General features: G+C 61.4%; 49 protein-coding genes and 1 pseudogene (1 of these 50 only partly in view). 24 read left to right on the top strand and 26 right to left on the bottom strand.

What is annotated here, in order from left to right; genetic code table 11:
- Nucleotides 1-194, bottom strand: the 5' portion of a protein-coding gene (locus tag ASD50_RS12220; RefSeq protein ID WP_056241230.1) for a DUF488 domain-containing protein. It extends 157 nt beyond the left edge of the window; the window shows 194 of its 351 coding nt (coding positions 1-194); it begins with the start codon at nucleotides 192-194; its stop codon lies beyond the left edge, outside the window.
- A 12-nt stretch (nucleotides 195-206) separates the two neighbouring features.
- Entirely contained in the window at nucleotides 207-1481 is a 1275-nt protein-coding gene (locus tag ASD50_RS12215) for an aminopeptidase (RefSeq protein ID WP_056241227.1), read from the bottom strand.
- A 196-nt stretch (nucleotides 1482-1677) separates the two neighbouring features.
- On the opposite strand from ASD50_RS12215, the gene ASD50_RS12210 reads away from it, so the two are divergent.
- From ASD50_RS12210 to der, 4 genes are all read left to right on the top strand, one after another.
- Nucleotides 1678-2838 carry a YbfB/YjiJ family MFS transporter gene (locus ASD50_RS12210; RefSeq protein WP_056241224.1) on the top strand — a complete coding sequence of 387 codons (1161 nt, stop codon included), beginning with the start codon at nucleotides 1678-1680 and terminating at the stop codon, nucleotides 2836-2838.
- 112 nt (nucleotides 2839-2950) lie between these two features.
- The gene (sbmA, locus tag ASD50_RS12205; RefSeq protein ID WP_056241219.1) at nucleotides 2951-4210 is read left to right on the top strand and encodes a peptide antibiotic transporter SbmA; all 1260 of its coding nucleotides are present in this window, start codon (nucleotides 2951-2953) and stop codon (nucleotides 4208-4210) included.
- A 1039-nt stretch (nucleotides 4211-5249) separates the two neighbouring features.
- Entirely contained in the window at nucleotides 5250-5918 is a 669-nt protein-coding gene (locus tag ASD50_RS12200) for a tetratricopeptide repeat protein (protein ID WP_056241215.1), read from the top strand.
- A 3-nt stretch (nucleotides 5919-5921) separates the two neighbouring features.
- On the top strand, nucleotides 5922-7355 hold the full coding sequence (gene der, locus ASD50_RS12195; RefSeq protein ID WP_056241213.1) for a ribosome biogenesis GTPase Der: 1434 nt from the start codon (nucleotides 5922-5924) through the stop codon (nucleotides 7353-7355).
- Nucleotides 7356-7447: 92 nt separating this feature from the next.
- On the opposite strand, the gene ASD50_RS12190 is transcribed toward der, so the two are convergent.
- From ASD50_RS12190 to ASD50_RS12180, 3 genes are read right to left on the bottom strand one after another with little or no spacing between them, the layout of a single operon-like run.
- On the bottom strand, nucleotides 7448-9823 hold the full coding sequence (locus ASD50_RS12190) for an aldehyde dehydrogenase family protein (protein ID WP_056241565.1): 2376 nt from the start codon (nucleotides 9821-9823) through the stop codon (nucleotides 7448-7450).
- Nucleotides 9824-9836: 13 nt separating this feature from the next.
- Nucleotides 9837-10844: a deoxyribose-phosphate aldolase gene (deoC, locus tag ASD50_RS12185; RefSeq protein WP_056241207.1), complete on the bottom strand. Its 1008-nt coding sequence runs from the start codon at nucleotides 10842-10844 to the stop codon at nucleotides 9837-9839.
- Between the two features lie 28 nt (nucleotides 10845-10872).
- Nucleotides 10873-12300, bottom strand: a complete 1428-nt coding sequence (locus ASD50_RS12180; protein WP_056241204.1) for an aldehyde dehydrogenase family protein — start codon at nucleotides 12298-12300, stop codon at nucleotides 10873-10875.
- Nucleotides 12301-12374: 74 nt separating this feature from the next.
- On the opposite strand from ASD50_RS12180, the gene ASD50_RS12175 reads away from it, so the two are divergent.
- The 4 genes from ASD50_RS12175 to ASD50_RS12160 all read left to right on the top strand — a co-directional run bounded on the left by ASD50_RS12175 (nucleotide 12375) and on the right by ASD50_RS12160 (nucleotide 17006).
- Nucleotides 12375-13127 (top strand): 2'-5' RNA ligase family protein, encoded by a 753-nt coding sequence (locus ASD50_RS12175; RefSeq protein WP_156465054.1) that lies wholly within the window; start codon nucleotides 12375-12377, stop codon nucleotides 13125-13127.
- Nucleotides 13128-13236: 109 nt separating this feature from the next.
- Entirely contained in the window at nucleotides 13237-14385 is a 1149-nt protein-coding gene (locus ASD50_RS12170; RefSeq protein WP_056241198.1) for an amidohydrolase, read from the top strand.
- A gap of 31 nt (nucleotides 14386-14416) precedes the next feature.
- Entirely contained in the window at nucleotides 14417-15262 is an 846-nt protein-coding gene (locus ASD50_RS12165; RefSeq protein WP_056241194.1) for a dienelactone hydrolase family protein, read from the top strand.
- A 385-nt stretch (nucleotides 15263-15647) separates the two neighbouring features.
- Nucleotides 15648-17006, top strand: coding sequence for a glutamine synthetase family protein (locus ASD50_RS12160; RefSeq protein ID WP_056241191.1), 1359 nt, complete (start codon nucleotides 15648-15650; stop codon nucleotides 17004-17006).
- Nucleotides 17007-17063: 57 nt separating this feature from the next.
- Here ASD50_RS12160 and ASD50_RS12155 read toward each other — a convergent pair whose 3' ends face one another.
- Complete coding sequence (locus ASD50_RS12155) at nucleotides 17064-17816, bottom strand: helix-turn-helix transcriptional regulator (protein WP_244484502.1); 753 nt, start codon at nucleotides 17814-17816, stop codon at nucleotides 17064-17066.
- A gap of 633 nt (nucleotides 17817-18449) precedes the next feature.
- Between ASD50_RS12155 and ASD50_RS12150 the strand changes: the two genes are divergently transcribed.
- Both ASD50_RS12150 and ASD50_RS12145 read left to right on the top strand, forming a co-directional pair.
- Nucleotides 18450-19754, top strand: a complete 1305-nt coding sequence (locus tag ASD50_RS12150; protein WP_056241190.1) for a polysaccharide biosynthesis/export family protein — start codon at nucleotides 18450-18452, stop codon at nucleotides 19752-19754.
- A gap of 108 nt (nucleotides 19755-19862) precedes the next feature.
- Nucleotides 19863-21356 carry an O-antigen translocase gene (locus ASD50_RS12145; RefSeq protein ID WP_056241557.1) on the top strand — a complete coding sequence of 498 codons (1494 nt, stop codon included), beginning with the start codon at nucleotides 19863-19865 and terminating at the stop codon, nucleotides 21354-21356.
- Nucleotides 21357-21370: 14 nt separating this feature from the next.
- Here the strand turns inward: ASD50_RS12145 and ASD50_RS12140 are convergent, their stop codons facing one another.
- Genes ASD50_RS12140 through ASD50_RS12115 form a run of 6 tightly spaced genes read right to left on the bottom strand, consistent with a single transcriptional unit; the run spans nucleotide 21371 to nucleotide 26900 of the window.
- Entirely contained in the window at nucleotides 21371-22555 is a 1185-nt protein-coding gene (locus ASD50_RS12140) for a DegT/DnrJ/EryC1/StrS family aminotransferase (protein ID WP_056241188.1), read from the bottom strand.
- A complete protein-coding gene (locus ASD50_RS12135) occupies nucleotides 22552-23526 on the bottom strand; it encodes an NAD-dependent epimerase/dehydratase family protein (RefSeq protein ID WP_056241186.1) in 975 nt (324 codons plus the stop codon). Before ASD50_RS12135 ends, ASD50_RS12140 begins: the two co-directional genes overlap by 4 nt.
- A 3-nt stretch (nucleotides 23527-23529) precedes the next feature.
- Complete coding sequence (locus ASD50_RS12130) at nucleotides 23530-24240, bottom strand: acyltransferase (RefSeq protein WP_056241182.1); 711 nt, start codon at nucleotides 24238-24240, stop codon at nucleotides 23530-23532.
- A complete protein-coding gene (locus tag ASD50_RS12125; RefSeq protein WP_056241177.1) occupies nucleotides 24230-25363 on the bottom strand; it encodes a DegT/DnrJ/EryC1/StrS family aminotransferase in 1134 nt (377 codons plus the stop codon). Before ASD50_RS12125 ends, ASD50_RS12130 begins: the two co-directional genes overlap by 11 nt.
- Nucleotides 25360-26397 carry a Gfo/Idh/MocA family protein gene (locus ASD50_RS12120; RefSeq protein ID WP_056241174.1) on the bottom strand — a complete coding sequence of 346 codons (1038 nt, stop codon included), beginning with the start codon at nucleotides 26395-26397 and terminating at the stop codon, nucleotides 25360-25362. The genes ASD50_RS12125 and ASD50_RS12120 overlap by 4 nt, the downstream gene beginning before the upstream one ends.
- Nucleotides 26394-26900: an acyltransferase gene (locus tag ASD50_RS12115; RefSeq protein WP_056241171.1), complete on the bottom strand. Its 507-nt coding sequence runs from the start codon at nucleotides 26898-26900 to the stop codon at nucleotides 26394-26396. The genes ASD50_RS12120 and ASD50_RS12115 overlap by 4 nt, the downstream gene beginning before the upstream one ends.
- Before the next feature lie 265 nt (nucleotides 26901-27165).
- Between ASD50_RS12115 and ASD50_RS12110 the strand changes: the two genes are divergently transcribed.
- Nucleotides 27166-28440 carry a glycosyltransferase family 4 protein gene (locus ASD50_RS12110; RefSeq protein WP_056241163.1) on the top strand — a complete coding sequence of 425 codons (1275 nt, stop codon included), beginning with the start codon at nucleotides 27166-27168 and terminating at the stop codon, nucleotides 28438-28440.
- Between the two features lie 8 nt (nucleotides 28441-28448).
- Here the strand turns inward: ASD50_RS12110 and ASD50_RS12105 are convergent, their stop codons facing one another.
- Genes ASD50_RS12105 through ASD50_RS12095 form a run of 3 tightly spaced genes read right to left on the bottom strand, consistent with a single transcriptional unit; the run spans nucleotide 28449 to nucleotide 32011 of the window.
- Nucleotides 28449-29384, bottom strand: coding sequence for a glycosyltransferase family 2 protein (locus ASD50_RS12105; RefSeq protein ID WP_056241160.1), 936 nt, complete (start codon nucleotides 29382-29384; stop codon nucleotides 28449-28451).
- A 16-nt stretch (nucleotides 29385-29400) separates the two neighbouring features.
- Nucleotides 29401-30891, bottom strand: coding sequence for a hypothetical protein (locus tag ASD50_RS12100; protein ID WP_244484501.1), 1491 nt, complete (start codon nucleotides 30889-30891; stop codon nucleotides 29401-29403).
- A gap of 10 nt (nucleotides 30892-30901) precedes the next feature.
- Complete coding sequence (locus tag ASD50_RS12095; protein ID WP_244484500.1) at nucleotides 30902-32011, bottom strand: hypothetical protein; 1110 nt, start codon at nucleotides 32009-32011, stop codon at nucleotides 30902-30904.
- Nucleotides 32012-32475: 464 nt separating this feature from the next.
- Here ASD50_RS12095 and ASD50_RS12090 point away from each other — a divergent pair, with 464 nt between their 5' ends.
- A complete protein-coding gene (locus ASD50_RS12090; protein WP_056241155.1) occupies nucleotides 32476-33765 on the top strand; it encodes an O-antigen ligase family protein in 1290 nt (429 codons plus the stop codon).
- A gap of 7 nt (nucleotides 33766-33772) precedes the next feature.
- On the top strand, nucleotides 33773-35029 hold the full coding sequence (locus ASD50_RS12085; RefSeq protein ID WP_056241152.1) for a glycosyltransferase family 4 protein: 1257 nt from the start codon (nucleotides 33773-33775) through the stop codon (nucleotides 35027-35029).
- On the opposite strand, the gene ASD50_RS12080 is transcribed toward ASD50_RS12085, so the two are convergent.
- Complete coding sequence (locus ASD50_RS12080; protein ID WP_056241150.1) at nucleotides 35019-35909, bottom strand: glycosyltransferase family 2 protein; 891 nt, start codon at nucleotides 35907-35909, stop codon at nucleotides 35019-35021. The genes ASD50_RS12085 and ASD50_RS12080 overlap by 11 nt on opposite strands.
- Before the next feature lie 389 nt (nucleotides 35910-36298).
- On the opposite strand from ASD50_RS12080, the gene ASD50_RS12075 reads away from it, so the two are divergent.
- Entirely contained in the window at nucleotides 36299-37540 is a 1242-nt protein-coding gene (locus ASD50_RS12075) for a hypothetical protein (RefSeq protein WP_200952401.1), read from the top strand.
- A gap of 1 nt (nucleotide 37541) precedes the next feature.
- Entirely contained in the window at nucleotides 37542-38345 is an 804-nt protein-coding gene (locus tag ASD50_RS12070; protein WP_056241143.1) for a WecB/TagA/CpsF family glycosyltransferase, read from the top strand.
- A 37-nt stretch (nucleotides 38346-38382) separates the two neighbouring features.
- On the opposite strand, the gene ASD50_RS12065 is transcribed toward ASD50_RS12070, so the two are convergent.
- The 4 genes from ASD50_RS12065 to ASD50_RS12050 all read right to left on the bottom strand — a co-directional run bounded on the left by ASD50_RS12065 (nucleotide 38383) and on the right by ASD50_RS12050 (nucleotide 42450).
- A complete protein-coding gene (locus tag ASD50_RS12065) occupies nucleotides 38383-39315 on the bottom strand; it encodes an ExeA family protein (protein WP_200952400.1) in 933 nt (310 codons plus the stop codon).
- A gap of 14 nt (nucleotides 39316-39329) precedes the next feature.
- Entirely contained in the window at nucleotides 39330-40334 is a 1005-nt protein-coding gene (locus ASD50_RS12060) for a CpsD/CapB family tyrosine-protein kinase (RefSeq protein WP_156465053.1), read from the bottom strand.
- A 1-nt stretch (nucleotide 40335) separates the two neighbouring features.
- Entirely contained in the window at nucleotides 40336-41883 is a 1548-nt protein-coding gene (locus ASD50_RS12055) for a GumC family protein (protein ID WP_056241136.1), read from the bottom strand.
- A 177-nt stretch (nucleotides 41884-42060) separates the two neighbouring features.
- A complete protein-coding gene (locus ASD50_RS12050) occupies nucleotides 42061-42450 on the bottom strand; it encodes a hypothetical protein (protein WP_056241133.1) in 390 nt (129 codons plus the stop codon).
- Between the two features lie 233 nt (nucleotides 42451-42683).
- Here ASD50_RS12050 and ASD50_RS12045 point away from each other — a divergent pair, with 233 nt between their 5' ends.
- Together ASD50_RS12045 and ASD50_RS12040 are read left to right on the top strand one after the other, a co-directional pair.
- The gene (locus ASD50_RS12045) at nucleotides 42684-43604 is read left to right on the top strand and encodes a glycosyltransferase (RefSeq protein WP_056241549.1); all 921 of its coding nucleotides are present in this window, start codon (nucleotides 42684-42686) and stop codon (nucleotides 43602-43604) included.
- Between the two features lie 498 nt (nucleotides 43605-44102).
- On the top strand, nucleotides 44103-44786 hold the full coding sequence (locus ASD50_RS12040; protein WP_082549609.1) for a sugar transferase: 684 nt from the start codon (nucleotides 44103-44105) through the stop codon (nucleotides 44784-44786).
- Between the two features lie 127 nt (nucleotides 44787-44913).
- On the opposite strand, the gene ASD50_RS12035 is transcribed toward ASD50_RS12040, so the two are convergent.
- On the bottom strand, nucleotides 44914-45720 hold the full coding sequence (locus ASD50_RS12035) for a response regulator transcription factor (protein WP_156465065.1): 807 nt from the start codon (nucleotides 45718-45720) through the stop codon (nucleotides 44914-44916).
- A 991-nt stretch (nucleotides 45721-46711) separates the two neighbouring features.
- Between ASD50_RS12035 and ASD50_RS12030 the strand changes: the two genes are divergently transcribed.
- Complete coding sequence (locus ASD50_RS12030) at nucleotides 46712-47365, top strand: Crp/Fnr family transcriptional regulator (protein WP_200952399.1); 654 nt, start codon at nucleotides 46712-46714, stop codon at nucleotides 47363-47365.
- Between the two features lie 26 nt (nucleotides 47366-47391).
- Here ASD50_RS12030 and ASD50_RS12025 read toward each other — a convergent pair whose 3' ends face one another.
- Nucleotides 47392-48204, bottom strand: coding sequence for an IclR family transcriptional regulator (locus ASD50_RS12025; RefSeq protein WP_056241119.1), 813 nt, complete (start codon nucleotides 48202-48204; stop codon nucleotides 47392-47394).
- Between the two features lie 460 nt (nucleotides 48205-48664).
- On the opposite strand from ASD50_RS12025, the gene ASD50_RS12020 reads away from it, so the two are divergent.
- From ASD50_RS12020 to ASD50_RS12000, 5 genes and pseudogenes are all read left to right on the top strand, one after another.
- On the top strand, nucleotides 48665-49045 hold the full coding sequence (locus ASD50_RS12020) for a Rieske (2Fe-2S) protein (RefSeq protein WP_056241118.1): 381 nt from the start codon (nucleotides 48665-48667) through the stop codon (nucleotides 49043-49045).
- A gap of 74 nt (nucleotides 49046-49119) precedes the next feature.
- Nucleotides 49120-49740 (top strand): cupin domain-containing protein, encoded by a 621-nt coding sequence (locus ASD50_RS12015; RefSeq protein WP_056241115.1) that lies wholly within the window; start codon nucleotides 49120-49122, stop codon nucleotides 49738-49740.
- 71 nt (nucleotides 49741-49811) lie between these two features.
- A pseudogene (locus ASD50_RS12010) lies at nucleotides 49812-50504 on the top strand (dienelactone hydrolase family protein).
- Between the two features lie 175 nt (nucleotides 50505-50679).
- Nucleotides 50680-51999 (top strand): MFS transporter, encoded by a 1320-nt coding sequence (locus tag ASD50_RS12005; protein WP_162252012.1) that lies wholly within the window; start codon nucleotides 50680-50682, stop codon nucleotides 51997-51999.
- 15 nt (nucleotides 52000-52014) lie between these two features.
- Complete coding sequence (locus tag ASD50_RS12000) at nucleotides 52015-52899, top strand: fumarylacetoacetate hydrolase family protein (RefSeq protein WP_056241110.1); 885 nt, start codon at nucleotides 52015-52017, stop codon at nucleotides 52897-52899.
- Nucleotides 52900-52997: 98 nt separating this feature from the next.
- Here the strand turns inward: ASD50_RS12000 and guaA are convergent, their stop codons facing one another.
- From guaA to ASD50_RS11985, 3 genes are all read right to left on the bottom strand, one after another.
- Entirely contained in the window at nucleotides 52998-54560 is a 1563-nt protein-coding gene (gene guaA, locus ASD50_RS11995; RefSeq protein WP_056241108.1) for a glutamine-hydrolyzing GMP synthase, read from the bottom strand.
- 105 nt (nucleotides 54561-54665) lie between these two features.
- Nucleotides 54666-55337, bottom strand: a complete 672-nt coding sequence (locus ASD50_RS11990) for a 5'-methylthioadenosine/S-adenosylhomocysteine nucleosidase (RefSeq protein WP_056241098.1) — start codon at nucleotides 55335-55337, stop codon at nucleotides 54666-54668.
- A 1-nt stretch (nucleotide 55338) separates the two neighbouring features.
- The gene (locus tag ASD50_RS11985; protein ID WP_056241095.1) at nucleotides 55339-55797 is read right to left on the bottom strand and encodes a PaaI family thioesterase; all 459 of its coding nucleotides are present in this window, start codon (nucleotides 55795-55797) and stop codon (nucleotides 55339-55341) included.
- Nucleotides 55798-55947: 150 nt separating this feature from the next.
- On the opposite strand from ASD50_RS11985, the gene ASD50_RS11980 reads away from it, so the two are divergent.
- Nucleotides 55948-56715 (top strand): class II aldolase and adducin N-terminal domain-containing protein, encoded by a 768-nt coding sequence (locus tag ASD50_RS11980; RefSeq protein WP_056241542.1) that lies wholly within the window; start codon nucleotides 55948-55950, stop codon nucleotides 56713-56715.
- Nucleotides 56716-56734: 19 nt separating this feature from the next.
- Here ASD50_RS11980 and ASD50_RS11975 read toward each other — a convergent pair whose 3' ends face one another.
- Nucleotides 56735-57367 carry an HAD family hydrolase gene (locus ASD50_RS11975; protein ID WP_056241093.1) on the bottom strand — a complete coding sequence of 211 codons (633 nt, stop codon included), beginning with the start codon at nucleotides 57365-57367 and terminating at the stop codon, nucleotides 56735-56737.
- Nucleotides 57368-57671: the final 304 nt, after the last annotated feature.

The raw sequence follows: 57671 nt of genomic DNA, 5'->3' as shown, positions 1-57671 counted from the left end.
GTCCATCGCTGCGGGTCGTGGCCGAACCACTTGCGCAACTCGTCGCTCGGCGCGATCTCCTTCAGCCACTCGTCAAGCCTGGCATCTTCCTTCCTGACCCCGCGCGGCCACAGCCGGTCGACCAGCACGCGCTGCCCGTCGCCGTCGGCGGCGGGCTCGTAGACACGTTTGATCGCTATCGAACTTCCTGACATGCCGGCACCCGCTCAGGCCCATTCGCCCTGGCGCATCACCGGAACGGTGCGGCCATCCGCATGCACGCCGTCAATGTCGATCCGGCCCGAGCCGATCATCCAGTCGATATGGATCAGGCTCTTGTTGCCGCCGCGCGAGGCGATCTCTTCCGGCGTCAGCCTGGCGCCGTTGACGAAGCACTTCGAATAGCACTGGCCGAGCGCGATATGGCAGGCGGCGTTTTCGTCGAACAGCGTGTTGAAGAACAACAGGCCGCTCTTCGAAATCGGCGACGAATGCGGCACCAGCGCCACCTCGCCCAACCGTCGCGATCCTTCGTCGGTGTCGAGCACCTTCTTCAGCACGTCCTCGCCCCTCGACGCCTTGGCCTCGACGATGCGGCCTTCCTCGAAGCGCACCGAAATATCGTCGATCAGCGTGCCCTGGTAGGAGAGCGGCTTGGTCGAGGAAACGTGGCCCGACACCCGCAGCGCATGCGGCGTCGTGAACACCTCCTCGGTCGGAATATTGGGGTTGCAGGTGATGCCGTTCTTGGCGGTCGAGGCGCCGCCCATCCATTCGTGCCCGTCGGCCAGCCCAACGGTAAGGTCGGTGCCGGGTCCGGTAAAATGCAGCGCATGGAAGCGGTGGCCGTTCAGCCATTCCGTGCGCGCCTTGAGCACGGCATTGTGCAGTTTCCACGCGCCGATCGGGTCGTCGCCATCGACGCGGCTTGCGGCAAAGATCGCATCGGCAAGCTTGCCGACCGCCACCTCGTCGCTGTCGCCCGGAAACACCTGCCGCGCCCAGGCCGTTTCCGGATAGGCGACGATGTTCCAGTTGATGTCGAAACCGGTGATCTTCTCCAGCGCCGGCTGGTAGGCCATCGAATTCGCCTTGTTGGCGCGCGCCACCTTGGATGCGTCCTGCCCCGACAGAAGCGACGGGTCGTCGCCGCGCACGGCAAGCCGTGCCGCATTGTTGGAAAACGCCTTGGCCATGCCCTCATAGAGCCAGCCGGCGGCGTGATCGAAACCGGCGTCGGCGCCGTGGCGGAAGCGCGCCAGGGTGATTTCGTCGTCGTTGAAGATCGGCGTCACCAGCCCGGCGCCTGCCTTGTAGGCATGTTCGACGATCCGGCGCGTCAGCGGCAGCGCCGCGATCGACGAGGTCAGAACCAGATCCTGCCCCGGTTGCAGTTGCAGCCCGACCTTGATCGCCACTTCCGCCAGCCTGTCGAGCTTCACCGGATCGATGGATGCCGAAACGTCGCGCGCCGAGGTGGTCAGGGGGACATGTGCCGTCATTTTGGGAAACGCCTGCTGATTGTGGGTGCCAAGTCTTCTACATAGACCTGCGCCGTCCCCCTTTCCACCTTTATGAGTTGGTTCAACGGCTCTCCCGGTCACGTCTGGATGAAGACCGGAAAACCGCGGACAAATCGGACCTGGACCAACTGAAGTCGGATTGTCTCAGCCGCGCACGCCAATATTGTGCGCGGCCATGGAACAGCCGACCTCGTCACCGCTTCGCTTTGCCGTCGCAGGCATGATCTCCCTTGCCGTGGCCATGGGCATCGGCCGCTTCGTCTACACGCCGATCCTTCCCGGCATGATGGAGGAACTCGGGCTTTCGGCCTCGAATGCCGGCCTCATCGCCTCGGCCAACTATCTCGGCTACCTCGTCGGCGCGCTCGTTGCGGCCGGCGGCTGGGCGCATGGCCGCGAGCGCATGGTGGTGTTCGGCTCGCTCGCAGCCAGCACCTTGCTGGTGGCGCTGATGGGGGCCGTCGAGACCATGACGCCCTTCCTTGTCATCCGCTTTCTTGCCGGCGTCGCCAGCGCCTTCGTCATGGTGTTCATGACCAGCATCGTCTTCAGCCATCTGGCCAGAAGCGGTCGCGGCGGTTTCGAGGCCGTGCATTTCGGCGGCGTCGGCCTTGGCATCGCCGGATCGTCGATCCTGATGGCGGCGATCGTCACCATCCATGCCGGCTGGACCGCCGCCTGGTTCTGGTCGGGCGCGCTGTCGCTCGCCGGTTTCGTGCTCGTCGCTTTTCTTGCAAACGAAGGCCCGGTCGGCGGGGCCAATTCAAGGCGGGAGCCGGCGCTGCCGCGCAACGCCTCTCTCGCCAAGATCATCCTGTCCTATGGCCTGTTCGGCTTCGGCTACGTGATCACCGCGACATTCATCGTGGCCATCGTGCGCCAGAGCGGCGAAAGCCGCGTGTTCGAGGCGATGGTGTGGCTGGCCACCGGTCTGACGGCGGCGCCATCGCTGTTCGTCTGGCAGCGGGTCGCGCGCCGCAGCAATGTCTATGCGGCCTATGCGATTGCCTGCCTTGTCGAAGCGGTCGGCGTCGCGGCTAGCGTCGCGGTAACGGGGCGGATCGGCCCGCTTGCCGGCGGCATCCTGCTCGGCGCAACCTTCATGGCGCCAACGGCGCTCGGCATACAGGCGGCGCGCCAGTTGGCACCGCTCTCCACGCGTCGGGTGTTCGCCATCATGACGGCGGCCTTCGGCCTCGGCCAGATCATCGGCCCAATCGTCGCCGGCATCCTTGCCGAATGGTCGGGCAGTTTCTTCGTCCCGTCCATGCTTGCCGCCGGCGTCCTTGTCCTGTCAGCCGTCGCGGCTTGGTCGGCAGCGCCAAAATCGCCATGATTTTGGTTTTGCTCACGCGCGGCGCGGGCATTTTCTTTGCAAACGAAGTGTGACCTTATGCCCGGCTAACGCCACCTGGCTGATTTGCGCGTGCAATAAGGAACCCGCCTCCGTGTTCGTATCCTTCTTTCCAAAGCCCAAACTGTTCTTTCTTAGCGCAGCGGGCTGGAGCCTGTTCCTCGTTCTGTTCTGGCTGTTCGGCGGTTCGCAGCTTGGCTCGTGGATCGGCCTGCCTGCCGCCGCCCCCGGCGCACCGCCCATCATCGGCATCAGCGTGTTCTGGTCGACGCCATTTTTGTGGTTCTACATCTACTTCGCGCTCGGCGTTGCCATCTTCTATGCCTTCTGGCGCTGGTATTCGCCGCACCCCTGGCAGAACTGGTCGATCCTCGTCACCTCGGTCGTCCTGTTCATGATCTATTTCAACGTGCAGGTCTCGGTCGCCGTCAACAACTGGTATGGGCCGTTTTTCGACTATGTGCAGGGCCTGATGTCCGGCACCGGCAAATCGACCAATGCCGAGTTCTACCAAGGCGCGGCAAGCTTCGCCTGGCTGGCGCTGATCGGCATGAACGTTTCGGTGGTGAACGCCTTCATCGTCTCCCACTGGATTTTCCGCTGGCGCACGGCGATGAACAATTACTTCGTCTCCCATTGGGGCCAGTTGCGCCACATCGAAGGCGCGTCCCAGCGTATCCAGGAAGACACGATGCGCTTTTCGCAGATCATGGAGGATCTGGGCTCAAGCTTCGTCCAGTCGATCATGACCCTGATCGCCTTCCTGCCGGTCATGATTACCTTGCAGCAGCACATCACCGAACTGCCGATCATCGGCGCGGTGCCGCAGCCGCTCGTCGTTGCGGCCATCGGCTGGTGCCTGTTCGGCACGCTTGCCGTCATGCTGGCCGGTATCAAGCTGCCGGGCCTGCAATTCCGCAACCAGCGCGTCGAAGCCGCCTACCGCAAGGAACTCGTCTATGGCGAGGACCATGCAGACCGTGCCGACCCGGCAACGACGGCGGAGCTTTTCGAGAATGTGCGGCGGAACTATTTCCGCCTCTATTTCCACTACATCTACTTCAACGTCGTCCGCTACACCTACTTGCAGGCCGACAACATCTTCTCCTTCATCATCCTTGGTCCCTCGCTGGTGGCGCACAAGATCACCTTCGGCGCACTGAACCAGATTTCGAACGCATTTGGCCGGGTCACCGGATCGCTCCAGTTCCTGCTTAATTCATGGTCGACGATCGTCGAGCTGCAATCGGTGCACAAGCGCCTACGCGCCTTCGAGGCGACGTTGTCGGGTGAGAAATTGCCCGAAATCGACCGCCACTACATGGAGACCGGAGGGGTGGAAGACCACGCATAGACGGGATGATGTGACGCCGAAGCATTGCGCCAACATTGCAGAACCGGCTGCGCTTACCCCTCATCCGTCTCGGCTGCTCCTCGACACCTTCTCCCACAAGGGGCGAAGGGGACGCTTGCGTAACCGTCTGCGCCAATCGCAAACATTGGAGATTGGCCGAGCGGGCCATGTCGGCTTACCTTCGCCCCTTGTGGGAGAAGGTGGCCGAGCGAAGCGAGGTCGGATGAGGGGTGTCTGACGCCAACGTCAACACCTCCCTCTCCCCTTCCTCAGGGGGAGAGGGTAAGGGTGAGGGGCAGCGCCGAGTTGGCCAAGCGTGGATCAGATACAAGCTGGCCTCCGTCTAACCCCTTGACCCCATTCACTTCCCGTAGAAACTTCACCCCTCCCTTATCCACGCCCTCTCACCTTTCCCGCATAATCCTCCCATCGCCTTTGCGGGAGACCTGGTGCGCACCGGGTATCAGGGAAGGGCGTCGGTGCCGGGCTGGTCGCATAACGGTGTGCGGCTGGGTGATGAACCCCTAAGTTCGGCCCTCGAACCGGGCGCAGTGTTGCCCGCAGTTGTCGGCCATTGAGGCTGGAGCTGCGGCATGGCCGGTGAACGGCCGCCCGTCCTCCCGACCTCTCAGATGAGGTCAGTTCTTTGACAATGGCCAGACGGCTTTAGCCGGGCGTGGCAACCATAAAGCACGAACTCCGGTAGCCGTCCGGCCATTCCTCGGGGTCCCCGCCAGCGACGAGCGAAGCAAGGAGCTTAAGGGTGGGGCAAGGAAGCGTCCTCGCCAGCGACGAGCGAAGCGAAGGCGATACTGTCCGGGATCCATTCCATGACGGTCAGGCATACGCTGGTGCGACAGAAAATCTCGAACGCGAAAGAAACGCATTGCGATCAATAAAATATCCCCGAATGCCGAGGCTCCGCCCTATTCCGGCCCTTCGGCGGGGCGAATTTAGGGGATCGCCCCTTCCATGCTGGCGAATTTCCGCTAAAACGCGGGCTCACAAGCCGCCCAGCGGCACAGAAACGGTTTAAGTGATGGCCGACGACGATACCTTTATCCGCGAAGTCAACGAAGAGATCCGCAAGGAACAGGCCAAGGCCATTTGGGACCGCTACGGCCCCATCCTGATCGGCCTGGCGCTGTTTGTGGTGCTCGCGACCTCAGCCTATGTCGGCTACCGCTATTGGGACGAAAGCCGCGCCAACACCTCGGGCGATGCCTATTCGCAAGCGCTGCGCCTTGCCAATGAAGGCAAGGAGGACGATGCGCTGGCGGCGCTCGCCGAGATCGAAAAGAGTGGCTACGGCGCTTATCCCGTGCTGGCGCGCATGCGCTCCGCCACCGTCAAGGCCGACAAGGGCGACGTCGCCACTGCGGTTTCCGAACTCGATGCGGTTGCAGCCGACGGCTCGATCCCGCAAAGCCTGCGCGACATGGCGCGGTTGCGGGCGGCACTTCTGCTGGTCGATACCGGCTCCTATGCCGATGTATCGAGCCGCGTCGAGGCGCTGGCCGTTGACGGCAATGCGCTGCGCCATTCGGCGCGCGAGGCGCTCGGCCTTTCCGCGTGGAAGGAAGGCAAGGCTGCCGATGCGCTCAAGCTGTTCGAACAGATCGTAGCGGACCAGGCCGCACCGCAAAACGTGCGCCAGCGCGCCACCTTGATGTCCGAACTGATCCGCGGTTCGGGCGGCGCGTCGTGACGCATGACGTTCAAAGTCGCCATAATCGGTCGGCCTAACGTCGGCAAGTCGACGCTTTTCAACCGTCTTGCCGGCCGCAAGCTGGCGCTTGTGGACGACACGCCGGGCGTAACCCGCGACCGCCGCGTTCACCCCGCCAAGCTTTACGATCTCACCTTCGACGTGATCGACACCGCCGGTTTCGAGGACGCGCCGGCAAGCACCTTGCCCGGGCGCATGCGCGCCCAGACCGAGATCGCCATCACCGAGGCCGATCTGATCTTCTTCCTGATCGACGCCAAGGCCGGCCTGATGCCGGACGACCGCACCTTTGCCGAAGTGGTACGCAAATCCGGCAAGCCGGTGGTGCTGGTCGCCAACAAGGCCGAGGCACGCGGCGCGCAGGGCGGCATGCTGGAAGGCTGGGAACTGGGGCTCGGCGAGCCTATTCCCGTCTCGGCCGAGCACGGCCAGGGCCTGCCCGACCTGCGCGACGCCGTCATCGAGGCGCTCGGCGAGGAACGCGCATTCGGCGAAGACGAGGAAGAAGACGACGAGATCGCCGCCAGCGAAGTGCTGATCGGCGAGGACATCGCCGACCCGGACGCCGAAGACGTGCCGGCCTATGACGAGACCAAGCCGCTGCGCATCGCCGTGGTGGGACGCCCCAACGCCGGCAAGTCGACGCTCATCAACGCGCTGATCGGCGAAGAGCGGCTTTTGACCGGGCCGGAAGCCGGCATCACCCGCGACTCAATCTCGGTAGACTGGGACTGGCGCGGACGCCGGATGAAACTGTTCGACACCGCCGGCATGCGGCGCAAGGCCAAGGTGCAGGAAAAGCTGGAAAAGCTTTCCGTCGCCGACGGGCTGCGCGCCATCCGCTTCGCGGAAGTCGTCGTCATCGTCTTTGACGCGACGATCCCGTTCGAGAAGCAGGACTTGCAGATCGCCGATCTCATCATCCGCGAGGGCCGCGCGCCGGTTATCGCCTTCAACAAATGGGACCTGATCGACCAACCACAGCAGGTGCTGGCCGAACTGCGCGAGAAGACCGAACGGCTGTTGCCGCAGGCGCGCGGCATCCAGGCGGTGACGGTTTCGGCCGAGACCGGGCGCGGGCTCGACAAGCTGATGGACGCGGTCATCAAGACGCACAAGGTGTGGAACAGCCGCATCTCCACCGGCAAGCTCAACCGCTGGCTGGAAGGCATCCTCGCCCACCATCCACCGCCCGCCGTCGCCGGACGCCGCCTCAAGGTCAAGTACGTGACGCAGGCCAAGACCCGTCCGCCGGGCTTCGTGGTGTCGTGCTCACGACCGGACGCGATGCCGCAATCTTATGTGCGCTATCTGGTCAACAATCTGCGCGAAGCCTTCGACATTCCGGGCGTGCCGATCCGCATGGCGCTGCGCACCTCCGACAATCCGTTCGCAGGTCGCGCGAAGAAGCGCTGAGCGGTTGAACGGATCATGGCGCGCGATCCGCTCAAGCATTTTTTCGCGCAATTCCGGACGGAAAACCGGTTCCCACTTTTCCTGGAATTGCTTTACTCGCCGTAAGGAACCCAGATGTTCTTGACCTGGACGGCGCGCGACAGGAACTCCCTGCCCTCGCCCAAGCGCGGGTCGAGCCAGTCGCGCTGGACGGTTTCGGCCCACACTTGCTTCAGATTGCCGGCGGAGGCTTTTTCAATGCGCGCGGCGGCTTCTTTGGGGCCGAAGTACCAGACGCCGTCAACCTCCTCGTGCTTGGCCAACTCAAGCGCGAGTGCATCCCGGTCGCCGGTGACGATGTTGACGACGCCGTCCGGCACGTCGGAGGTTTCCAGCACCTGATAGAAATCGGTCGCCGCCAGCGCCAGCCGCGACGATGGCACCACCACTGCGCGGTTGCCTGTGGCAATCGCCGGCGCGAAGGTGGAGACGAAGCCCAGCAGGCCAAACTCCTCCGGACAAGCGATGCCGACAATGCCAAGCGGCTCGTTCATGGCCAGCGCCACGCCACGCAGCGGCGGCTTGTGCACCGTGCCTTCGAACTTGTCGGCCCAGGCGCCATAGGAAAACAGCCGCGAGACGGAAGCCGCGACTTCCTTCGCCGCCTCCGGTTTGCGCTTGCCGGTCATGGCTGCGAGGCGGTCGGTGAACTCGCTAGCGCGGGCTTCAAGGTTCTCGGCGATGTAATACAAAATCTGCGCGCGGTTGTGCTCGCTGGCAGTGCCCCATCCGGTCGCCTTGCGGGCCGCCTCGACAGCGTTGCGGATGTCCTTGCGGTTGCCTTCGCCGACCTCACCGACCAGCGCACCGGAAGGCGACAGGATGGGCCGCGAATAGCCTCCATCCGGGCGAGCCTGCTTGCCGCCGACATAAAGTTTTGCCGTGCGGTCGATGAAGGAGGTGGAGATCGCCTCGTCGGCCAACTGAGGTGCCGGTTGCGCAACGATTACCTTGGCCTTGGCGAGCCATTTCGGCTTGCAGTAGGCGGCAAGTCCCTCGCGGCCACCTTCACGGCCGAAGCCGGATTCCTTGTAGCCGCCAAAGCCGACCCCGGCATCGAACATGTTGGTGCCGTTGACCCAGACAACGCCGCATTTCAGCTTTGGCGCGATGTCCAGCGCCAGCGACAACGTCTCGCTCCAGATGGTGGCGGCAAGGCCATATTCGGTATTGTTGGCAAGTTCCACCGCTTCGGCCGGTGTGCGGAACGTGCTGGCGACCATGACGGGGCCGAAAATCTCGACGCGCGAAACGGTCGATGCGGGATGGACACCAGTGAGCAGCGTTGGCGGATAGAAACAGCCGGCGACAGGAACCGCGGCCTTGGGTTGGTGCAATTCAGCGCCTTCCTTCACACCCGTTTCGACCAACGCCTTGATGCGCTGCAACTGCACCGGATGGACGATCGCGCCGATGTCGATCGCCTTGTCCAGCGGATCGCCGACGCGCAAGCTTTCCATGCGGGCGGTGAGTTTCGAAACGAAGCGGTTGTGGATGCTTTCCTGCAGCAGCAACCGCGAACCGGCACAGCAGACCTGGCCCTGGTTGAACCAGATGGCGTCAACGACTCCCTCGACCGCCGCGTCGAGATCGGCGTCGTCGAAGACGACGAAGGGCGACTTCCCGCCAAGCTCCAGCGTCAGGCCTTTGCCCGAACCGGCCGTCGCCTCGCGGATAATGCGGCCGACCTCAGTCGAGCCGGTGAAAGCGATCTTGGAAATGCCGGGATGATTGACGATGGCCGCGCCAGTGTCGCCCGCGCCGGTGACAATGTTGACGACGCCATCCGGCAGACCGGCCTTCTGGCACATCTCGGCAAACAGGAGCGCTGTCAGCGATGTGTACTCGGCCGGCTTCAGCACCACCGTGTTTCCAAGCGCGATGGCGGGCGCAATCTTCCAGGCCAGCATCAAAAGCGGGAAGTTCCACGGAATGATCTGGCCGCAGACGCCGAGCGGCTCCTTGTCGGCAAGCTCGCTGTCCATCAACTGCGCCCAGCCGGCGTGATGGTAGAAATGGCGGGCAACGAGCGGGATATCGATGTCGCGCGTTTCGCGGATCGGCTTGCCGTTGTCGAGCGATTCGACCACGGCAAAAAGGCGGCTGTGGCGCTGGATCAGGCGGGCGAGCGCATAGAGGTAGCGGGCGCGCTGGTGGCCGGACAGGGCCGCCCACGCCGGTTGCGCCTTGGCGGCTGCCTTGACCGCGGCATCCACGTCGGCGGCGTTGGCATCGGCAATGCGGGTCAGCACCTCGCCACTGGCAGGCGCGGAAGTCTCGAAGCTTTGGCCGGACTTCGCCTTCTTCCACTGGCCGCCGATGAACATCTTCGTTTCACCGCCCAGTCTCTTGATCCAGGCGCGTGCTTCCTTGTCGCTCTCTGGCGCCGGGCCGTATTCCATGGTGTCGAGAATTTCTGCAATCGACATTTTTTCTTCCATCTCAAGCCATGGCATGATGGCTGAAGGCCGCATAGCGGCCGGTCACATGATGTTCGAGCTGGCGCTCGATGTCGGCCAGCAGCGAGGAGGCGCCGAAGCGGAACAGGTTCGGTTGCAGCCAGTCGTTGCCGAGTTCTTCCTTGACCAGCGCCAGATAGGCCAGCGCATCCTTGGCGGTGGAGATACCACCGGCGGGCTTGTAGCCGACGACGTGGCCGGTTATCTCGCGATACTCGCGGATGGCGCGCAGCATGGTGAGTGTCACCGGCAGCGTGGCGTTGGTTGCCTCCTTGCCGGTCGAAGTCTTGATGAAGTCGGAGCCGGCCATCATCGCCACCCACGAGGCGCGGGCGACGTTGCGCAGCGTCTGCAAATCACCGGTGGCGAGGATGGTCTTCATATGAGCTTTGCCGCAAGCTTCCTTGCAAGCCTTCACCTCATCGTACAGCGCCTGCCAATTGGCAGTCAGCACATGCTCGCGGGTGATGACGATATCGATTTCCGAAGCGCCGTCGGCAACCGAAGCCTCGATCTCCTTCAGCCGCGTGGGCAGCGGCGACAGGCCGGCGGGAAAGCCGGTGGAAACGGCAGCAACCGGAATACCCGAACCTTCCAGCGCCTCCACTGCGGTGGCAACGAAACGATGGTAGACGCACACTGCACCGGTGGTGATGTTGCGCTCACCAAGGCCCAGCGCCTGCTTGAGGTCTTCGCGCAACGGCTGGCGCGCCTTGGCGCACAGCCGCTGGACACGGCCAGCGGTGTCATCCCCATTCAGCGTGGTGAGGTCGATGCATTGCAGCGCGCGCACCAGCCACGCCGCCTGCCACTCCTTCTTGACCGTGCGGCGGCCGGCCAAAGACGCGGTGCGGCGTTCGGCAGCGGACAGATTGACGCGCACGCTGTCAACCGGGTCAAGCGAAAGCGGCACCGCCGGATTGTACGGATGCGGCTGGTTGGCGAAGGCCGACGGCACCACGCCCGCATCCCCCCGCTTTTCGATATTCATTTTCAACTCCACTGCATGTCCGGCGAGATTATTCGCCGTAACCGATGATGCCCTTGACCTCCAGGAAGTCATGGATCGCCCAGTCGGCATATTCGCGCCCGTTGCCCGACTGCTTGTAGCCGCCGAACGGCGCGAAGGTGTCCCAGTCGGGGTAGTTCAGGTTGACCTGACCAGCACGAAGGCGCGAGGCCACGGCGCGGGCATGCTTGATGTCCTTCGACTGGACATAGGCGGCAAGGCCATAGACGGTATCGTTGGCGATTTTCACTGCGTCGTCGTCGTCGTCATAGGAAATGACCGACAGCACCGGGCCGAAGATTTCCTCCTTCTCGATGGTCATGCCAGGCTTCACATGACCAAAGACGGTCGGGCGGACATAGTAGCCGCGGTTCAAATGTTCGGGCCGACCTGGACCACCCGTCACCAGCGTCGCGCCGTCCTTGATGCCGGCTTCGATCAGCCTCTGGATTTTGTCGTACTGCAACTGGCTGACGACGGGACCAAGCTGGCTGTCCTCGGCGCGCGGATCGCCAACCTTGTGAGCTTCCGCCGCATCCTTTGCAATCGCAAGCGCCTCGTCGTGACGGGCAGCCGGAACCAGCATGCGGGTCGGTGCATCGCAGGACTGGCCGCTGTTGCCGAAGCAGCCCTCAACGCCCTTCTTCACAGCAAGCGCGAAATCGGCGTCGGGCAAGATAATGTTGGCCGACTTGCCACCCAGCTCCTGGGCCACACGCTTGACAGTATCGGCGGCGGTCTTGGCTACGATGATGCCGGCGCGGGTGGAGCCGGTGAAAGAAACCATGTCGACATCGGGATGGCCGGCCATGACCTGGCCGACGTCGGGACCGGTGCCATTGACCATATTGTAGACGCCCTTCGGGGTTCCGGCGGCCTCCATGATTTCGGAAAAGACAATGCCGCTGATCGGCGCGATCTCGGAAGGCTTCAACACCACCGTGCAGCCTGCGGCGATGGCGGGCGCAACCTTGCAGACGATCTGGTTCAGCGGCCAGTTCCACGGCGTAATCAGCGCGCAGACGCCGATCGGCTCCTTGACCACCATCGTGGCACCGCGCTTTTCGGAAAACTCGTAGCCTTCCAGCGCCTTGATGGTCGCTTCCATATGGGCGCGGCCGGCCCATGCCTGCGCCTCGCGTGCCCAGGTTATGGGCGCACCCATTTCGTAGCTGACGGCCTGGGCGATGTCCTCGTAGCGTTCGTTGTAGATTTCGAGGATGCGGTTCAGGAGCTTCAGGCGATCAGCCTTGCTGGTCTGCGAAAAAGCCGGGAACGCCGCCTTCGCCGCCGCAACGGCCTTGTCCACATCAGCCTTCGAGCCAACTGAAATCTTCGTATAGGCTTCCTCGGTGGAAGGGTCGATTACGTCCAGCGTTGCCGAAACAACCGGCGCGACCCATTTGCCATCGATGAAGAAATTCAAGTGGTTGTTCATCTGACCGCCTTGCCCTAGTTCGGAAACCGTCCGGCGCACGATATCGGCAGAACCAGCGATATGCCACCGCGAACTTGCGCCCCACCGGAACACGATCACGCGACCGGGACTGCTTCCCACATTTACAATGTTCTCTATTTGTTCTAAATTGCTGCATGCAATACGATCTTGGTTTCACTCTGTCGCAGAGGAGCGATGCGCCTCTGCGCAAAGTCGCCTTGCCGGCCGGTAAACTGGGCCAAGCAGATGGGCAACTGATCCTGCCCGGTCTTGGCGCAAAGCGTGCAGACAATCTCTTTTTCGCACTTCGCCCTACAGAAGCCACGGCTCTACTGGCCGATCGGATCGCGGACAGCGTCATCGAAAGACATGGCCTGCGGGGCAAGCCACTTGGCCCCCGCCGCTACCACGTCAGCGTGCACGGGTTGGGCACTTTCGACGGACGCAACCCCGGCATCGAACTGAAGGCCGAAGATGCAGCCAGCCGGATCGAGTTTGTTGAATTTTCCGTCTGCTTCGACCGGGTCGTGAGCTTCGCCGGCAACAGCAACCACCTGCCAGTGGTGCTGATCTCGAAAGGCGGCAATGAAGAATTGTTCGACTTCCATCGCCGTCTGGGCGACGCCATGCGGTGGAGCGGACTTGCCCGGAAGGTTCGAAAGGCGTTTACGCCGCACATGACGCTGCTCTACGATTCCCGCATGGTGCCCGAACAGGAAATCGAACTGCTGGAATGGAGAGTGCAGGCATTCTGCCTGATCCACAGCGAGCAAGGCTTCTCGCGGCATGCAGAATTGCGGAGCTGGCCAACGCGTTCAAGAAAGTAGAATGCAGGTTTGAAGCCGGGCTACAGGTCGCCGTTGCAGTTCCACCGGGTTCTTACGCGCCAACACTGCGCATGTTACCAAGGACGTCGCTACGGGCGGAGTTTGAAACGTGACACTTACCAATCGAGATATCGTCGAACTCACGGCGTGGCGACGGAAGCTGCATCAGCATCCGGAAATCTCGAATGAAGAACAAAAGACCGCAAGCGAGGTGGTCGAATTCATAGGCGAGACGAAGCCGGACAGAATCCTGACGAAACTGGGCGGGTACGGCGTGGCGGCCGTCTATGAAAGCGGCAGGCCCGGACCGACAGTGATGTTCCGTTCGGAACTGGATGCCCTGCCAATCCATGAAATTTCAGGGGTGCTGCATGCCTCGTTGGCGCCAGGCAAATCGCATATGTGCGGACATGACGGACATACGGCAATGCTGGGCGCGCTTGGGCGTCAGTTTGGACGCCAGAGGCCAGCCCGGGGTCGCGTCGTCCTGATGTTCCAGCCGGCGGAAGAAACCGGCAACGGTGCGGCCGACGTCGTCGCGGACCCACGCTTTGGCGAGATTGCGCCGGACTTCGCTTTCTCATTGCACAATCTGCCCGGCGTGCCGTTCGGCGAAGTGCGGATCAGAACCGGCGTGGTCAATTGTGCTTCCCGCGGCATGCGGATCGTGTTGGAGGGCAAGACCGCTCATTCGTCGATGCCGGAAACCGGCGTGTCGCCCATGCTGGCAATCAGCGAACTGATGCCTTCACTTCCGAAGCTTGGCAGTGGAACTTTCGCGGACGATGAATTCGGCATGGTAACGATAACCCATGCTGCGATGGGGGAGGCCGTATTCGGCATTGCCCCCGGGTACGGTGAGGTCTGGGCAACGCTTAGGACCCGGCGCGACGAGCGCATGGCAAATCTGTGTGCTGCTGCCGAATCGCTGGTCATGAAGATCGCGAGCCGCAACCGGCTGTCCGCCCGCTTTGATTATCATGAGATTTTTGTCGCCAGCGTCAACGCTTCGGACGCCGTAGAACATTTGCAGCGCGCGCTCGATGAAGAAGGCATCTTGCACGCGGAAGATGGCCTGCCGATGCGCGCTTCGGAGGACTTCGGCGTGTTCGGCCACAATGCCTCGTCGGCGATGTTTTTCCTGGGGGCCGGCGAACAGCACCCCGCCCTGCACAATCCGGATTATGACTTTCCGGACGATCTTATTCCGATCGGATCAAAGGTATTCATGCGCACGGCGCGAAACATCCTGGGATAATTTCACCAAATGACGTGATGGGTGCTCGATCATGACAGCCCACATCAAAACATGGCTTATGCTGCTGGCAGCTTGGCTTTGTGCTGGCATGGTGGACATCGGAACCGCGAAAGCAGACGAAATCGTTCACTTCGAAAGTGCCACCTATTCGCCCACGCCATATCAAACCAAGCAAGCTCTCCAACAGGGCAGGAACCCAAAGCCTTTCCCCGGCCTGCTCCTCAATGGCCGCTTGAAGAAGCCCAATGGCCAAGGGCCGTTTCCCGCAGTCGTTCTGATGCATGGGTGCGGAGGTATCTGGCGCTGGAACGATGTCTGGTTGGGCAGGCTGGCCGGTTGGGGATATGTCGTGCTGGACGTCGACAGTTTCGGGCCTCGTGGAAAGGCTTCAATCTGCGAAAACGGCGGATCGATCACCGGCGAGACGAGGGCGCTCGACGCCTACGGCGCGAAGGCATTTCTGGCGGCCATGCCATTTGTAGACCCCGCGCGGATCGCCGTGTTCGGCATGTCCCACGGCGGTTGGGCGGTGCTGAACGCAGCAAGCCGGGCGACCATTTCGGATTTGGAGCTGAAATCTTTCCAGGCGGCAATTGCCCTTTACCCATGGTGCGATGAGCCGATGGAGATTGCCGTGCCGCTGCTCATCCTGACCGGCGCATCGGACGATTGGTCACCGGCGGAACGCTGCAGAACATTTGCCGCCGTCACAGGCCCGTCCAGCGAAGTCGTTTTGAAAGTCTATCCCGGCGCTCATCATCTGTTCGACCTCGAAGGTGTAGATGAGCGACAGGACGGTCACATCCTGCGCTATGATCCTGAGGCGGCGGATGATGCGGTCGAGCAAATCAAGACGTTCCTGTCCAAGTACCTTTGATGGGCATCGGACCTGCCATTGGCGGGCAACAAAGCGGGCCAAGGCACCTGAGCTTGGCTTTTCGCCAACTCCTCGGTAAGGTGCGATCAAGACGACGGCCCGCTCCATACGGGCCGCATGAAAGGCTGTTCAAGCAAAGCCAAGCCGCGTTTGGCGTCCGCTTTTGCCTTTCAACCGGGTGAACGGGGTAGAAGAAACAAAATTCCGGGATCGAGACAAACCGATCGATCGAACCCGCAGCGCGGCGCGCTGCACGGGCAGGCATTGCCTTGGCCTCAATGCGCCGCAAGCGACAGAACACGCCGGCCGCAAAGCTATGACCAGCTCATCGTCTGCGAACGGGCTACGATTTCGCACATATGTTCAACCAGACCGGAGGTAGCAATTGAGTGATACGATAGATGGCGTTTTGGACTGGCTTTCAAGCAGACCCGATATCCAGAGCCTGAGGGCTGCGGTCTGCGATCTCAACGGCATCATGCGCGGCAAGCGCATTCCCGTCGAACAGGCACGGAAGGCTCTCGAGGGCAAGTTGCGCATGCCCTATTCGATCAGCGGCGTCGATGTTTGGGGCGAAGACATCGAAGGCAACAAGCAGGTTTTCTCTACCGGCGACGCCGACGGCATCTGCCACTGGACGGGGCGCGGCATCTTGCCGATGGACTGGACCGCCTACCCCACCGCGCTCATTCCACTTTGGCTCAGCGATGAAACCGGCGCACCCTTTCTCGGCGACCCGCGACGCGCGCTGGCCCGCATTCTCGACCGATACAAGACGCTTGGCCTGACGCCTGTGGCCGCGACGGAACTCGAGTTCTATCTGGTCGATCCAAAATCGGCGCGTCCGCGCGGCCCGGTATCGCCGGTCACAGGGCGGCGGCTTGATTCCGACGCGGCGCTTTCCATCGACGAGATCGACGATTTCGAAGCGTTCATGCACGACGTCTATGAAGCCTGCCGCTTGCAGGACATTCCGGTCGATACGGCCATTGCGGAAAACGGCGTCGGCCAGTTCGAGATCAATCTCAACCACGTCGCCGACGCCCTGCGGGCCGCCGACGATGCGGTGCTGTTCAAGCGCACCGTGAAAGGCATCGCGCGCAAGCACGGCTTCATCGCCTCGTTCATGGCCAAGCCCTACGGCAAACGCGCCGGCAACGGGTTCCATGTCCATTTCAGCCTCATCGACGGCGAAGGGCGCAATGTGTTCGACGACGGCACCGAACAAGGTTCGGAGCTGATGCGCCATGCGGTCGCCGGGCTGCTCGCGGCAATGGCCGAAAGCACGCTGGTGTTTGCGCCGCATTTCAACTCCTATCGCCGGCTACGGCCGAAGTCCTACGCGCCAACCGCGGTCGCATGGGGTTACGAAAACCGCATGGTGGCAATCCGCATTCCTGGCGGACCGGCAAGCGCGCGCCGCATCGAGCACCGCGTTTCAGGAGCGGACGCCAATCCATATCTGGTGCTTGCCGCTATTCTCGGCGCGGCGCTGGTAGGCATAGAGCGGCAGATGTCGCCCGGAGAGCCGATCGCTACCGATGCCTATGACCGCAGCGACCTTGCGAAGCTGCCCCCCGACTGGGCGTCCGCTATCGCCAGCTTCGAGCACGGCAAGCTTGTCGCGGAAATTTTTCCCGATGCGCTGCGCGGCTCGCTCGTTGCCTGCAAGAAGCAGGAGCTGGAGACATTCGCGCTCAGGGTGAACAATTTCGAGTTCGAAACCTATCTGGAAGCCGTTTGACGGCATGAAAAAGCCCCGGCGCGAATGCCGGGGCTCATGTCCGTATCATTGCTGCCGTCAGCCTTCGCCTGCGCCGTTGCCGGTGATGCGGATGCGCCCTGCCTGATGGTCGCGGTAGCGCGCCGCTGCCTCGGTGCGGTTGTGGATGCCGAGCTTGCTGATGATGTTGTGCAGATGGATCTTCACAGTGTGCTCGGACAGATTGAACTCTGCGGCAATCGCCTTGTTCTGAAGCCCACGCGAGACCATTTCCAATATCTGCATTTCGCGCGGGGTCAGGTCGGCGACGCGATCCGCCCGCGCCGATCTCTGAACGGGAAGTTCGACGAAGGCCGAAGACGGCTGAGGCGCGGAGGCGATCTTCTGCGCGTAGGAATGCAGCATGCCGACGGGGAAGTACTCGCCGCCGCGAAGCATCAGCCGCACGACCGACAGCCACACGTCGAGCCGAAGGTTCATCGGCAATACCCCGCGAACCAACTGTGATTCACAAATGTCGGGGAATATCAGCGGCGAATTCTGGCTGTCGGAATCGATCAGCGCGATCATCGCATGCGGATGCCGCCGCGTCAGTTCCTCGGACAAGCGCTGCGCCGCCGGCAAAAGCATAGGATCGATCAGGATCAGTGCCACCGGGAAGGCAAAGGCCGCACATGCCGCTTCCACCCTATCCATCTGCTTGATGTCGAGCCACGGGAACTCGTGGTCGAGCGCGTAGACCAAGCTGCCCGATATCGCACCAGGTGCCGTCACGAAAAGAACGGTCTTTCGCGATTCGAACGCCCCAACCGCGGCTCGCTTTCCATTCATGGCCGCTTCGCTTGTTGCTTCCATTGGCTCCGACTTCTTCCTGGATTGCCCAATCCGACCCACCCCTGCCAACTGCCCCACGCAGGCGCAACTGAGGCGCCAGGCGAGTTCGGCCGATAACGACGATATTGCAGGAACTTAAACGCCGCGATGGGGCAATAGGGTTGAGGCTCAACCCAAACGTGGGATGCCCGGAGGGTCGGCAGGATCATCGGCCTCCTCCAAATGGACTAGCCGGCTCAATCGGGCGTTCTCAATCGTTTGGACAGCCTGCTCCCACGGGAGTGGCCAAATGTGAGGCCAGAAGCCATGACGCTACGTAATGACTGCCCTCTCCGGCCCGTGCGCCCGCACCGCCGGCCATCAACGTAAAGCATTGTTGCCAGTAGCGCCGAAAATAAGGCTGGGTTGCCACAGAAGACCGAAAATATCCTGTTTGGCGGAGCCTTCGATACGCCTCACACCAGAATGGATGAGGCTTTCTCCCCGATCTAAACCTTAGCAAGAGGCAGATAAGTTGGCACATTGCCAAGGCCCGGAAACGGTTCGGGCGATGCGGAATTCCGTCGCAACGTGCCTGAGCAGCGATGGCACCCGGAACGGGGTTACCGCTTTCGAACAAGCGAGCCTGCAATGACTATCTTTCGCAGAACTCTGACCGGCCGGGCATTTGGCGCCATGTTCGCCTATGCGGTGGCGCTGGCAAGCGGCGTCCTCCCAACTCAGGCCAATGCCGGCGAACTGGTCGCACAGACCAAGGTGCGCGTCACCGTGTTGCAATGGATGCCGATAAAGGGCGCTTATGAACAGTGGGCTGCACTCGGCGGCGACTATGTCGTAACCGAGGAAGGCACGCTGGAGCTTCCGGTGATCGGGTCCGTGAAGATCGGCGACATGGACTCTACCAAGCTGGCTGCGGAGATAGCCAAGCGCATCCAGGCCAAGACCGGGCTTGTCGACAAGCCGGATACGACGGTCTCTGTGGTGGAGTATCCGCCGGTCTATGTGGTGGGCGATGTTGCCAAGCCAGGCGAGTACAAATTCCGTGAAGGCATGACGATCCTGCAGGCGCTGGCGCTGGGCGGCGGCGAGCGGCGCGGCACCCTCGGCGCAGGCAAGAGCGAGGTAGGACTGGTCGGCGAATTGCGCGGGCTGGACGCCCAGATCTTGCGCAGCATGGCCAAGATCGCGCGGTTGCGCGCCGAGGCCGCTGGTGCCGAAACGATTGATTTTCCTGCCATAGCCCCGGGAACGGAAAGCAACCTCGCACAGGACATATTCAATCAGGAACAAACGATTTTCGGCACGCGCGCCAAGGAACTGGCGCGGCAGACGAAATCGCTGTCGGAGTTGCAGGACCTTTTCACGGCAGAGATAGGCGCGCTTGAACAGAAGACCGCAACGGCGGATGAAGGCATTGCCGCGGCGGAGCGGGATCTCAATGCAGTCAAGGGCCTGGTCAGCAAGGGCTTTGCCGTGATGTCGCGGCAATCGGAACTGGAACGCGTCGTGGCGAGCTACAGGGGCGAGCGCCTCGACCAGGTTACTGCGATCATGCGCGCAAGGCAGAACCTCGCCGAAGCCAAACGCAACATGGAAGGCATCGAAGACAGGCGCCAGACCGAAGTCGCCGGCGAGATACAGGCCGAACAGGCCAATCTCGAACAGCTCAGGCTGAAGCGGGACGTGTCACAGAAAATGCTGTTGGACGCACTGTCCTCGTCCAGCGTTTCGTCAAGCGGCGAGCAAGCAACCATCAGCTACTCCATCACCCGCACGCATGACGGTCAGGAGGTCGCAGTTCCAGCAAGCGAATCCACCGCATTGCTGCCGGGCGACGTGGTGAAGGTCAGTTCGTCGCTGGCGTTGGTGCAAGGCGGCGAGACTTCGCCCGATGCTGCTTCAACAACGACGGCGCAACCGGAAGCCAGCCAGTGAAACAAGGTTTCCTCGGCAGATCGGACGCGGAACCGCGGATCGCATGCGCCATGACGCGGCCATCACCGCCCGACTGGAACAACGTGTGACCTCATGACCGAGACGGCGATGAGCGAACCGGTTCCGCCGAAATCGAACAGCTATACGCAGATCCTGAAGTCGACCGCGATGATCGGCGGTTCGTCCATCGTCAATATCGGCTTCTCCATCATCCGCAACAAGGCAATGGCCCTGCTGCTCGGACCATCCGGCGTCGGCCTGATGGGCCTCTACGGCTCGATCATCGACCTGACCCAGACCCTGGCGGGGCTCGGCATTCCTGCAAGCGGCGTGCGCCAGATCGCGGAGGCAACCGCGACGCAAGATGAAGACAGGATTGCGCGAACGACGTTGATGCTGCGGCGGGTTTCCATCCTGCTTGGCCTGTTCGGCGCCGTCCTGCTAGGCCTGCTGGCATTTCCGGTTGCGCGTTTCACTTTCGGCGACGACACGCATGTGGTCGCGGTCGCCCTGCTTGGCGTTGCCGTTTGCCTGCAAGTGATGTCGGCCGGCCTGATGGCCCTGGTGCAAGGCATGCGGCGCATTTCGCATCTGGCCCAGATCACCATGCTCGGCGCCTTCTTCAGCACGACTATCGCCATACCGATGATCTATTTCTTCGGAGAAGCCGGGATCGTGCCGGCGTTCATCGCCATGGCGCTTGCCTCGGTGCTGACATCATGGTGGTACGCGAGACAGATCAAGATAAAGCCGATAAAGCTCTCGACGCGAGAGGTGGGCGAGGAAGCCGCGGCGCTGCTCAAGCTGGGCGTGGTCTTCATGGCAAGCGCCTTCCTGACCACGGGGGCCGCCTACGCAATCCGCCTGATCGTGCTCAAGCACTCGGGTTTCGAGGCCGCCGGACTCTATCAGGCTGCATGGGCGCTGGGCGGGCTTTATGCAGGCTTCATCCTGCAAGCCATGGGCACGGATTTTTTCCCACGTCTGACGGCAGTTGCGAACGACAACCAGGAATGCAACCGCCTCGTCAACGAGCAGGCGCAGATCAGCATCCTTCTGGCAGGACCGGGGCTGCTGGCGACGCTGACGGTGGCTCCGCTGGTAATGACCATATTCTATTCACATGAATTCATACCCGCCGTGGACCTGTTGCGTTGGATCTGCCTTGGCATGATGCTGCGCATCGTCGCCTGGCCAATGGGTTTCATCGTCCTTGCCAAGGGCGATCGAAAGGTGTTCTTCTGGACGGAAGTGGCAGCGACCACGGTGCATGTCGGGTTGGCATGGCTGCTGGTACCGCTCATAGGCCTGACGGGTGCCGGTGTTGCCTTCTTCAGCCTTTATGTCTGGCACGGCAGCCTGATCTACATGATCGTGCGCCGCATGAGCGGGTTTAGATGGTCAGCCGAAAATCTCAGGCTCGGTGCGATCTTCCTGCCCGCAGCGGCCGTTGCATTCGCAGCCCTGATGCTGTTGCCGTTCTGGCCGGCGACCGTGATCGGCATCGCCTTGACGACCGTCACGGGGCTTTATTCGCTGCGCTTGTTGCTGAAGCTGTTCCCGGCAGAAAAGCTGCCGGGATTTGTCAGGCGTTGGGCATAAGACTTTTGGAAAACCTACGCAGCGGCTGAATTTGCCGCGCCGAGAACCTGTTCGAGGCCATCCGCAACGCGCGCGATTTCAAGCTCAGTCATCTGGGTGAACAGCGGCAGGACGATCGAGCCGCTTTGCGCCATCGCGCTGTGCTGCAGGCTCGAGCCCTGACGATAGGCGCCCGGATGCTGATAGGCAGGCTCCAGATGGCTGTTCATGATGCCACGCCGGGTGGAGATGCCAAGGTCAAGCAGCGCCTGCATGACGGCGCGCTGGTCTGCCCCGCGCGGCAGCGCCACGCAATAGCTTTGCCAGTTGGTGCGGCCCCATTCAGGTTCCATAGGCACGCCAAGTCCGCGGATATGGCCAAGACGTTCGGCATAGTCCGCCGCGATCTCACGCCGGCGCTCGACGATCCCCGGCAGCTTGCGCAACTGCTCGCGGCCGATGGCGGCCTGCACATCGGTCATGCGGTAGTTGTAGCCGACTTCCGGATAGGTCTCGTAGATGACCGAATTCGAAGAATGGCGCACGGTGTCCGCCACGCTCATCGAGTGCTGGCGCCAGAGCCGGAACTTGTGGTCATAGTCAGGATTGGCAGTCGTCAGCATGCCGCCGTCGCCGGTGGTGACGACCTTGCGCGGGTGAAAGGAAAAGCAGGCGATATCGCCATGCGGCTTGCCGATCTTCTCCCACTCGCCGTCCCACAGGATTTCCGAACCGATGGCGCAGGCGGCGTCCTCAATCACGGGAATGCCGTGTGCCTTGCCGACCTTGACGATGGTGGCGAGATCGCAGGGCATGCCAAGCTGATGCACGCACAGGATAGCCTTGGTGCGCGGCGTGATTGCAGGCTCGATCAGGCCGGCATCGATGTTGTAGCCGGAAGCCGAAATATCGACGAACACCGGCACGGCGCCGCAATAGACAATGGCATTCGCCGTCGCGATGAAGGAATGGCTGACGGTGATGACCTCATCACCCGGACCGACGCCGGCAGCCTTCAATGCCAGATGCAGCGCCGTGGTGCAGTTCGATACCGCAACGGCATGAGGCGCACCGACCGTTTCGGCGAACTCGCGCTCGAAAGCTGCAACTTCCGGTCCTTGCGTGACCCAGCCGGACAGGATGACGCGGCGGGCAGCCTCGGCCTCTTCTTCGCCGAGAACCGGCTTGGCGACAGCGATCTGGGCGAGCGGCTTGTTCATTCGGCAGCGACCTGTGTTGCCTCGCGCTCCTGTCGCCACCAGGCGACGAGATCGCGCAATCCGTCATCGATCCTCGTCGTAGCCTCGAAGCCGAGCATCGACTTGGCCTTGCTGGTATCGGCCAGACGCCGGGTGACACCATTGACGGTGCGAGCCGGCATATGAACCGGGGCTGCGGTAGAGCCCATGACTGCGCTCAAGCGCTGCGCCAACTCGAGCAGGCTGATTTCAATGCCGCTGGCGACATTGAAAACTTCATCCGTGACATCGGACTTGGCGGCAAGGACGTTGACGCGGGCGATGTCGTGGACATGGACGAAATCCATGGTCTGCGAGCCGTCGCCATAGATGAGCGGCGCTTCGCCGGCGGCGATGCGCTCCATCCAGCGGATCAGCACTTCGGTATAAGCGCCGTAGACATCCATGCGCGGGCCGTAGACGTTGAAATAGCGCAACGCGACGTAGCGCAAGCCGTACATCTCGGCGAAAGACCGCAGCAGGCCTTCATTGAAGGTCTTGGCGGCACCGTAGATGGTGCGGTTGTTGTAAGGGTGATGCGCTTCCGTGGTCGGGAAGCTTTCGGCCAAGCCAAGGACCGAGGCCGACGAAGCGGCGACCACCTTCGATACCTTGGCGGCCACGGCTGCCTCGAGCACGTTGAAGGTGCCTCCGGCCAGCACGTCGAAGGCAAGCCGGGGTTCCTCGGCGCATTGGGTGATACGGATTGCCGCCTGATGGAAAACGACATCGACGCCCTGGAACAGGCGGGCCAGAAGATCGCGGTCCTGGATGTCGCCTTCGACGATGGTCAGCGGAAAATCCGACATCGCCTGGCGCAGGTTCTCACGCCGGCCGCGCACGAAATTGTCGAGGATGATGATTTCGCGCGGACGCTCCCGCGCCACGATATCGGCGATGTGGGAGCCGATCAGACCGGCTCCGCCCGTTATCAATACACGTTTGTTTTTCATCGCCTATTTCCCCTCTGCACTGCGCGCGGCTTCCGATTCCGGACGCCAGCGCAGGAATTTCGCAGGCACGCCCGCCACGATGGCGAAGGGCGGCACATCTTCGGTCACCACCGCGCCGGCGCCGATGATCGCGCCCTTGCCGATGGTGACGCCTGGAAGAATGGTGGCATTGGTGCCGATATCGACCCAATCGCCAATGCGCACCGGCCTGATTTCCAGATCGGTGCGGATGATCGGCACGTCTGCCGGAATGCCATTGTGCTCGGAGCCCAGAACCTTCGATCCGGGGCCGAAGCCGACGCATTCGCCGATGACCAGATCGCGTGCATCGAGGAACACCTGCGGCCCGATCCAGGTGTTGTCGCCGATGATGCAGGTGCCGTCGAAACGGCCCTGCACGATGGCTTGGGAACCGATAAACACGCCAGCGCCGATGTCGAAGGTCTCGATATGCTTGAAGCCGGCGTTGACGCCGACCTGCAAGCCGGGTCCACAGCGCAGAGCCAGCGCCCGCCAGATGGTGCGGCGCATGGTGGCGTCGATGAAGCCGTCGCCGGCGGAAAAGCGCTGGTAGAGCTCTACGAGACCCTTGACGTCATAAGCCTCGCGCAGCGCATCGGCGAGGCCGGGCACGAATTCGAGTTCGGGCGCCAGGGTCTTGCGACCGTGAACCGCCGCCACGACGCGGCTTGCCTGTTTCGCTTTAGCCGACACGGAGGGCAGCCCTCGCCGGCTTGGCAGTGGTCGCCTCGGCGATCGCATCGACCACTGTCGCGATCTGCTCGGACGTCAATTCCGGATAGAGCGGAACCGACAGAACTTCCGATGCCACCTGTTCCGAAACCGGGAAATCGCCCTTGCGGTGACCGAGATCGGCATGGGCTTTCTGCAGATGCACAGGGATCGGGTAGTGCAGGCCGGTGGCGATGCCGGCGGCGTCGAGGCTTTGGCGCAGGGCCTCGCGGTCGTCGGAGCGAACGGCATAGATATGATAGACGTGACGCCGGTCGGCCGCCTCGGTCGGGGCAGCTACCGCTTCGACGTTCTTCAGCAAGGTTGTGTAAAGCCGCGCATTGGTGCGGCGGGCTTCGGTCCATTTTTCCAAATGGCGCAGCTTGACGCGCAGGATGGCGCCCTGGATGCCGTCCATGCGGTAATTGAAGCCTTTCAGCGTGTGATGGTAGCGCTGTTCCTGGCCCCAGTCGCGCAACATGCGGATTTTCGCGGCGGTCGCATCGTCATTGGTAACGGCCAGCCCGCCCTCGCCGCAAGCGCCGAGGTTCTTGCCGGGATAGAAGCTGAAGCAGCCGGAGACACCGATACTGCCGGCGCGCTTGCCGTGATATTCAGCGCCGTGGGCCTGGCAGGCATCCTCGATGACTGGAATGCCGTGACGGGCGGCGATTTCCATGATCGGGGTCATGTCCGCCATCTGGCCGTAGAGATGGACCGGCATGATCGCCTTGGTGCGGCTCGTGATCGCGGCTTCGAGCTTGGCCGGGTCCATCGTGAAGGTGGTCGGCTCGATGTCGACGAACACCGGCCTGGCGCCCGTATAGCAAATGGCCGACACGCTGGCGACGAAGGTGAAAGGCACGGTGATGACCTCATCGCCGGGACCGATATCGGCGGCGAGCAAAGCCAGGTGCAAGGCGCTGGTGCCGGTATTCACGGCAATGGCGTGGCGGGCTTGGCAATAGGTGGCGAATTCCTTTTCAAACGCCGCCACTTCCTCGCCGAGCACATATTGGGTCGAGGCGAGAACGCGCAACGCAGCGGCATCGACCTCTTCCTTGATGCTCGCATACTGCGCCTTGAGATCGAGAAAAGGGATCATGCCACCCGCCTAATCTTTTCCAGTTCGATGACCCGGCCACGCTGCGCGAGCGACTGGGTTGCGGCTTCGAGGATACGCACCACGCGCAGGCCCGCCTTGCCGTCGGCAATCGGCGTGCTGCCCTGCTCAATGCACTGCGCGAACTCGCGCAATTCCGTACTCAAGGCTTCCTTGACGTCGAGGTGCGGAGCCCACATGTCGCCGCTGCGGTAACCGACAAGCGCCTGGTAGACCTTTTCGCCATTGGCCTTCTGGTCGCCGTTAAGCGTGATGCCCTTGTCATAGACCTTGATCTTTTCGCTGGGCTCGAGATCGTCATAGACGATCATCTTGTTGCTACCGCCGACCAGCGTGCGGCGTACCTTGACCGGCGCCAGCCAGTTGACGTGGATGTGGGCGATCAGGTTGGTTTCGAAGAACAGGGTGAGATAGGCGATGTTCTCCGGCTCGCCGGGCACGTGGCTGATGCCTGTCGCCGAAACCGCAACCGGCTTGTGCTGGATTACGTAGTCCATGATCGACAGGTCATGGACGGCGAGGTCCCAGATGACGCTGACATCGTGCTGGAACAGCCCGAGGTTCACGCGCACCGAGTCGTAGTAGTACATCTCGCCGAGGCCGTTATCGACCAGTTCGCGCATCTTGCGCACCGCACCGGTGTGGACGAAGGTGTGATCGACCGCGAGCACAAGGCCACGGCGTGCGGCCTCCTCGACCAGGCGTTCGGCCTCTTCGGCCGACGAGGCGATGGGCTTTTCGACAAAGACATGCTTGCCGGCCATCAATGCGGCCATGGCCAGCTTGAAATGGCTCGACACCGGCGTAGCGATGGCGACGGCGGAAATGCTCGGATCGCTCAGGATTTCATCATAGTTGTCGGTAATGGCAACCGACGGATACCGCGCTTTCACGGGCGCAAGGCGTTCCTTGTTGAGGTCGCAGACGGCGACGAGTTGGACGCCCGGCACCTCGGCGAAATTGCGGACGAGGTTCGGCCCCCAATAGCCGTAACCGATGACAGCGACGCCGATCATCGTGCACCTCCTGCAACGCGCGCAACAGGCGGCGCATCCTTGACCCGTCCGGTCACGACCGCCGGCACGCCGGCGACGATGGCGTAGTCGGGGACATCGCGGGTGACGACCGCGCCTGCTCCGACAAGCGCGCCCATTCCGATGGTGATGCCGGCAAGGATGGTGGCGTTCGAACCGATGGACGCGCCAGCCCTGACCAGTGTCGGAACGACCGTCCAATCCGCCTCGGTCTGCAGAGCGCCATCGGCCGCGACTGCGCGCGGATGGATGTCATTGGTGAACATGACGCCATGGCCGACGAAGACGCCGTCTTCGATGGTGACGCCTTCGCAGACGAAACTGTGACTGGAGATCTTGCAGTTGCGGCCGATCGCGGCGTTTTTCTGGATTTCGACAAAGGTGCCGACACGCGAGCCGTCGCCGATGGTGCAGCCATAGAGATTGACGAGGTCGGGATGATGGATGACCACTCCCTCGCCAAGAACGACACTCGCTACGATCATGCTATCGACTCCATTGCTGTCGCGGATCGATATTCCGTCGTTCCCGACAGGCTACCGCCCGAACAATGGAGTTTCGGCGCCAATGGAGTAAATTCGGCCAATCGCCGAACGGTCATATCCGAAAGAGGTAGCGCCACGATGCGCCGAATTAAGCTTTGTGCTGGACGGCGATCGCTATGTATTAATTGATTAAATTACCAAACAAATATATACATAATTTCAGCTATCTTTCAGATATGTATTATCCGAACCTGGAAAGATAATATTGCGTATTCTTGTTTGTCCGCATGATCTTTCGATCGGCGGAAGCCAAATCAATGCTATAGATCTGGCGGCTGCGGCAAGATCCGCCGGCCATGAGGCCATCATCTACGGCGTTCCGGGGCCTCTCGTCGAATATATCGGAATGCGCGAGCTTCAATTTCTGCCGGCGCACCCCTTGCAATACCGCCCTGCCCCGACGCGAATGGCGCAAATCGCGTCCATCGTCCGAAGGGAGCGGATCGACATCATCCATACCTACGAATGGTCGACATGCCTCGACGCCTACTATGGCGCCGTCTGCTTTCTCGGGACACCGATGGTTTGCACGGTGCTCAGCATGGGCGTGCCACCCTATGTGCCGGCGTCGGTGCCGCTGATCATGGGGACCGAGGAACTCGGCTCCGATGCGCGCAAGGTCCAGCGCGGAAAAGTATGGGTCATCGAACCGCCCATCGATACCGAACGCGATACGCCTGAAGTGGACGGCTCCGCTTTCCGGCAGCTGCACAAGGTAAAGGACACCGACCTTCTTGCGGTTACCGTGTCGCGGCTGGCGCTTGATCTCAAGCTCGACGCTCTGGTGCGCGCCATCGATGCCATCGGTGTCCTTGCCAGCCGTTATCCGGTGCGGCTGGTCCTGGTCGGAGACGGCCCAGCCAGGCAAGCGCTGGAAGTTCGCGCGAGGGCGGTGAACGCGGCGAACGGGCGCGAGGTCGTAACCCTGCACGGCTCCGAAATGGACCCGCGCGCGGCCTATGCGGCGGCGGACGTGGTTCTTGGCATGGGCAGCTCGGCGCTGAGGGCCATGGCTATCGGCCGCCCATTGATCGTGCAGGGCGAGCAAGCCTTCTGCGATATCTTCGAACCGGCCACGCTGGAGCAATTCCTGTGGCAAGGCTTCTATGGGCTTGGCGACCCGCAGGGAGGCACGAACCGGCTCGCCGCCATGATCGAGCGGCTTTTGCAAGACAAGGATCTTCGCAGCACGCTCGGCCAATATGGCCGGCAAGTGGCGTGCGAACGCTTCAGCCTGAAGCGCGCGGTCGGGCTGCAACTGGACATCTACCAGGGCGTCCTGGCCAACAGGGCCAAAGGCAGGATCGGCGAGGCCGTCAACTCGGCGTGGCTCGCCTTGCAGCTCGAAATACACAACCACGACCCACGGCGAAAACGCGCCAGCAAGGCCCTGCAACAGACGATCCTCGAAGCCGCGAATTCGGGTTCATGGCCGCCGCCCAACCTGCCCCTGTCGGTGCAGCGGCACGGGCGAGGCTGACGCCTATCTCAAGCCGGCTTACCGACTTTCGACCCGTGCAGCAATCTGGCCAGCCGGCGCTTGATTTCGCGGCCGAAAGCCCATGGGACGACGCCGACATTGAGCGGATAGTCCTTCAGGCCCGCCATTAGAAAATTGAACGAACTCTTGTATTTGTTGGCGCGGCACAGAGCTGCGGCGACGTCGATCATCATGATCGAGCGTTGCTTCCTGTGCCTCTCCAGAATTGCACGGTTCTTCTTCAGTATGCGCAAGATGCCGATCGTTTGCCCCTTGTAGTTGGATGAGATGCTGTCCGGCGATAGAAAGCCCACCACGACCGGTTCGCGATCCTCATAGACGCGCGTTCTCTGGACAAGACGAATGGCAAAATCCCAGTCTTCATTGGCCTTGGCGCTGGAATCGAACCAGACGGTTTCCGGAACGTGCGCCTTCTTGAAAAGGGTGTTCTGCAGGCTGATGCGGTTCTCGGTCAGCAAGTGCGCGACCTGGTCTTCATCGAGGCGCAGAACGCTTTCCGGAGGCGGCGCATAGGCGACCTTGCCATGCCCGAAATTGAAGCGGGCATCGCGGCCATAGAGAAGCTTGCCGCCGGTCACAACTCCGACATCGTCAGGCAATTTGGCAAAGAACGCCATCTGGCGTTCCAGCTTGCGCGGCAGCCAGAGGTCGTCGCTGTCCTGGAACGCTATATAGGTTCCCTTGGCCTCGGCGACGCCGGTATTTCGCGCAGCGGCAGCACCGCCGTTCTTCGGTCGCCTGACATAGCGGATGCGCGGATCGGGAATGGAGCGGACCAGTCCCTCGATGTCTTCCGACGACGCGTCGTCGACGACGATGAGTTCGATATCCCGGTAGGATTGCGTCAAAACGCTCGAAATGGCGGCAGGCAAGCTGCCGCTGCGGTTGTAGGTCGGAAGGATGACCGAAACAGTCGCTGCCATGAATACCGCCTAGCAGTTATGACGCACGGCGGGCAAGCATGCGGCCGAGCTTGACCGTACCCAACTGCCTGATCTTGCGGATGGCGCGGCGCGGATCGCCCATCGCATCGCGCGCCATTCTCATCTTGTCGCGCCAATCGCCGTAGCGGTTGATCGGCAGCGACAACAGCTCCGGCCAGCTCTGGCGAATGCAGCGCAAGATGACGCCGTTGTTGCGCCTGACCGAAGGAGGAAGCGACAGCATGGCCGCATAGTTCTTCCTCGATACGAGCGGGTTGACCTCAAGCTGCAACGGAGCGGCATAGGACTGGGCGAACGCCCAACAGCTCATGCGCAGTTCCATATAGGCAATATCGAGCAGAAGCAGGCTGTTGTAGTGCTTGAGCGGCTGAAGCCATTCCTCCACTTCCCTAAGCAGGGTCGGATGCTGGGGCAGCTTCAGCCTCGTCACGATGCCCGATGCATCGATTTCCGTTCCCTCCTCGGAGTTCAGCCACAGGAACCCCCGCCCGATCTCGCCGCCAAGACCGCCGATGAATATCCTGCCGTTCAGCGGCTCGACACTTGGATGCATCGTCATGTTCGAGCCGGTGATGCAGTGCCCGACGCGCATCTGCCAGGCTTCCATTCCGGCAGCGTCAGCCTCCAGATAGGCGAGCAAGCGGCGCTTCAGCCCGAACTTCCGGGCGAGTTCGCCGGCGCGCGTAACGTCCAGTTCCGCACCGGGAGCGTTGACGGTCATGAAATCGACTTCGCCGGCGAAATCCCTGCAGCATCCAAGCAAAAGCCGTGTCTCGTTGCCTGCGGTCAGCGCCATCGTGGAAATACCGGTCCGGTGAATTGCACGGATGGTGCGTCGGGTTTCATCGACGATCGAGGTCACGGCCTGATCGAAATCCTTGGCTTCCGCGATCGGACCGACAGGCCAGTGCCGCACCGTCTGCATGGTGTCCAGATCGAGATAGTGGTTGCACATCAGGCGACGGATGCCGGTATGAGCCGTCAATCCTGCCGGAAACCATCCGTCCTGCTCGACGGTCAGTCCGCGATAAAGCTCGGCATCGAAGCGCCTGGCGTAGTCCGATGCTTCGAGGAGCAGCGGCGTCGTAGCGGCGGCTGCTCCGGCAGCGGGATCGTACACGAGGGATTTGCTGCCGTTCGCATCGAGATAGATGCGGCGCGCATTGCCTGTTTCCAGCACGAAAATGAAGCTGCCGGTGTAGCGATAGATGTGTTCCTCGATCAACTCGTCCAAGTTGGTTGCTTCATCCACGCCAACGCCCAACCGAACGCTCGCCGTCACGATCTCCTCGGCGTCGGGATCAATCACCGTGCCAAGGAACAACCCCACCACGCGACCGGTGGCATCCAGCACGGCCACTGTATCCAGACGGTCGAAGACATCGACGCAAAGCGTTTCGAGAGAATGGCGCCGCGTGCCCTCGCGGCTCGGTTCGTCGCCTCGCGAAACGATGAACTGACCCTTGAAATCCGGATAAGGAAACATGTTATCAGCCCTAGTTCCCGTCGCTCGGCAAGGAGGTGCCCTGCGTGCTGTGGACCCTGAACTTCTCGGGTCCCATCGGCCGCAGATCCTCGTCCCACACGTTACCTGACCAATCGTCCCGGCTGGAGGGCGCGAAAGCTGCGATCTGCCCGTAGATACCGCAATTGCCCTTTTGCCCATGCATTGTGGAAAGGCGGTTGCTCAATATGCGTATCGATCCTGCCGCCGGAGCAAACCCTCCGGATTCGCCGCCATAGAAGCAATAGGAGCCACCGGAGACGAGATTGCGCGAAATAGTGACATTACGCGCCGGGGCAAAATCCGAATAGACCACGATCGGGCCGGAAACCCCTTCCTGCGAAAGCAGCACGGTGTTCAGGTCGAACACGACATCGGTCGCGCCGCCGTGGTTCGAAAGCCCGGAATGATGGTCGCCGGGCTTGTGACCAAGATCGTGGACGAAATTTCCCTGCACGAGCCCTTCGCGCTCGACGGTTACTCCGTTCGAAACATTCCAGATGTTGTTCTGGCGAATGACCAAGCGCCGTGCTTCTCCATAGACATCACTGACGCCCCGATCCGCCCGCTGGTCTATCGGGCCGTCACATCCCAGCAGATTGTTTTCCACCCGCGCACCATCTGCATCGTAGCCGTCCGCCGGCCGCCCGGCCCGAACGGCGACGATCGCATCGACATTGCAGGCAAGCACCTTGCTGTTGCGCAGCGTCGCGTTGGGGGCGTCGATGACGACCTGACCACGGACCTCCACTGCTTCCAGCGTGACGCCGGGAGCGGTGATGCGCAGTCTTGCCATCTCCGGTTCCCAGGCCCAGCCCTCGCCCGAAGCAATGTCCTGCGGCACGCGCTTGAGAACGGTTCCCTTGACCGGCCCCGTATTGGTTTCGTCAGGGTAGCCGCACAATGAGGGGCGCGCGGCGCAGTTCGTCTTGTCCGGCGCCGGCAGGCATGGCGAGGCAGCATCGCAAGCCGCATCCTGCGCTCCGGCTGCAGAAATGCCGGTTGCGGCCAGCGCCATCAACGCAAGCGCAACGGAACCCCTCGCCGCCTTGCGCGGCAAGTTCGACCGGAATGTCATCCGCGAGACGGGACAACGGCTCAACTTCAGGCTCCACACTTGTCGACGACACAGTCGTCGAGGCCTCCACAGTGTCGTGGGCCTTCACGGCAAGAAGATAGCCGCGGCCACCACGTTGAAGGCAAGTATGCCAATCGGATGAAGCAGCCGCACAATCGTCGGTTCAGGCTCGTCAAAAGCCATTCCAGTTCGAAAGGTCACCGCCAAATCCGGCAAAGGCATCCTAAAGCCGTGGACCCCGTGCGCAGTTCATTCAAATGGACAAAGTGACTGCCCATGCGTTCACAACTAAAGCAGTGTTGAATGCCTGAACTACAGGCCGCAGGTGCAGTTGTCTGGAACCGGCGCCTGCTCGCAGTCCGGATTGCAGTATGAGCAGATCGTCAACCGCGCTGACCAATACAGGGAGAGCCAGCAGGCAAGTGGGGGCACAGTCCGAGCCAGGCCCGGCCTCACCGCGCGCGCGCGGCAATCGCGCCGGTCAAAGAATGCGCGCTTCATCCCAAAGGCTGGCTCTGCCAGTCTCGCTGTTTCTAGTCGCACTGTTCATCCCCTGGATTTTCAAGGTCGGGTCGCTGGCTCTTTCGCCCTATCGGCTTGTCCTGGTGGCAACCTTCGTTCCATGCCTGCTGGCCTGGTTGTCCGGAAAGGCCGGGCGCATCCGCGCCGCTGATATCCTGCTTTTCCTCTATTGCGGCTGGGCAACCGTCAGCCTGATCGCGAACCACGGCATAGGCGCCTCGTTCCAGACTGCGGGCATATTGCTGATCGAGACGGTCGGGCCGTACCTGATGGCCCGCTGCTACATCCGCAATATCGGGTCATTCCGCGAAATGATCCGGCTTCTGTTCTGGATGGTGGCATTCCTGCTTCCCTTCGCAATATTGGAAGCCATTGCCAACCGCGACGTCATCATGGACCTGTTTTCAACGGTCCTGCCAACGCATGTGATCGCAATTACGGAGCCAAGATGGGGATTGCGGCGCGTTCAAACCGTATTTGAACATCCCATCCTGCATGGGGTCGTCTGCGGCAGTATTTTGGCGCTGGTGTTCACCGTGCTCAGCGATGGCCAGTCGACATCGAAACGCTGGCTGATGACCGGCGTCGTCGCGGTTACCACATTCCTGTGTTTCTCCTCGGGACCGCTGACGGCGATTGCCGCGCAAGCGATGCTGCTTGGCTGGAACTGGGTGCTGAGAGGCAACAAGAACCGGTGGAAGCTCTTGTGGGCCATGGTGTTTGCCGCCTATGTCTTCGTCTCGATGGCGTCCAATCAAACGGTGCCGGAATTCTTCATCACCCATTTCGCGTTCGACCAGTTGTCGGCCGGTTATCGCGTCCTGATCTGGAACTTCGGTACCGAGTCGGTTCTGAACCACCCCGTATTCGGTGTCGGACTGGGAGAATGGGACCGTCCTTCGTGGATGCCGCCAAGCATCGACATGTTCTGGCTCATCCATGCTGTCTACTACGGCTTGCCGGGCGGCATCCTGATGATGGCGGCTTTCCTGTCCAGCGCTTTCAGCGTCGGATATGCGAAGGGACTGAACGAGGAAACCAGCCGCTACAAGACAGCCTATGTGATCGCGCTGACGGGATTGTTCATGGTTGGATGGACCGTCCATTTCTGGAATACGACCTATGTCCTGGTCATGTTCCTGATGGGCGCAGGGACCTTCTTGCTGGATGCCGCCACCGAACAGGATACGCCGCGCTCCCGACGTAGGGCGTCAGCTCAAACACGCGGCCTCGGTCGCGCTCGCACGCGGTCGTGAGGCCCAAATGACAAAGCTTCTGCTCGTCGCCCCGACCTGCAATGGAGAAGACGTCGGCGAAGCCTGGGTCGCGCACCAGTGGGCGCGGCGGCTGGGCGAACGCCACGACGTGACGCTTCTCACCTACCACAAGCGGGGCGCGACGCCGGCGTCGCGGCAGTTGCCGGGGATGAGGGTCGTGGAATGGATCGAGCCGCCGCTGTTTGGCCGCGCGGAGCGTTTGAACAGCATCCTGAAACCGGCCTACATCCCCTTTTATGTCCGGGCTCGCCGCTGGATCAGGACTGCGCTCGCCGCCGGTGAGACATTCGACATCACGCACCAGCCCGTGCCGGTCGCCATGCGCTATCCAACGCCCGTGGCTGGCCTTGGTATCCCCTACATCATCGGGCCGGTGGGCGGCGGGCTGGACAGTCCCGCTGGCTTTGCCGCAGACGAAGGTCGCCAGCCCTGGTTCATGGCGTTGCGTGGCCTCGATACCTATCGCCGCCGATGGGACCCTCTTCTGCGCGCAACCTATAGTGGAGCCGATTGCGTCCTTGGCATTGCCGGCTATGTGAAGGAGCAACTCCAGGACATTCCGCTTCGACGCTTCGAGGTCATGAGCGAAACCGGGCTGGACGAAGTTCCGGCTCCGATCGACCGATCCGGCCGGACAGGTCCGGTGAGATTGCTCTATGTCGGACGTCTCGTGCGAACCAAAGGCGCGCGTGACATCATCAGGGCCTTGTCGCTGATCCGCGATGTCCCGCTCACCTTCGACGTCGTCGGCGATGGTCCGGAGCGCGCCGCATGCGAGGCGCTTGTCGCGTCGTGCGGGCTGTCGGACAAGGTGACATTCCACGGCTGGCGCTCAAAAGCCGAGGTATCGGATTTCTACCGCGCCGCCGACATTTTCGTTTTCCCGAGCTATCGGGAGCCGGGCGGCAACGTGGCCCTGGAGGCGATGGGATTTTCACTACCGCTCATCGTTGTGGATCGCGGAGGCCCCGGCAGCGCCACATCGGAGGCGTGTGCGATCAAGCTTTCGGTCTCTACGCCCGAGATACTGGCTCAGGACGTCGCCCGCGCAATCCGCACGCTTGCGTCCAACAACGGGCTTCGCCTGCGCATGGGCGCCGCGGCCCACGCGCACGTCACCGACACTGCGCTCTGGTCGGCGAAGCTCGATCGCATGGACGTACTCTATACGGACATTTTGAGCCACGCCGCCAAGACAGGCGCGATGCCTGGATCTGCGCAACCGGCAAGGATTACAGCGTAAGGGCGGCGCGCAATGCGGCTCGGTGGCCCGGTCCAAGCGCCATGCGCATTGTTTCGCCAACGACGATGCTCAGCCGGAACAGCGCGGTGGAAATTGGACCGTGGTGACGGCGGAAATAGCGGATCCGGTTGGATGTCATAAGGGCCGACAAGAACGGATTTGCATGGTACTCGCCGCCGAAATGAACGGCTTTGGCTTCCGGCACATAGCAGATCGACATGCCTGAACGACGGATACGCTCGAGATAGTCCACCTCCTCGCTATAGAGGAAGAAGGACTCGTCCCAGTCACCCACCGCAAGACGCGCCCTGGCGGCAATAGCGAGGATCGCTCCCGTCGCCCAATCCGTGTCGCCGCCCTTCTCGTAAAGGGCAGGATCATCGACGATCTCGCCTGTCCCGATCCGCGCGGCGATCTTGCTGCCCAGCAGTGCATCAGACCATGCCGTCGTGATGGAAGGCTCGCGGCGTAGCGACAAGGTGAGTTCACCCTCTTCCGTCAGGATCTGCGGTACGGCGATGCCGACTGCTAGATCCGACAGTTGCTCGCACAATATGCGGGCGGAACCCGGCATAAGGCGAATGTCGGGGTTGAGTACCAGGACATCGCAATGCTTGCCAATGGTTGCGGTCGCGGCATTGATGCCGGCAGCGTAGCCGGCGTTCCTGCCGGTTTCGATGACCCGCGCGCCAACAGGATGGTTGCGCGCGATCTCGACCGACTGGTCGCGGGAATCGTTGTCCACCACAATCACGTCGAGTTCGTCGATGCCCGCGCAGCCAGCCGGAAGCGAGTCCAGCAAGCCGGGCAACACCTCGGCGCTGTTGTAGGTAACGATGACCACTGCCAGCGACAGTGGATCGCGGATGGCTTCACGCATTGCCGTTCTTCGCAATTCGCCGGTTACCTGTTCCAAGTCTCGTCCAATCTCGCGGTGTTGCGCCTCCTCGCACGGATGCGCGCCAATTTCGTGCAAGACTATCGCCGATACGAAAGGCCAGTTGCAACGCGACCCAGCGGCGTAGTGCGGCCTGCCTCTTCAGCCAGACAAAGCGTGCGCGTCGTAGAACCCCTAGTCCTATCGGCGTAACCCATCGTAAGCGCTCCGCGCCCGCGCACCGCTCAGTAAGCCTTTCAGGGCAATGGCAAAACTGGCCAGATTTTCTAGCATCAGGGCGAGTTGGAAGCCTGCGCTTCCGTCAGCAGCACATAATGCAAGCCCTTGCCCACATCGACAAGGCAGACCGACCACGGATCAGGAGCGTTCCCTTGGGCATAGTTCAGCAGCCAGTGCCGATCGCCGCCGATCGAAGCGATATTTTCCCCCTCGACCGATTGAGGGCGCTTGGCGCCGTTGCGCCGACAACCCGCGCACGGATGGACCAACTGGTCGAACTGGCCAAGAGCGGCCTGCCGCGCATGTATCGCAAAGGATTGTTCGCGCACACCGTCAGAGGCGTGAACACAGCCAAGGGCAAGGCCGTGCGGGCGGAAGGCGATAGCCTGCGCTATGCGATCGATGTCGCACTCGGCCTCTCGTTCACCAGCATCGAAGAGCAGCGCCGGATCCTGAAGGGCGTAACGGCGGCAGACCTCATCAGCACCACCGCCACACGCGCGGAATTTTCCAGCGACCCCGGCGCCGTTGCACTCGCCGCATGGACGTCGGCGGAAGCTGCCGGGATATATGCCGCGCCTCTCTTCAACCGGCTCACCGCATGGCTGGAGTCGGGCGAGCCGGTGAACACGGTCGATTGCGCCTGGGCGCTCCTTGCAGCGGTGGCAGCTCGCCATCTCGGCGACACCGCCCGGCTTACGACGATGGCCCGCAACAGGCTGATCGAGGCTCAGGGGCCGTTCGGCCTGTTTCCGCACGGCCTGCCCGCCTCATCCAACGGCCGCTGGCGCGCGCATGTCGGCTGCTTTGCCGACCAAGTCTATACGATCCAGGCGCTGGCCCGGCTTCATGTCGCCTCGCCGGACGAGGAAGCGCTTGCCGCGGCTGAAGCATGCGCGGCCCGCATCTGCGCCCTGCAAGGGCCGGCAGGCCAATGGTGGTGGCACTATGATGTCCGCGACGGCAGCGTCGTCGAAGGCTATCCGGTTTACAGCGTCCACCAGCATGCGATGGCGCCGATGGCGCTTCTCGACCTCAGGGAAGCCGGAGGCACGGACCACCTCGCTGCGGTCGTCAAGGGCGTACAGTGGCTGGACACCCATCCCGAAATCGACACGCCGCTGGTCAGCGAAGAGCATGGCGTTATCTGGCGCAAGGTGGCCCGCCGCGAGCCAAAGAAGGCGGCGCGCGCCATTTCAGCCGTGACGACCTCGATTCGACCGGGCCTGCACCTGCCCGGCCTCAATCTCTTATTTCCCACCACCTATGTCGACTACGAATGCCGGCCCTATGAATTCGGCTGGCTGCTCTATGCGTGGCTGTGCGGCGGCACGGTCGCGGGATTGAGCGGGCGTGATCCGAAACAGGCCGTTTCCAGAACCTGGGGAGCGTAGCATGCGCACGCAACGGCAGCTTTTGTTCGGCGTCTACATGGATGCGATAAGCATGGAGGACGTGATCAACCGCTGCCGGACGGCGCTGGTGACGCGCAACCGCCTGCTCCTTGGCGTTCTCAACGCGGCCAAGGTCGTCAATCTGCGCAAGGATTCCCTGTTGCGGAATTCGCTCATCGAGTGCGACATGCTGCTCGCCGACGGACAGTCGGTGGTGTGGGCGAGCAAGATGCTTCGCCGCCCGCTGCCGGAACGCATCGCCGGCATCGACATATTCGAACAGTTGCTGATGCTGGCCCATCACGACGCGCGCTCGATCTACCTTCTCGGCGCCCGCCCCGACGTTCTGGCGCGCCTCGAGGAAAACATCGCGCAACGCTTCCCCGGCCTGCGCATTGCCGGCAGCCATCACGGCTATTTCGATGTCACGAATAGCGAAGGGATTGCCGAAGACATCAGGCGGTCAGGCGCCGACATGCTGTTCCTTGGCATGACCTCCCCCAAGAAGGAAATCTTTCTCGGCACCTATGGGCGCTCGCTCGACGTGCCGATCCTGCACGGCGTCGGCGGATCGTTCGACATCATGGCCGGCATCACCAGGCGCGCGCCTCGTATCTGGCAGCGCGCGGGCATGGAGTGGGCGTACCGGGTGCTGCAGGAGCCGCGCCGGCTGTGGTGGCGCTACTTCTCGACCAACGCCACTTTCCTCGCCCTGACCGCTCGCGAACTGGTCGCTCCGGCGCGCGCCTTCAAGGCGGGCAAGGAAACGCCGCCCGACCACGTTTTCAGCAGCGTGCGGCGCTAAGCCTGGAAAATTTCTACAGGAAGCGTTTCCGCCGCCTTCAGCCGATCGGAGCGGCAGCGCCGCTCAGCGACTGGATTTTCCTGTCGGCGATGACCTGCCGGATAACGTCGGCATCGACGGTCCTCTCGTCCTCGGCGAAGGCATAGACCAGCGCGTAGTCGCAAATCTGGTTGATGACGCGTGGCAGGCCGTTGCTGGCCGCGGCGATCAACTCGCATGCCCCGCGCGTGAAGATCTTGCGCTTGGCGCCTGCCACATAGAGACGGTGTGCGATATAAGGAGCCACGGCTTCGGCCGGCATGCCCGACAAGTGAAACTGCGCCGACACGCGCTGGGCAAACTGCAGCATTCGCGGCCTGGCGATGATTTCGTTGAGCTCGGGCTGTCCAACCAGGACTATCTGCAGAATTTCGTCGTTCTCGTCATTGAGGTTGGACAGGCAGCGCAGTTCCTCCAGCATCTTGGCCGAAAGGTTCTGCGCTTCGTCGAAAATCAGCACGGTATGGCGGCCCTGGGCGCGTTCGCTTCGAAGAAACTCCTCAAGCTGGCTGAACCGCTGGACATAGGACAGGCCGCGGCCCAACGGCTGCCTCAGCGAATCCAGCACCCAGTGCAGCAATTGCCCCCTGTCGCCGTGCGCGTTGGAGACCAGCCCGATGCGCAGGTCGGGCGCTGCGGCGCTGAGCAGATGACGGATCAGCGTCGTCTTTCCTGCGCCAATCTCTCCGGTGATGACGCTGATCGGCGCAAAGGTCGCCAGCGCATATTCGAGCATCGAATAGGCCCGGCTGTGATTGGTCGACCAGAACAGGAAGCCCGGGTCGGGAACGAGACTGAAAGGCCGCCCGCTTATCCCAAAATGGTTCGAATAGATCAGGAAGCTGCTCGATCCGCCGGCAGGCCGGTCCTGAGGCACTGCCTGCCCTGACGGATCGTCGTATTTGGGCGCGAACTGCTTTCGGTTATGCAACACGGTCACTCCAGTCAGTACCCGTACTTTTCAGGCGCGTAGCGACACTTGTTGAGCACGGTGCCGAGCAGATTGGTTTTTTCCGACAATTCGCGTTCGCACAGATCGACTTCCGAGACCGTGCTTTCCTCGGCCGCGACGACGAGGATGGCGCAATCGACATTGGGCAGGAACCCCATGACATCGTCGTTGGCCAGCATCGGCGGCAGGTCGAAGATGACGATATCGGCTGCAAGCTTCTGGCGCACCGACGATACAGCATGCGCCGCCTCGGGGCTTTGCAGCAACTCCGCAGCCATGCGCACGGGGCGATTGTTGGCGGCGACGGCAAGGTTTTCGCCGTAGCGCGAAAACATGTTCTCGACCGTGATGTTGCCCTTCAGGAACTCTTCCATGGAAGGCGGCGCCTTGACGCCCAGCACCTCTGCCACCTGCGGCCGGCGCAGGTCGAGGTCCACCAGCGCCGTGCGGCAATCCTTCTGGTTGGCGAGCGAGAAGGCAAGGTTCAGCCCCACGACCGTCTTGCCGCAGCGTGCCGTTGGCGACGTGATCATCAGGGATTTCCAGTCATTCTCGCGCATCACGTGCATGACCTTGGTGCGCAGGATGTCGAACGCGACATGTGCGGGATCGGTGCGGCCAACGGTGACCAGACGGCCCTGCTCGATACGCCAAGGGTCCGGCCTTCCTATTTGCAGGCTGTCCCAAACCGATGCCGGAGATGCGGCGGGCAAAAGCGCGGGGCGCGCCAGCGCTTCAACGGGGAGAGGGGCGGACGGCATCGGCTGCGCCTTGCCGTTGGTCTTGTGTTTTTTTGCCGGCTTCTTTTGCGACGGCACGGAAATCTGCTGGGGCACGGGCGCAAACGGCACCGGCGGCCGCCTGCCTGCCCTCTTCTTCGCAGGCGCGGGTATCTGTTGCTGGGCCTTTGCCTTGACCAGCGCGGCCTGGATCAGCTCCATACCTTCAGCTTTTGTACCTTCCAGCACGGCCCTTTTACCTTCCTGCTTTCGTGTCACGTCAGAGGGTCCCGTCGGCAAAGAGGCCGAGGGCCGTATTTTGAGGACCGGGAGCGGCAATTTCAGAAGCCCCGACGCCAAGCAGGGCCGCAACGGCGATGCTGCCGGTCAAGGCCATGCCCAATCGCAGCCGCCGGAATTTCGACCGCTTCTCCTCGGGGCTGAGAATATAGGGAATGGTGGCCAGCGGCTGGGTCTCCAGCAGTTCTGCGAGTTCAGACGGGCGACGCACGGTCTTGTTGAGCAGTTCAAGCATCAATACCAGGCCAAGCCCGCCGCCTATGCCGGCCAGAATGCTTGTGGCCACTATGCGCAGCTTGTTTGGCCGGATCGGCTTTTCCGGGGCGACGGCAGGTTCCACCACCGAAAAACGGCCGCCCTTGGAGCGCGCTTCGATCTGCTCGCCCGTCGATGCCTGGGCCTGAAGGGCGGTGGCGGAATTGTATTGGGCCTGGATGTTGTTACGCGTGCGCTCGAGCGCGCTGAGCTTGGTGTCGTTGCCCGGCGTCGCGGCAATCGTTTTCGTCAGCTTGGCGAGGTTTTCGGCAATGGATGCCTTCTCCTCGGTGATATAGAGCAGCCGCTCGTCAATATCCGAAAGTTGCAGGTCGAGTTCGGTAGGACCCGCCTTCTTGTTGGCCCCGCCCGAATTGGTGATCTGCTCCTGAAGGGCCGCTATGCGCTTGCGCAACGCCACGATGTTCGGGCTGGTTTCGGAAAAGATGCTGAGCTGATCGGCAAGCGCCCTGTTCATGTCCTGGAGCATTTGCTGCTCGGGGCTCAGCGGCCCCGTGGCCGCCAACTGCCCGGTATTCTGGAAGAGCTGGACGAGATTGTTTCGCCGGCTGCGCAGGCCGGCCTCTTCCCGCTCCAACTGGGACAGCCTGTCCTGCAGGCCGCTTTGCTGACTGCGCCGGAAATCCAGGCTGTCGGGAAGCGCATCCTTGTTGGCATTCTTGAATTGCAGGATTTCGGCTTCCAGTCCGCTCAGTTCCTTGCCCAGCCTGTCGACCTCCTGGTCGAAGAACTTCATCGTTTCACCAGCCCGGCCTGTGCGCAGGCTGAGGTTCTTGTCAACGACACGGTCGACCAGATCATTGACTACGCTCGCGGCAAGCTGCGGGTCCTTGGCATCGAAGGAAATGGCAAATACGGTGGCACCTTCGCCCCTCCCTTGCGTTTCCAGTTGGACCTGTTCGAAATGGAGGCGGTCGCGCATGTTGTCGGCTATGTCGGTCGCCGACATCTTGGCGATGTCGCTGCCATAGACGTCGAGCCGCTTGGCCATATCCTGCAGCTTTTCCTGGGTCGTTACCTCCTGCTGGATGACTTCGAACTGCTCAACCGCACTGATGGGCACGGTAGACCGAGCCATTTCCGTGGGGATCTGCGGAGCCTCGACAAGTATCTTCGCGCTTGCGCGATAGAGCGGCGGCACCAACAGGGCAACCGCTATGCCACCGACGGTGCAGACGGCGATGATCGCCGCCACCTGTGGCAGCCGCCGCAAAAGCAGCGAGAGATAAAAACGGATATCGATATCACCCATGGCAGGCCCAACAACTGTAAACCGGCACTCATGCCAGCCCGTGCATTTTCGAGTTTCAGCCTAGCAGGCGATAGACCGCTGATAGGTGCTAAGGGTGTCAGCAACGGCCAACAGGCCTAATCCTTTTGCGGGACAGCCTGTCACCTCGGGCTATACAAAAGGGTCTAGGTCGCAGCTTCAATAACCGCTTCCCGTGCGATGCAGCGCGGCTGCCGGGCCATGTATCTCGATTCCATATTCGCGGGTGAAGAGCGCAATGTCTTCCAGCAGCCCCTCGACGAAGTCAGCCTGCGCCTGCAGTACGGCGATTCGGTCGGAATATCTGGACATCGAACTTGTCAGGCCATCCACCTTCCCCGACAAATGATCGGCACCGTCGTCTTCGAATGCCGCCATCGAGAAGGCGGCGTTTTCGGCAGCCTGTTCGCGCCTTGCCTTGAGGCCGGACCGTTCGCGCTCGATTTCCGCGACGAGTGCAGACAGCGTGTCGGCAAGGCGCTGCATGCGCGCGGCGTCGCCTGCACTGTCCCGATCGGCGCTGCGAACCCTGAATCCGAACAAGGCCATGATCTTCTCCGTTGCGTCGACGCGCCCGGCGCATCAGCTTCAAAAGCGATACTGACCTATCCCGGGGGCTTTTCCATCTGGTCATTCGGCTATCGCAGCGCCGGTTGCGTGCGATTCATCTTACTCCATAAAGCTTATGCGTAAGCTTGGCCGATGCTTGCTATCAAAAGTCTTCATGCGCGCGACGCTTGCCGGAGTTGCGGCACCGCGCCGACCTGTCGACAGGAAATGCCATGGATTCGCCTCCTCGATTGAGCGTCGTCATCCCGCATCTCAATGAGCCGCATGACCTGCGTCGCTGCCTGCTTTCGCTCGTTGAACAACGGCGGGACGGGATCGACTTCGAAATCATCGTGGTGGACAACGGTTCCGCACAACTGCCCACGCAAGCCTGCGCCGGACTGCCGAATGTGCATCTGCACCGGGAGGCGACACCGGGGCCTGGGCCGGCGCGCAACTTCGGCGCGGGCATGGCGCAAGCCGAGCTGATCGCCTTCATCGATGCCGACTGCGTCGCGTGCCCCGGCTGGGTGCGCTCCATCGTCGAGCATCTGGAGCAAAACCCCGACACCGGCTTTCTAGGCGGCGACATCGGCATCCTGCCGGCCGACCCAGCCAGGCTGACGGGCGTCGAGGCCTATGAAAGCATCTACAGTTATCGCGCCCGTGACTATGTCCAGAAATACGGGTTTGCGGCGACAGGCAACATGGCGGTCAGGGCGTCCGTTTTTCGCGCCGTTGGACCATTCGGCGGCATCGCCACCATGGAAGACACCGAGTGGGGGCAACGGGCAACCGCCATGGGCTTCAAGATCGCCTATCTGCCGCAAGCCAAGGTGCTCACGAACTCGTGCAAGTCTTTCGCGGAACTGGCAAGGCGATGGGACAGGCACGTCGCGCACGAATTCCACAATGTCGGCAGCAGCAAGGCCATGGCCCGCTGGCTCGCCACCGCAGCGGCGCTTGCGGTGTCGCCATTGCCCGGAGCCATCTCAATCATACGATCTAGCCGTATCGGCGGCTTGCGCGCCCGATGGCTGGCGCTGGTCTGCCTGACCCGTATCCGCCTCTACCGGGCCAGGCGCATGTTCGGCCTTGCGCTTAAAGACAACAGCGCCGCAGTGGTCGGAACCTGGAACAGGGAAAAGTCCTGACCAGTTTTACACCCGATGGACCATTGCGCTTCATTCGGCCTACGCCTTGCGTGTAGCCTTACGCCAAAAGCCTCATCCTTTTTGATGCGCGCTGCACCGCAACATTCTCCATTCGCATAGGATATCTATCGATCGGAGATACCTCCTGCACACTTTGAACAAGTGCAGTTTGAGAGAAGGTTGGTCATCCGGCCTCGCGGGAAAACAAAAACCCGCTGGAGATTCCCTTATCGGCTTAGAAAAAAGCTGAAATTTCCGGCGTTACCCCTGCCGAATCACACGTTGCTCAAGAAGAATTTTGCAAGTGCGGAAAGACTACTTTCTGTATCTAGATCGAACTGTCTAAAGTCGATGCATTGCTGCCAAAAATTATAACTGGTTAAGCTTTTATTAATGTGAACTATTCCGTGACGGACTTGCTCCCTCCTGAAGACGTTCACTTGGGCTTGGCTTTGGCGTTCGGACGCCGGAAGCACGTATCATTGGGCGGGGCAGTCTATGCTGGAAGAATATTCCAGAACGCACATCCATGGCCTGCCGTTCGACTTGCCGGAAGGCAATCGAAAGCCATGGTCTCGTCAAATCTATTTCGGTTTCAAGCGCGGCTTCGATGTCGCGGCCACCGTGGCCGTGGCGCCAGTCGCGCTCGGCCTGGTCGGCGCCATGGCGCTGCTGGTCAAGCTCGACGGCGGCAAGGCGTTTTACGCTCAGCCACGCGTCGGCCGGAACGGAAAGGCTTTCAAGCTTTGGAAGCTGCGCACGATGGTGCCGGATGCAGAGGCCAAGCTGGAGCAATATCTGAAGGCCAATCCGGCGGCGCGAATCGAATGGGACCTCAATCAGAAGCTCAGGCAGGATCCCCGCATTACCAGGGTAGGCCAGTTCCTGCGCAAGTATTCTCTGGACGAGCTGCCGCAGCTGTTCAACGTGTTCCTGGGGCAGATGTCGCTTGTCGGGCCGCGCCCGATGTGCCTCGACCAGCGCTCGCAATATCCAGGCACGGCCTATTTCGAGCTTCGCCCCGGCCTGACAGGCCTTTGGCAGGTCAGCGACCGCAACAACTGCACCTTCACGGAACGCGCCCTGCATGACACGCGCTACGCGCGCATCATGTCGTTTGGAACTGATCTGCAGATCATCTTCCAGACCGTCGGGGTGGTGTTTCGCGGCACCGGCCTGTGAATCCGGGATTTCGCGCCCTCACAAAGAACCGAGCCATAAAAACGGGGAACCGACCCATAAAAACGGGCCGCCAATGCTAAGCATGGCGGCCCGGCCTCGGTCAGAAATGAGGCCTAAGCTCTCTTGGTCACGAATGAATGACCGGCATGCGGGCGCCAGCGTGGATGCTGTGCGACGGCACGACGAAATCGCCCGGGAACAAATCATTGATCTTGAAGGCAACTTCGGTCCTGTTGGTGGCCTTGAGCTTCTTCATGATGTTGCGGATATGAACCTTGACCGTGCTTTCGCGAAGGTTGAGTTCGTAGGCGATGATCTTGTTGGCCTTGCCACGACGCAGCGCTTCGACCACTTCGGTCTGCCGCGAGGTGAACATTCCAGCCATCGGACGTGCAGGCTCGGCGCCGGATTCCAACATCTGGCGCATTGCCATCACGCTGCTTGCCGGGACGAACACGCCGCCGGCAAGCGCCAGCCCGATCGCCTCGATGCAAACCTGGATGTTTACCGACGACGGAATGTAGCCGCGCGCACCGCATTCCAATGCCTTGACGATTTGCGGCAGTTCGTCGCCGTCAGCCAGAACGATGACCGGTACGCCCTCAAGTTCCGCCGAGAGGTTCCTTATCTCGTCGGCCACGGACGGTTCCGTGATCTTACGGCTGCCGACATTGACAAGGATGGCGGAAGCCGACGGGTGGTGCAGCCTCTGCATCTTCCATTCTTCGATCGACGCAAAGGCAAGCACATTCATGCCCGACTTCTGGGCCGCCACACTCTGTACGAAGCACTCGCGGCCGAGCGCCCTGGAATCGATCATCACCACGAACTTGGCAGGCAATGCCGACATATCCGCAACGCTGTCGCCATCGTCAGGTCTGACAGACTGCTGCTGAAAGTCGAACTGGGTATGATTAACGTTCATTTCTCCCATAAGTGTCATGACACGTAGCTCCTTTCCCTACGGCACCAAGGCCGCAGGCCGCCTTCCCCACCGCTTCCCCGAACACCAGCCGCCCTTGGCATCTGCCAATGGCGCCACCCTGTCCCACAGGGATCCAAACTCGGTTTCGCGGACTATTGCACCAGACTGGAATAGATAAAAAGATTGTACTAGTCATTAATTTAGGTTAACGAAGTTTTAAATTTATGATCTTTTTCCCCAATATCTCATATCCGATCGGCTTAGTTGGTTAATTTATAAACTTTACACATATTATTCTAATAAAATGCGAGCTAAATTACCATACTCAATCATTCTCTGACTAACAATTTGAAACCTAGGCGAATATTTCCGCCGATCATGGCCGTGCATAAACTCAGGAATCGAGTATATCGTCTTGCCTGTGGCCCTGCGCCTGACCCGGGAGGTGCCCTGGAGATTCCGCAGACCTTGATTCCTGGCCCGAATCGCGAATCAGATAAACAGCGGCCCTCAAGTTTCCTTCCGAATATATCGATCCGTTAAAATTGTCCGTTCCGATCATATTTTTCCGAATAGTGTCAGTCGCGGACACTTCGGGCGGACTTACTGTGGTTTCCGAAATAAAAGCCGGGGTGATTTTTGGGCTGCGGCCCTACGCATTCCGATGTATGCGCCCTATTCAGCAAGGATCGAGGAACGCTCGCCGGGCACCCCTGCGAAATCCACCGCGTAAAGAATTTTCGCCTGCAACCTTCGAAAAACCATCCATGAAGCTTGTGCAAGACTTACGCGAATATTGAATAGCTTGAATTTCAAGGCTATTTGCACATTCGATATTAACTTAAATTAGTGCTTCATGCTTAATTAGGGTACTATAATCCAGATTGCAGCTAGTGATCACAACCACAGATTGGAGCCTGCCTGCAACATGGTAGCTCGCACGGATGCCATTTTCCGCAAATTGGGGGCGTATACGACGCTTGGTCCCCAGGAGGCGGCTATGCTCGAAACGCTGCAAGGCGCGCGCACCTTTGTCGCTGCGGGCAAGGAACTCATCTATGAGGGGCAACAGCAGCACGCGGCGTATATCCTGCACGACGGATGGACCTGTGCCTATAAACGATTGCGTGATGGCGCGCGCCAGATCGTCGAGATCGAGATACCGGGCGACTTCATCGGCCTGCGCAGCCTTTTGTTGCGAAACTCCGACCAAAGCGTCGTGGCGCTGACCAATGTCGAGGTCAGCAAGATCAACACCGACCGGCTATGGGAAGCGTTTCGCCTGACGCCGCGACTGATCATGACGCTTTTGTGGGCGGCGTCGCGGGACGAAGCGATGGTGACGGAGCACCTCGTCTGCGTCGGCAAGCGCGACGCCATGGCACGCACCGCCCACTTCCTGCTCGAACTCGGCGCGAGGATGGAACTGATCGGGCTCGGCTCGGCAACCACCTACCGATGTCCGCTTTCGCAAAGCATCGTCGCCGATGCCGTCGGCATCACCGCCATCCATCTCAACCGCGTATTGCGGCACCTTCGCGAATCCGACCTTCTTCTTTTCCGGGACGGCGTGGTCACCTTCCTCGACCGGGACCGGCTCGCCCAGCTCACGGATTTCGACTTCACCTATATGGACCACCTCAAGCCGGGTTGAGCCTCGGCCATTGCAGCAGCCCGGCTTTATCCGCCAAGGCCTTGCGTGATCGCGTGGGCGGTCGCCCGCACCTTTTCGCCGAGAAGCGGCATATCCTCGGCTGGCACCTGCGACGTAAAGCCAATCAGACAAATGCCCCGGCACACGTCGTCGTTCGGTGAGAAAACCGGCGCTACGGCAACTGTATTTCCGGCATAATACTCGCCCACGCTCAGCGCATATCCATTTTCGCGCACCTGCCCGATCTCCTGGAGGATCGTCTCGCGGTCGGTCTTGGTCAGCGCCGTGAATTTCGTCTGGCAGTGGGTCGCGATATAGTCATCGACATCGGCTTGGCTCATGCTTGCCATTGCCACGCGCGACAGCGCAGGCGTTCCGGCCGCGAAGTATTTGCCGATGTCGATCGTGACCTTGATTTCGCGCGGACTGTCCGTCTTTGCGATGATCAGGAAGCTCTTGTTGGCCAATTGGGTGAAGGTCAGGCAGGTCAGGCCCGTTTCCTGCACCAGCGCCTCGATCGGCCGCTGTCCGATCATCAGGATATCGCGGCGCTGCGCGGCGGTGGCTCCCAGCACTATCAACGAGGAGCCCAGCGAGTACGCTTTCGTCGTGGGGTCGTATTCGACCAGGTTGGAGAACTCCAGGGTTCGCAAAATGTAGCTGCAACTGCTTTTGTGGACATCGATCGCCTTGGCAATCTTTGTAACCGTGCACTGCGTCGGGATCGCGTTTTCCTGAAGATATTGCAAAATGGCGGCCGCGCGTTCGACCGCGGGAACCAATGAGACGGCCCCCTTTGCTTCGGCCTGTTCACTCGACTGAGGTTTTCCTGTCTGCATTGCATTTTGTCTTTCGATGATTTGCCTGCACTCGTGGACTTTCGTTGACGCCTAAGTCAAGCGACGCCACTGCAGCGGTTCGCACCGGATTTCGTCGCGCATCGCCGTCATCATCCCCTGCAAGGCGGAACCAATCGGCAGGCACCGCAATGGAAGGGCTGGCTGCCGAGGCGCCTTGGCTCGTCGCGGCGATGATGCCTGCCCGGCTTTGTGCCGCATCCAGCCTTCCAAAACCCGCATCGTATTTCGTGGACCACATCCGCCCGGGATTGCCGCCGCCGGGCCTGGATCCCGGCACGTCCAGCCGCCGCACACGAAAATCGCATCACCTGCTTGTGCCTGAAAAAATTCCATGTTAAATGTTGTTCAACATACAGATCATTGTTCAATATATAGAACAACTGAACCCTGTCAAGAAGAGCTCGTTTCGAGCCTGTCGGTTTGTGGGAGGACCGCGCGAATGGAAACAGCCTCGTCATTCGATGAGCAGGATGAGTTCGTTGCGGTTGCCCACATCGACGAATTGGCGCCGGGAAGCATGAAGCGGTTCGTCGTTTCGGATCGCGCCTTGGTGCTGGCCAATATCGACGGCTCTTTTCACGCTTTCGAAGATCGCTGCCTGCACTGGGGAGTGAAGCTTTCGAACGGATGCCTGGAAGGCAACGCCGTCCGTTGCCGCGCGCACGGCTGGAAGCACGATGTGGTTCGCGGTGAAATCGTCGCGTCGGAGCCTTCGGGCGACGAAGGCCGACCGGTCCGCACCTTCAAGGTCATAATCAGGGACAGGACGGTGTTTGTCGGCGGAAGCATTGCTTCGCCGAAGGCAAATGCCGCGAGGTAATTCGATGCGCGCCAACCACGGATGGGCATCCGAATAAGTAGGCAATCATAGTTTTTGGTGAGGAGAGAACTGCCATGGATATGGATATCGAAAAGAAGAGGCCCGATCTCAGCAACGCTGAGGTGATGGACATCGACACCTATTTCAAAAGGTTGGTGCAGCCTGAAACTCCACCCGCAATCTGGCGCTGGGACGACATCGTCAAGGTGATGGATGGGATGGAAGCAGACCCGAAGCGCTATCCGAGCTATCGGCGTGCGGTGTGCCTGGTGAACAATTCCTGGGCCGGAGCGCCGGGCGCATCGCCGGCATTGTTTGCGGGCTTTCAGCGCTTTCGTCCGGGCGAGCATCTGCCGCCGCACAAGCACAATTCGGTTGCTCTCTATTACTGGGTGCAGGGCAAGGGCCGCGCCATCGTCAATGGCACCGAGATTGATTTCAAGGCCGGCGACGTCCTGACCTGCCCGGCCTGGAACGAACACCAGTTCTTCAATACCGGCGACGAGGACCTGATCATGTTCTCGATCCACGATTTGCCGATCCTCGCACAGATGCGTGCGCTGTTCTGGGAAGAGCCGATGGGCCAGGAAAACATCCAGCACATCGTCAAGTCCGAAGCGGCTTCATGGAATGCGGACGAGCATGAAGAAGACGTCGCGAACCTCAAGTCGATCCTTATCAAAACGGCTAATTGACGGCCGGTTCGCAACTGCCAGCATCCACCTTCGTCGCAAGGGAGACCATCTTGAATTCCACCACGACTTCGATGCAAGGCGGCTCTGCTGGCAGTGTGTTCAAGGATGCAGCGGGCGATCCGTCACCCGCTGTCATCATCCTGCCGGCGGTTGCCGGCCTGAATTCCTACATTGATCGCATGTCGGACAGCTTGGCCGGGCAAGGATATGCCAGCGTCGCGCTGGATTACTACGCAAGATCCGGAGGCGTGCCGGACCTGGGTGACCGTGCGAAGATCATGGCCGCCGTCGCATCGCTGTCGGATCGCGATGTGTTGGCCGATGTCGCCGCCAATGTTGAGTTTCTGAAGTCGCGCCCGGATATCGACAGCAGGCGAATCTCGGTGATGGGATTTTGCGTCGGAGGAAGCTTTGCAATCCTGGCTGCCTCGGAAATAGAAGGCCTTGCTTGCGCCATCGCGTTCTACGGAACGATCCGATATGGCGAAACAAGCGACCGCAAGCCGGTCTCACCGCATGATGCGGCACAGAACCTGAAGTGTCCGTAGCTAGGACACTATGGCGAGCAGGACCCGCTGATCTCGCAAGGCGACGTCGAAACACTGAGGTCGCGTCTCAAATCGCATCCGGCGGAAATCTACACCTATCCGGGCGCTGGTCATGCGTTCCACGAAGACTACCGGCCGGAGGTCTACCGGCCGATCGCTGCGCAGGAAGCATGGCGAAGGTCCATGGCGTATCTGGACTGGTATCGAGCGAAATAACGAGCGTCAGGCGAGCATTCTACACCAAGGCGCGCGCCCAAATCATCAAGCTAGGAGAACCAGCACAGACGAGGGATTTGCCGGACGGAATTGCCAAGCCACACGGCCAACGAACAACAAAATATTTCGGCCTCGGCCTAGCCATGAGCCGAAGGTTTCCAAGGGAGGGGAACCCATGTCGCGCATCGTCAATGTGGAAGATACCATCGATAATTTGAAGATTGGTCGATTTAACATCAATCTTCTGTTCTGGCTTTTTATTGTGATGATGCTGGACGGCTATGACATCACGGCCGCGGCCTTTTCGGGCCCGCATCTTGTTTCGGACTGGGGTATCGATCGCGCCGAGCTAGGGCCGATGCTGGGTGCAAGCCTGTTTGGAATCCTGATCGGATCGCTTGCCCTCGGCAATGTCGGCGATCGCTATGGGCGAAAGGTCGGGACCATCGTTTCCTGCATGATTTTCGGTGTTTTCACGCTAGCCGCAGCCTGGGCGTCCTCGCTCGGCGAGCTTTCGATACTGCGTTTTCTTGCTGGCGTAGGCATTGGCGGGGTGTTTCCAAACGCGGTTGCGTTGAGTGCCGAATATGCGCCGAAGCGTTTGCGCGCCACCATGGTCATCCTCATGTTCACCGGCAACACCTTCGGCGCTTCGCTGCCCGGCCTCGTATCCATGTGGCTGGTGCCGACGCATGGCTTCCAGATTCTGTTCTCGCTCGGCGGGGTCATCATGATCGCCGTCGCTCTTTGCCTTTGCTTCACGCTGCCGGAGTCCGTCCGGTACCTGGCGTTGCGCGGCGACAAGCAACGCACCATCGAAATGCTGCGTCGCCTCGACCCCGGCATCGACGTCAACGAAAACGATCAGTTCGTCACCCATGAGGCGGCGGGCAGCAAGTTCCGTCTGAGGCAGTTGTTCGAGGGAAAGTTCGCTTTTGCGACACCCTTGTTGTGGCTGGTCTTCGCGATCAACCTGATGATCTTCTATTTCATCAACAGCTGGATGCCGACACTCGTTTCGACGGTGGACGGCACAGCGACGCGCGGCGTTCTCGCCCTGACGATCTTCCAGTTGGGTGGAACTTGCGGCGGGCTTGCTCTGAGCCGGCTGGTGGACAAGCAAGGCCTCAAGCCCATCACGATCATGTTCTGCATTGCGGTGCCCGTGGTCGCCTCGCTCGGCTATCTGGCAACGTCTTGGCCCGATCTGATGCTGTTTGCAGCATTCATCGGCGGCTTCTGCGTCCTTGGCCTGCAGTTTGGCCTGAACGCGACGCCGGGCATGCTTTATCCAACTTCATGCCGTGCCAACGGTGCGGGATTCGCCTTCGGCATCGGCCGCGTCGGCGCCGTTCTCGGCCCGGTCGTCGGCGGCATTCTTGTCGGCATGCAACTGCCGATCAGCGCGCTTTACGTCTATGCGGCTGCACCGCTCATTATCGGAGCCGTGGCCTGCTTTGCGCTGACGAAAATCTTGAAGCCGGCAGCGGCGTAACGGGAGATCACCGAAATGAAGCTCTGTCGTTTCAACGACAATCGACTGGGTGTGATCGATGGCCAGGAGGTCATCGACGTCACCGAGGCGCTGGATGCCATACCGCGATCCGGCTATCCGCTGCCGCCCTTCGACCCGCTGATCGCGAATATCGAGGCGGTAACTCACCGGATCGGCGCGCTTCGAGGACAATCGAAGCGGCTGCGGCTGGAGGAGGCGTGCCTGCTCAGCCCGGTGGCCAATCCGGGCAAGGTCATCGCGGCCCCGGTCAACTACCGCAAGCATCTGGAAGAAGTGTTGGCCAATGCCGACCTGCACCACGACGTCAAGATCAACCACATCGAAAAGGCGGGCCTGTTCCTGAAGGCAGGCAGTTCGCTGGTCGGCGCGGGACAGGGCATCCAGTTGCGAAAGCTGGATCGCCGCAACGATCACGAGGTTGAGTTGGCGGTGGTGATCGGACGCACGGCCGACCGCATATCCCGCGCGGAAGCCCTGCAACATGTTGCCGGCTATTGCATCGGTCTCGACATCACGATCCGTGGACCGGAGGAGCGCAGTTTCAGGAAGTCGCCCGACACTTACACCGTGCTTGGCCCCTGGCTCACGACCGCCGACGAAATTCCCGATCCGGGCCGTCTCGACCTGCAAATACGGGTCAACGGCGAGACGCGGCAGAAATCCAACACCGCCGACCTGATCCTCGGCGTGCCGGAGCTGATCGAGTTTGCGTCTTCGTTCTACACGCTCCAGCCGGGTGACGTGATCCTGACCGGAACGCCCGAGGGCGTAAGCCCCATCAGGCCGAGCGATGTGATACTGGCCGAGATCAAGGGTCTGGGGACGATGACCGTCCATGTCTCGGCCCGAACCGAGACGCTCGGCCAGAGGGTCGCGTAGCCTGCTTTCGGCCGCGACCGGCCCTTGCCGGGCGAGTGCGTTCGCCTAAGAACGAGATCAAACAATCGGCGGCAACGACGCCATTGCCGCCGATGCCCCTATTCCCACTCGATGGTGCCCGGCGGCTTCGAGGTCACGTCGTAGACGACGCGGTTGATGCCCTTGACCTCGTTGATGATACGGGTCGCGGCGCGGCCGAGGAATTCCATATCGTAGTGATAAAAGTCCGCAGTCATGCCATCGACCGAAGTCACGGCACGCAGCGCGCATACGAACTCGTAGGTGCGCCCATCGCCCATGACGCCCACCGTCTGCACCGGCAACAGCACGGCGAACGCCTGCCAGATGGCGTCGTAGAGGCCGGCCTTGCGGATCTCGTCGAGATAGACCGCATCGGCCTCGCGCAAGATGTCGAGCTTCTCGCGCGTGATGCCGCCCGGACAGCGGATGGCAAGGCCCGGCCCCGGGAACGGATGGCGGCCGATGAAGCTTTCCGGCAAGCCCAACTCCTTGCCGAGAAGGCGCACCTCGTCCTTGAACAGTTCGCGCAGCGGCTCGACTAGCTGCATGTTCATGCGGTCGGGCAGACCGCCGACATTGTGGTGCGACTTGATCGTCACCGACGGTCCGCCAGTGAAGGACACGCTTTCGATGACGTCCGGATAGAGCGTGCCCTGGGCAAGGAAATCTGCGCCGCCGAGCTTCTTCGCCTCTTCCTCGAACACTTCGATGAACAGCCGACCGATGGTCTTGCGCTTCTTCTCCGGGTCGCTCTCGCCCTCCAGCGCCGAGATGAAACGCTCGGACGCATCGACCAGGATCAGCGGCAGATTGTAGTGCTCGCGGAACATCGCCACCACGCTGGCGGCTTCGTTCTTTCGCATCAGGCCGTGGTCGACGAGGATGCAGGTGAGCTGGTCGCCGACGGCTTCATGGATGAGCAGCGCCGCCACAGAAGAATCGACGCCGCCCGACAGCGCGCAGATGACCTTGCCCTTGCCGACCTGCTTGCGGATCGCCTCGACCGCGTGTTCGCGGTAGGCCGCCATCGTCCACTCGCCCTTCAGGCCGACGATGTTGTTGACGAAATTTGCGAGCAGCCTCGCGCCGTCCGGCGTGTGCACCACCTCGGGGTGGAACTGCACCGCGTAGAAGCGCCGCTTCTCGTCGGCGATGGCCGCAAAGGGTGCGCCGTTCGAGGTGCCCACCACCTTGAAGCTCGGCGGGATGGCGGTGACGCGGTCGCCGTGGCTCATCCACACCTGGTGTCTGGTCCCCTTGGCCCAGACGCCGTCGAACAGGGCGCAGTCGTCTTCGATCTCGATGAAGGCGCGACCGAACTCGCGCTCATGCCCGGCCTCGACCTTGCCGCCAAGCTGCGCGCACATGGTCTGCTCGCCATAGCAGATGCCAAGCACCGGAATACCTGCGGCAAAAACCGTATCAGGCGCGCGCGGGCTGCCGATATCGACGGTGGAGTGCGGACTGCCGGAGAGGATGACGCCCTTCGGCCGGATGCGCTTGAACGCTTCGTCCGCCGATTGGAACGGCACGATTTCGCAGTAAACGCCGGCCTCGCGCACGCGCCGGGCGATCAATTGCGTCACCTGGCTGCCGAAGTCGATGATGAGGATGGTGTCGGAGTGATTGGTCGTCGTCATGGCGGGCGTTTAAAGAAGAACTTGAGTCAGCGCAATGGGTTAGTAGCGGAAGCTGACAATCCGATTCCGCGGCTTCATGCAATGAGTCACGCGCCGGGCATTGGTTCATCCATCGGATAAATTGTGGTCGCCAAGTCCGGGTTGCGGAATCCGAAGCATGCCTGCCTGAAGCGCCGCTTCCAGCAGGCCGATCGCTGCTGCCAGCTTGCCATCGATCACGTGAAGGTATTCCGTCCAGTCATCGATATGCTTCAACTCCGCCGCCCCGTCGGAGATGCCACGCAGCGCGACCAGCGGCATGTCGAACAACTGGCAGGCCCGCAGGCAGGCGTAGGTTTCCATGTCGACCATGTCTTCGGCAATGGCGTCGTAGGCGCTGCCCGAGATGATCGACGCGCCGGTGGACAGGCTTGCCGGCTTCACGCCGGGCACGAGATGCGGCAACGCCAAAGTCGCCGGCAGGCCGAGGAAAGGCGTCTCGCCCTTCGCAAAGCCAAGCGCTGAAGCATCCATGTCGCGATAGGCAACCGACACCGCCTGGTAGACTTCCGTCTGCTCGAGCGTCCGCGAACCGGCAGAGCCGAGCGACACGACCAGGTCTGGCAACGCGCCGGCCGCGTTCAGCCGCGCCAGTTCCGCACCCAGCTTCACGCCCGCCTCGACCGGACCGACCCCTGTCATGAACGGCACGAACAGCTTGCGCAACGCCGGGCCATATTCGGCATCGAGCGCCATCACGAAAAGAATGCGCTTGCCGGCTATGGTTGCCGTGCCCATGTCAGCCGGCGATCCCGTCGCGGCCGGCGACAGTCATCATCGTGCCGGTCATGGTGGCGATGAGCTTGGCCTCGCCATCGGCGCCGAAGGCATATGCCTGGCCGTCGGCAACGATGATGGTGCGGCCGGGCTTGGTGACCGAACCGCGAAACAGGAAGCGGTCGCCCTTGCCGGGCGCCAGCAGATTGACCTTGAACTCGATGGTCAGCACGCTGGCGTTTTCGGGCATCAGCGAAAACGCCGCGTAACCACAGGCCGAATCGAGTGCGGTGGAAATGACACCTGCGTGCAGGAAGCCATGCTGCTGGGTGAGCGTGCTGGAAAAGGGCATCTCGATCTCGACGATGCCCGGCGTCACAAGCGTCAGCTCCGCGCCAATGGTGGCCATTGCCTGCTGGCGCGCGAAGGAAGCCCTCACGCGCTCTTCATAATCGGGAGCCGGTACGATCTTCGCCGCCATCGTCAATGCCCTCGCCTCATGCGGAAGCGCTTATTGCAGAGCAAGCCGGCCTGCACAATCGCATCAGCGCTGATTTGCCGGCTGGCCCAAGAATTAGCAGTTGTTCCGGCCTTCCCGCCGCTGCATCTTCAGCCAACGGAGGACATGTCCATGAGCATCGCAAGGCTGCAAAAGGAAACCCTGACCAATCTTCCTTTTTACGAAGAGCGCGTCGATCTCGCCTGCGCTTTCCGCTGGACGGCGCGCCTCAACATGCATGAGGCCGTGGCGAACCATTTCTCGCTGGCGGTGAAGGACGATGGCACCCGCTTCCTGATGAACCCCAACCAGGCGCACTTTTCCCGCATCAAGGCGAGCGACCTGCTCTTGATCGATGCCAACGATCCCGAAACGCTCAACGGCCCCAATGCACCCGATCCGACTGCGTGGGGCCTGCACGGAGCCATCCATCGCAACGTTTCACATGCCCGCTGCGTCATGCATGTCCACTCCATTCACGCCACGGTGCTTGCCTCGTTGGCAGATTCCAGATTGCCTCCCATCGACCAGAACTGCGCCACCTTCTTCAATCGCCATGTCGTCGACGAAAGCTATGGCGGGCTTGCCTTCGAGGAAGAGGGCGAGCGCTGCTCGGCTTTGCTGGCCGATCCAAAGAACAAGGTGATGGTGATGGGCAATCACGGTGTGCTGGTGGTCGGCGACAGCGTGGCGGACGCCTTCAACCGCATGTTCTATTTCGAGCGTGCAGCCGAAACCTACATCAAGGCATTGTGGACCGGGCAACCGCTGCGCGTTCTTTCGGACGAGATCGCCGAAAAGACCGCGCGGGAACTGGACGACTATCCGGGACAGGCCGAACGGCACCTGAGCGAGCTCAAAGCCATTCTGGATGATGAAGAGCCAGTCTACCGCAACTGAGCGTGCCTTTCGGCTAGGATCAAAGGCCTAGGACCTGCCGCAACTCCTGCGGTGAATTGACGACGATCGCGCCGGCGGGACCGGCCATTGGCCGCTCCGGCCAGAAAATCGTCTTCATGCCGGCGGCAAGCCCTGAATTCACGCCAGTCCAACTATCGTCGATTGCCACCGCATCCGAAGGATCGACGCCAGCGAGAAACGCCGCGCGCAGGAACGGCTCGGCATGGGGCTTTCCTTCGCGCACATCATTGCGGCTTATCGACTTCATGCCGGGATAGGACAGGCCGACAGCGCGCAGATTGACATCGACCACGATGCGGTCCGAATTCGACACCACCGCCTGCTGAACGCTCATTGCCTTCAGTTCGCGAAAAATCTCGAGCGCGCCGGGTCGCGGGACAAGTTTCTCGACCAGTGGCAGGTAATGGCCGTACTTGCGCGCAATCCATTCGTCATACGGAACACGCAGGCCATATTCCTCGCGGAACATCTCGTAGACGACGCTGGCCGCGATGCCGATGACGCGCTCGGCCAGGTCGGACGGCGGCACGATGCCTTCTTCCTCGAGGGCGGTCCGCAATGCGGCCTCGTGCAAGGGCTCGCTGTCCACCAGCGTACCATCCATATCCCAGAAAACCGCTTTCGGCGTCATGCAAGGCTTCCTTTGCCCCGAACTTCGTCCTGACGTTCATAGACGGTGCAGCGGAAGAGATAAACCAGGAACCCGCGTGGGTATGGCCAGCCAACGCAGGAACTCACCCTCGTCATCCCGGAATTCGCTTTCGAGCGAAGCGAGGAAGCAATATCCGGGATCCATGCCGTGACATCGCGGCACTACTCTGGGCGACAGCGCGCTTTCTCTCCCTTTGGAGGAAAAGGCTCGATCCGGTTGCCGATCGAGTGCCTCGTCAGGCACCCCCCTCTGGCCTGCCGGCCATCTCCCCCTCAAGGGGGGA

This window comes from Mesorhizobium sp. Root552 (genome assembly GCF_001427285.1).
GTDB lineage: Bacteria > Pseudomonadota > Alphaproteobacteria > Rhizobiales > Rhizobiaceae > Mesorhizobium.
This window is presented reverse-complemented; position numbering and strand designations above follow the sequence as displayed.

Coding starts and splice junctions, on each gene's coding strand:
- ASD50_RS11985 (WP_056241095.1), bottom strand. CDS start 55,797: ATGGCGGCGAAGATCGTACCGGCTCCCGATTATGAAGAGCGCGTGAGG.
- ASD50_RS12145 (WP_056241557.1), top strand. CDS start 19,863: ATGAGCGAACCGGTTCCGCCGAAATCGAACAGCTATACGCAGATCCTG.
- der (WP_056241213.1), top strand. CDS start 5,922: ATGACGTTCAAAGTCGCCATAATCGGTCGGCCTAACGTCGGCAAGTCG.
- ASD50_RS12030 (WP_200952399.1), top strand. CDS start 46,712: ATGCTCGAAACGCTGCAAGGCGCGCGCACCTTTGTCGCTGCGGGCAAG.
- ASD50_RS12120 (WP_056241174.1), bottom strand. CDS start 26,397: ATGATCGGCGTCGCTGTCATCGGTTACGGCTATTGGGGGCCGAACCTC.
- deoC (WP_056241207.1), bottom strand. CDS start 10,844: ATGAATATCGAAAAGCGGGGGGATGCGGGCGTGGTGCCGTCGGCCTTC.
- ASD50_RS12190 (WP_056241565.1), bottom strand. CDS start 9,823: ATGTCGATTGCAGAAATTCTCGACACCATGGAATACGGCCCGGCGCCA.
- ASD50_RS12025 (WP_056241119.1), bottom strand. CDS start 48,204: ATGCAGACAGGAAAACCTCAGTCGAGTGAACAGGCCGAAGCAAAGGGG.
- ASD50_RS11990 (WP_056241098.1), bottom strand. CDS start 55,337: ATGGGCACGGCAACCATAGCCGGCAAGCGCATTCTTTTCGTGATGGCG.
- ASD50_RS12155 (WP_244484502.1), bottom strand. CDS start 17,816: ATGAATGGAAAGCGAGCCGCGGTTGGGGCGTTCGAATCGCGAAAGACC.
- ASD50_RS12105 (WP_056241160.1), bottom strand. CDS start 29,384: ATGGCAGCGACTGTTTCGGTCATCCTTCCGACCTACAACCGCAGCGGC.
- guaA (WP_056241108.1), bottom strand. CDS start 54,560: ATGACGACGACCAATCACTCCGACACCATCCTCATCATCGACTTCGGC.
- ASD50_RS12215 (WP_056241227.1), bottom strand. CDS start 1,481: ATGACGGCACATGTCCCCCTGACCACCTCGGCGCGCGACGTTTCGGCA.
- ASD50_RS12135 (WP_056241186.1), bottom strand. CDS start 23,526: ATGAAAAACAAACGTGTATTGATAACGGGCGGAGCCGGTCTGATCGGC.
- ASD50_RS12115 (WP_056241171.1), bottom strand. CDS start 26,900: ATGATCGTAGCGAGTGTCGTTCTTGGCGAGGGAGTGGTCATCCATCAT.
- ASD50_RS12020 (WP_056241118.1), top strand. CDS start 48,665: ATGGAAACAGCCTCGTCATTCGATGAGCAGGATGAGTTCGTTGCGGTT.
- ASD50_RS12040 (WP_082549609.1), top strand. CDS start 44,103: ATGCTGGAAGAATATTCCAGAACGCACATCCATGGCCTGCCGTTCGAC.
- ASD50_RS12050 (WP_056241133.1), bottom strand. CDS start 42,450: ATGGCCTTGTTCGGATTCAGGGTTCGCAGCGCCGATCGGGACAGTGCA.
- ASD50_RS12080 (WP_056241150.1), bottom strand. CDS start 35,909: ATGCGTGAAGCCATCCGCGATCCACTGTCGCTGGCAGTGGTCATCGTT.
- ASD50_RS12045 (WP_056241549.1), top strand. CDS start 42,684: ATGGATTCGCCTCCTCGATTGAGCGTCGTCATCCCGCATCTCAATGAG.
- ASD50_RS12015 (WP_056241115.1), top strand. CDS start 49,120: ATGGATATGGATATCGAAAAGAAGAGGCCCGATCTCAGCAACGCTGAG.
- ASD50_RS12100 (WP_244484501.1), bottom strand. CDS start 30,891: ATGTTTCCTTATCCGGATTTCAAGGGTCAGTTCATCGTTTCGCGAGGC.
- ASD50_RS12090 (WP_056241155.1), top strand. CDS start 32,476: ATGCGCGCTTCATCCCAAAGGCTGGCTCTGCCAGTCTCGCTGTTTCTA.
- ASD50_RS12210 (WP_056241224.1), top strand. CDS start 1,678: ATGGAACAGCCGACCTCGTCACCGCTTCGCTTTGCCGTCGCAGGCATG.
- ASD50_RS12085 (WP_056241152.1), top strand. CDS start 33,773: ATGACAAAGCTTCTGCTCGTCGCCCCGACCTGCAATGGAGAAGACGTC.
- ASD50_RS12005 (WP_162252012.1), top strand. CDS start 50,680: ATGTCGCGCATCGTCAATGTGGAAGATACCATCGATAATTTGAAGATT.
- ASD50_RS11980 (WP_056241542.1), top strand. CDS start 55,948: ATGAGCATCGCAAGGCTGCAAAAGGAAACCCTGACCAATCTTCCTTTT.
- ASD50_RS12070 (WP_056241143.1), top strand. CDS start 37,542: ATGCGCACGCAACGGCAGCTTTTGTTCGGCGTCTACATGGATGCGATA.
- ASD50_RS12200 (WP_056241215.1), top strand. CDS start 5,250: ATGGCCGACGACGATACCTTTATCCGCGAAGTCAACGAAGAGATCCGC.
- ASD50_RS12055 (WP_056241136.1), bottom strand. CDS start 41,883: ATGGGTGATATCGATATCCGTTTTTATCTCTCGCTGCTTTTGCGGCGG.
- ASD50_RS12165 (WP_056241194.1), top strand. CDS start 14,417: ATGACAGCCCACATCAAAACATGGCTTATGCTGCTGGCAGCTTGGCTT.
- ASD50_RS12000 (WP_056241110.1), top strand. CDS start 52,015: ATGAAGCTCTGTCGTTTCAACGACAATCGACTGGGTGTGATCGATGGC.
- ASD50_RS12035 (WP_156465065.1), bottom strand. CDS start 45,720: ATGGGAGAAATGAACGTTAATCATACCCAGTTCGACTTTCAGCAGCAG.
- ASD50_RS12125 (WP_056241177.1), bottom strand. CDS start 25,363: ATGATCCCTTTTCTCGATCTCAAGGCGCAGTATGCGAGCATCAAGGAA.
- ASD50_RS12140 (WP_056241188.1), bottom strand. CDS start 22,555: ATGAACAAGCCGCTCGCCCAGATCGCTGTCGCCAAGCCGGTTCTCGGC.
- ASD50_RS12150 (WP_056241190.1), top strand. CDS start 18,450: ATGACTATCTTTCGCAGAACTCTGACCGGCCGGGCATTTGGCGCCATG.
- ASD50_RS12180 (WP_056241204.1), bottom strand. CDS start 12,300: ATGAACAACCACTTGAATTTCTTCATCGATGGCAAATGGGTCGCGCCG.
- ASD50_RS11975 (WP_056241093.1), bottom strand. CDS start 57,367: ATGACGCCGAAAGCGGTTTTCTGGGATATGGATGGTACGCTGGTGGAC.